The 52473-nt window shown below is 47.9% G+C and carries 43 protein-coding genes and 1 riboswitch (1 of these 44 cut by a window edge); of the genes, 30 read left to right on the top strand and 13 right to left on the bottom strand.

Annotation, left to right across the window (positions count from 1 at the left end):
* Positions 1–202: 202 nt before the first annotated feature.
* The 4 genes from moaE to moaA all read right to left on the bottom strand — a co-directional run bounded on the left by moaE (position 203) and on the right by moaA (position 2406).
* Positions 203–652, bottom strand: coding sequence for a molybdopterin synthase catalytic subunit MoaE (gene moaE / locus L4D79_RS20015; RefSeq protein WP_428653605.1), 450 nt, complete (start codon positions 650–652; stop codon positions 203–205).
* A 2-nt stretch (positions 653–654) separates the two neighbouring features.
* On the bottom strand, positions 655–900 hold the full coding sequence (gene moaD, locus L4D79_RS20010) for a molybdopterin synthase sulfur carrier subunit (protein WP_428653603.1): 246 nt from the start codon (positions 898–900) through the stop codon (positions 655–657).
* Positions 897–1376 carry a cyclic pyranopterin monophosphate synthase MoaC gene (gene moaC, locus L4D79_RS20005; protein ID WP_428653601.1) on the bottom strand — a complete coding sequence of 160 codons (480 nt, stop codon included), beginning with the start codon at positions 1374–1376 and terminating at the stop codon, positions 897–899. The genes moaD and moaC overlap by 4 nt, the downstream gene beginning before the upstream one ends.
* A gap of 40 nt (positions 1377–1416) precedes the next feature.
* Positions 1417–2406 (bottom strand): GTP 3',8-cyclase MoaA, encoded by a 990-nt coding sequence (moaA, locus tag L4D79_RS20000; RefSeq protein WP_428653599.1) that lies wholly within the window; start codon positions 2404–2406, stop codon positions 1417–1419.
* Positions 2395–2537, bottom strand: a riboswitch (molybdenum cofactor riboswitch). It overlaps the preceding gene by 12 nt.
* A 179-nt stretch (positions 2538–2716) precedes the next feature.
* Between moaA and L4D79_RS19995 the strand changes: the two genes are divergently transcribed.
* The 3 genes from L4D79_RS19995 (at position 2717) to yvcK (ending at position 4765) form a co-directional block, all read left to right on the top strand.
* Complete coding sequence (locus tag L4D79_RS19995; protein ID WP_428653597.1) at positions 2717–2944, top strand: hypothetical protein; 228 nt, start codon at positions 2717–2719, stop codon at positions 2942–2944.
* Positions 2945–3097: 153 nt separating this feature from the next.
* Positions 3098–3673, top strand: coding sequence for an LON peptidase substrate-binding domain-containing protein (locus L4D79_RS19990; RefSeq protein WP_428653595.1), 576 nt, complete (start codon positions 3098–3100; stop codon positions 3671–3673).
* A 261-nt stretch (positions 3674–3934) separates the two neighbouring features.
* Positions 3935–4765, top strand: a complete 831-nt coding sequence (gene yvcK, locus L4D79_RS19985) for a uridine diphosphate-N-acetylglucosamine-binding protein YvcK (protein ID WP_428653626.1) — start codon at positions 3935–3937, stop codon at positions 4763–4765.
* Here the strand turns inward: yvcK and L4D79_RS19980 are convergent.
* From L4D79_RS19980 to uvrB, 3 genes are all read right to left on the bottom strand, one after another.
* A complete protein-coding gene (locus L4D79_RS19980; RefSeq protein WP_428653593.1) occupies positions 4727–5086 on the bottom strand; it encodes an Hpt domain-containing protein in 360 nt (119 codons plus the stop codon). The two genes, yvcK and L4D79_RS19980, sit on opposite strands and share 39 nt — an antisense overlap.
* 18 nt (positions 5087–5104) lie before the next feature.
* Positions 5105–6547 (bottom strand): quorum-sensing sigma-54 dependent transcriptional regulator LuxO, encoded by a 1443-nt coding sequence (gene luxO, locus L4D79_RS19975; RefSeq protein WP_428653591.1) that lies wholly within the window; start codon positions 6545–6547, stop codon positions 5105–5107.
* A gap of 396 nt (positions 6548–6943) precedes the next feature.
* A complete protein-coding gene (gene uvrB / locus L4D79_RS19970) occupies positions 6944–8980 on the bottom strand; it encodes an excinuclease ABC subunit UvrB (RefSeq protein ID WP_428653589.1) in 2037 nt (678 codons plus the stop codon).
* 420 nt (positions 8981–9400) lie between these two features.
* On the opposite strand from uvrB, the gene ushA reads away from it, so the two are divergent.
* From ushA to L4D79_RS19905, 13 genes are all read left to right on the top strand, one after another.
* The gene (gene ushA / locus L4D79_RS19965; RefSeq protein ID WP_428653587.1) at positions 9401–11095 is read left to right on the top strand and encodes a bifunctional UDP-sugar hydrolase/5'-nucleotidase UshA; all 1695 of its coding nucleotides are present in this window, start codon (positions 9401–9403) and stop codon (positions 11093–11095) included.
* Between the two features lie 814 nt (positions 11096–11909).
* Positions 11910–12491: an electron transport complex subunit RsxA gene (gene rsxA, locus L4D79_RS19960; protein ID WP_039456871.1), complete on the top strand. Its 582-nt coding sequence runs from the start codon at positions 11910–11912 to the stop codon at positions 12489–12491.
* 1 nt (position 12492) lies between these two features.
* Positions 12493–13074, top strand: coding sequence for an electron transport complex subunit RsxB (gene rsxB, locus L4D79_RS19955; protein WP_428653585.1), 582 nt, complete (start codon positions 12493–12495; stop codon positions 13072–13074).
* Position 13075: 1 nt separating this feature from the next.
* Entirely contained in the window at positions 13076–15790 is a 2715-nt protein-coding gene (gene rsxC, locus L4D79_RS19950) for an electron transport complex subunit RsxC (RefSeq protein WP_428653582.1), read from the top strand.
* Positions 15791–15792: 2 nt separating this feature from the next.
* Positions 15793–16839 (top strand): electron transport complex subunit RsxD, encoded by a 1047-nt coding sequence (gene rsxD / locus L4D79_RS19945; protein WP_428653580.1) that lies wholly within the window; start codon positions 15793–15795, stop codon positions 16837–16839.
* Positions 16840–16849: 10 nt separating this feature from the next.
* Positions 16850–17482 carry an electron transport complex subunit RsxG gene (rsxG, locus tag L4D79_RS19940; RefSeq protein WP_428653578.1) on the top strand — a complete coding sequence of 211 codons (633 nt, stop codon included), beginning with the start codon at positions 16850–16852 and terminating at the stop codon, positions 17480–17482.
* A 2-nt stretch (positions 17483–17484) separates the two neighbouring features.
* Positions 17485–18180 (top strand): electron transport complex subunit E, encoded by a 696-nt coding sequence (locus tag L4D79_RS19935; RefSeq protein WP_428653575.1) that lies wholly within the window; start codon positions 17485–17487, stop codon positions 18178–18180.
* A 67-nt stretch (positions 18181–18247) separates the two neighbouring features.
* A complete protein-coding gene (nth, locus tag L4D79_RS19930) occupies positions 18248–18883 on the top strand; it encodes an endonuclease III (protein WP_428653573.1) in 636 nt (211 codons plus the stop codon).
* A 480-nt stretch (positions 18884–19363) separates the two neighbouring features.
* Positions 19364–20206, top strand: coding sequence for an ABC transporter permease (locus tag L4D79_RS19925; RefSeq protein WP_428653571.1), 843 nt, complete (start codon positions 19364–19366; stop codon positions 20204–20206).
* 1 nt (position 20207) lies between these two features.
* Positions 20208–21164, top strand: a complete 957-nt coding sequence (locus L4D79_RS19920; RefSeq protein ID WP_428653569.1) for an ABC transporter ATP-binding protein — start codon at positions 20208–20210, stop codon at positions 21162–21164.
* Between the two features lie 23 nt (positions 21165–21187).
* Positions 21188–22312, top strand: a complete 1125-nt coding sequence (locus L4D79_RS19915; RefSeq protein ID WP_428653567.1) for an extracellular solute-binding protein — start codon at positions 21188–21190, stop codon at positions 22310–22312.
* A 21-nt stretch (positions 22313–22333) separates the two neighbouring features.
* On the top strand, positions 22334–23194 hold the full coding sequence (locus L4D79_RS19910) for an ABC transporter permease (protein ID WP_428653565.1): 861 nt from the start codon (positions 22334–22336) through the stop codon (positions 23192–23194).
* Positions 23195–23236: 42 nt separating this feature from the next.
* Positions 23237–24628 carry a CehA/McbA family metallohydrolase gene (locus L4D79_RS19905; protein WP_428653563.1) on the top strand — a complete coding sequence of 464 codons (1392 nt, stop codon included), beginning with the start codon at positions 23237–23239 and terminating at the stop codon, positions 24626–24628.
* Between the two features lie 55 nt (positions 24629–24683).
* Here L4D79_RS19905 and L4D79_RS19900 read toward each other — a convergent pair whose 3' ends face one another.
* The 3 genes from L4D79_RS19900 to motY form a co-directional block, all read right to left on the bottom strand.
* A complete protein-coding gene (locus L4D79_RS19900; protein WP_428653560.1) occupies positions 24684–25022 on the bottom strand; it encodes a hypothetical protein in 339 nt (112 codons plus the stop codon).
* A gap of 137 nt (positions 25023–25159) precedes the next feature.
* Positions 25160–25483 carry a hypothetical protein gene (locus L4D79_RS19895; RefSeq protein ID WP_428653558.1) on the bottom strand — a complete coding sequence of 108 codons (324 nt, stop codon included), beginning with the start codon at positions 25481–25483 and terminating at the stop codon, positions 25160–25162.
* Positions 25484–25567: 84 nt separating this feature from the next.
* A complete protein-coding gene (motY, locus tag L4D79_RS19890; RefSeq protein ID WP_428653624.1) occupies positions 25568–26425 on the bottom strand; it encodes a flagellar protein MotY in 858 nt (285 codons plus the stop codon).
* 243 nt (positions 26426–26668) lie between these two features.
* Between motY and rnt the strand changes: the two genes are divergently transcribed.
* The 3 genes from rnt (at position 26669) to L4D79_RS19875 (ending at position 31427) form a co-directional block, all read left to right on the top strand.
* Positions 26669–27337 (top strand): ribonuclease T, encoded by a 669-nt coding sequence (gene rnt, locus L4D79_RS19885; protein ID WP_428653556.1) that lies wholly within the window; start codon positions 26669–26671, stop codon positions 27335–27337.
* Positions 27338–27748: 411 nt separating this feature from the next.
* Positions 27749–28972 (top strand): outer membrane protein transport protein, encoded by a 1224-nt coding sequence (locus tag L4D79_RS19880; protein ID WP_428653553.1) that lies wholly within the window; start codon positions 27749–27751, stop codon positions 28970–28972.
* Positions 28973–29012: 40 nt separating this feature from the next.
* A complete protein-coding gene (locus L4D79_RS19875; RefSeq protein WP_428653551.1) occupies positions 29013–31427 on the top strand; it encodes a VolA/Pla-1 family phospholipase in 2415 nt (804 codons plus the stop codon).
* Positions 31428–31539: 112 nt separating this feature from the next.
* Here L4D79_RS19875 and L4D79_RS19870 read toward each other — a convergent pair whose 3' ends face one another.
* Complete coding sequence (locus L4D79_RS19870) at positions 31540–32145, bottom strand: peroxiredoxin C (protein ID WP_428653549.1); 606 nt, start codon at positions 32143–32145, stop codon at positions 31540–31542.
* A gap of 307 nt (positions 32146–32452) precedes the next feature.
* Here L4D79_RS19870 and L4D79_RS19865 point away from each other — a divergent pair, with 307 nt between their 5' ends.
* The 3 genes from L4D79_RS19865 to L4D79_RS19855 all read left to right on the top strand — a co-directional run bounded on the left by L4D79_RS19865 (position 32453) and on the right by L4D79_RS19855 (position 39654).
* On the top strand, positions 32453–33775 hold the full coding sequence (locus tag L4D79_RS19865) for a Na+/H+ antiporter family protein (protein ID WP_428653547.1): 1323 nt from the start codon (positions 32453–32455) through the stop codon (positions 33773–33775).
* Between the two features lie 157 nt (positions 33776–33932).
* A complete protein-coding gene (locus tag L4D79_RS19860) occupies positions 33933–35285 on the top strand; it encodes a response regulator (RefSeq protein WP_428653545.1) in 1353 nt (450 codons plus the stop codon).
* Between the two features lie 49 nt (positions 35286–35334).
* On the top strand, positions 35335–39654 hold the full coding sequence (locus L4D79_RS19855) for an ATP-binding protein (protein WP_428653542.1): 4320 nt from the start codon (positions 35335–35337) through the stop codon (positions 39652–39654).
* Between the two features lie 127 nt (positions 39655–39781).
* Here L4D79_RS19855 and L4D79_RS19850 read toward each other — a convergent pair whose 3' ends face one another.
* Positions 39782–40123: a Grx4 family monothiol glutaredoxin gene (locus L4D79_RS19850; RefSeq protein WP_107350132.1), complete on the bottom strand. Its 342-nt coding sequence runs from the start codon at positions 40121–40123 to the stop codon at positions 39782–39784.
* 297 nt (positions 40124–40420) lie between these two features.
* Between L4D79_RS19850 and sodB the strand changes: the two genes are divergently transcribed.
* The 3 genes from sodB (at position 40421) to L4D79_RS19835 (ending at position 45417) form a co-directional block, all read left to right on the top strand.
* A complete protein-coding gene (gene sodB, locus L4D79_RS19845; RefSeq protein ID WP_039456908.1) occupies positions 40421–41005 on the top strand; it encodes a superoxide dismutase [Fe] in 585 nt (194 codons plus the stop codon).
* Positions 41006–41254: 249 nt separating this feature from the next.
* A complete protein-coding gene (locus L4D79_RS19840; protein ID WP_428653539.1) occupies positions 41255–42328 on the top strand; it encodes an efflux RND transporter periplasmic adaptor subunit in 1074 nt (357 codons plus the stop codon).
* On the top strand, positions 42328–45417 hold the full coding sequence (locus tag L4D79_RS19835) for an efflux RND transporter permease subunit (protein ID WP_428653537.1): 3090 nt from the start codon (positions 42328–42330) through the stop codon (positions 45415–45417). Before L4D79_RS19840 ends, L4D79_RS19835 begins: the two co-directional genes overlap by 1 nt.
* 94 nt (positions 45418–45511) lie before the next feature.
* Here L4D79_RS19835 and asd read toward each other — a convergent pair whose 3' ends face one another.
* Complete coding sequence (gene asd / locus L4D79_RS19830) at positions 45512–46630, bottom strand: aspartate-semialdehyde dehydrogenase (RefSeq protein ID WP_428653621.1); 1119 nt, start codon at positions 46628–46630, stop codon at positions 45512–45514.
* A gap of 822 nt (positions 46631–47452) precedes the next feature.
* Between asd and nhaC the strand changes: the two genes are divergently transcribed.
* The 5 genes from nhaC to hcp all read left to right on the top strand — a co-directional run.
* Positions 47453–48904, top strand: a complete 1452-nt coding sequence (nhaC, locus tag L4D79_RS19825) for a Na+/H+ antiporter NhaC (protein ID WP_428653535.1) — start codon at positions 47453–47455, stop codon at positions 48902–48904.
* 488 nt (positions 48905–49392) lie between these two features.
* Positions 49393–50112 carry a nucleoside recognition domain-containing protein gene (locus L4D79_RS19820; RefSeq protein ID WP_428653533.1) on the top strand — a complete coding sequence of 240 codons (720 nt, stop codon included), beginning with the start codon at positions 49393–49395 and terminating at the stop codon, positions 50110–50112.
* Positions 50112–50576 carry a YjiG family protein gene (locus tag L4D79_RS19815; RefSeq protein ID WP_044622888.1) on the top strand — a complete coding sequence of 155 codons (465 nt, stop codon included), beginning with the start codon at positions 50112–50114 and terminating at the stop codon, positions 50574–50576. Before L4D79_RS19820 ends, L4D79_RS19815 begins: the two co-directional genes overlap by 1 nt.
* A 75-nt stretch (positions 50577–50651) precedes the next feature.
* Positions 50652–51773 carry a M20 family metallopeptidase gene (locus L4D79_RS19810; protein WP_428653531.1) on the top strand — a complete coding sequence of 374 codons (1122 nt, stop codon included), beginning with the start codon at positions 50652–50654 and terminating at the stop codon, positions 51771–51773.
* Between the two features lie 431 nt (positions 51774–52204).
* Positions 52205–52473: the start of a hydroxylamine reductase gene (hcp, locus tag L4D79_RS19805; protein ID WP_428653528.1), read on the top strand. The gene runs 1081 nt beyond the window's last position; 269 of the gene's 1350 nt are visible here — the first part of the coding sequence; its start codon is at positions 52205–52207; the stop codon falls past the right edge of the window.

Genomic DNA, 52473 nt, shown 5'->3' with positions numbered 1-52473 from the left:
GCGATGAGCGATGAGCGATGAGCGATGAGCGATGAGCGATGAGCGATGAGCGATGAGCGATGAGCGATGAGCGATGAGCGATGAGCGATGAGCGATGAGCGATGAGCGATGAGCGATGAGCGATGAGCGATGAGCGATGAGCGATGAGCGATGAGCGATGAGACTTTGCACCGGGAAGTTTACCGGTGCAAGACAATATCTCTTATTTTTGTTGCCAGCGATCGGCGGCGCTGGTATCCGTTTCGCGGGCATCTACCCAACGAGATTCGTCAGGTGTTTGCTCTTTCTTCCAGAACGGCGCGCGGGTTTTTAGGAAATCCATAATAAACTCGCAGGCTTCAAATGCCGCCCCACGGTGGGCGCTGGTCACGCCAACGAACACGATTTGATCACCCAATGCAAGGTCACCAACACGGTGGATAACGCGAGTTTTCAGCAAAGGCCAACGCTCATAAGCTTGCTCTACGATGGCAGCCAGGGACTTTTCGGTCATCCCCGGATAATGCTCCAGCGACAGCCCTGTGACAGCATCACCTTGATTGAAGTCACGTACTTTGCCGACAAACGTTACTACCGCGCCGGCATCTGTCCCTTGTGCAAGTTGCTCATATTCATCAGCAACAGAAAAATCGTCGAACTGAACAGAAATCATAACTAGCCCCCTGTTACGGGTGGGAAGAAGGCGACTTCATCGCCATCTTTTATTTCACTTTCCAGCGAACTGATTGTCTGGTTAATCGCCACCAGCAGCTTGCCCTGCTCTAATGCCAACGGCCACTTATCGCCTTTCGTAACTAGGTATTGGCGTAAAGCTTCAGCAGTAGTAAATTCAGCCGCAACTTCTAGGCGGTCAACACCGACAAGCTCTTTAACCTGCGCGAAAAATAGTACGTTAATCATGATTCCACCTTGAAATGCCCAGATTTGCCGCCGGTTTTTTCTAGCAGGCGAACTTGTCCAATTACCATGTCCTTTTGGACAGCCTTGCACATGTCATAAATGGTCAATGCCGCAACAGAGGCTGCCGTCAGTGCTTCCATTTCCACACCGGTTTTACCAGCCAGCTTACAACAAGACTCAATGCGAACCATGTTTTCTGCTTCAATCGCTTCCAACTGCACTTCGACTTTCGACAGCAGCAAAGGGTGGCAAAGTGGGATCAGATCCCATGTTCTTTTCGCAGCCTGAATACCGGCAATACGGGCAGTGGCGAATACATCGCCTTTGTGGTGCTGGCCTGAGACGATCAGCTCAAGAGTTTCCGGTGCCATATGCACAAACGCTTCGGCACGCGCTTCTCGGACCGTGTCATTCTTTGCTGACACGTCAACCATGTTTGCTTCACCTGAAGCATTAATATGCGTAAATTGGTTCATCCGTCTGTCCCAAAAAAAAGAAAATTTTAAAAGGTGGCGATCAGCCACCAATAGAGGCAAGGTTTGGCGTCATACCGGTGTTGCCATCATCAAGAAAGTGACTGACTGCTTTTTCTGCCAAGCCAGCTTGGATACGGGCGATCAGCTCATCACGTTGTTCATCCCGCTGAAGCAGGTCGCGCAAATCCACACCGTGATCACCGAATAGGCACAGATGCAGTTTGCCCAAAGCAGAAATACGCAGACGGTTACAGCTCTTACAGAAGTCTTTCTCATAAGGCATGATCAGGCCGATCTCACCCTTGTAATCAGGATGACAAAATACTTGCGCCGGACCGTCATTGTTGCTTTTCAGCTTCAATATCCAGCCATTGGCAATCAGGTAATTGCGGATGCTGACACCGGAGACATGGTGATTATTGAACAAGTCATCCATTTCACCGGTCTGCATCAGTTCGATGAAGCGCAGCTGGATTGGCCGAGTCTTGATCCAATCAAGGAACTGCGGCAGCTGCTGGGAATTGAGGTCTTTTAGCAGTACGGTATTGACCTTGACTTGCTCAAAGCCAGCATCAAACGCCGCATCAATGCCTTCCATGACCTGATTAAACATGTTCTCACCGGTGATCTGGTAGAACATCTTAGGGTCAAGGCTATCTACACTCACATTGATATGGGTCAGGCCGGCTTCACGCCATTCATGGACATGCTTTGCCATACGGTAGCCATTGGTCGTCGTCGCGACTTTACGGATACCCGGTTGCTCAGCAACAGTGCGGATGATGTCGGTAAAATCACGGCGCAGGCTTGGCTCACCGCCAGTAATGCGCACTTTTGACGTGCCACATTCAGCAAACGCGCCAGTCACACGCTGGATTTCATCCAGCGTTAGGAATGATGGCTTTTTCTTCTGTTGAGGATGATAGCCATCAGGCAGGCAATAAGTACATTTAAAGTTACAGACGTCTGTAACCGACAAACGCAAGTAATAGAACTTGCGATGGTGATTATCTTCAAATTGTTTCGCCACGGAACACCTTTCCAAGTACGGGAGGCCGATGCATTTCTTTATCGACCCTGGTGACAACTTGTCACTGGCTTGAGTCACATATCCCCCATGATGAGGCACTTAGTGAAAAAAGCTCGGAGCATGGCAATTGTACAGCACCGGATAAAACCAAAATGCGCACAACAGCGTATTAGTTATAAAAATATCAGAGGAATCGCCATACAGGCAAACTCTCAGTTTTTTTCGTGCAGCATTCTACCTTTCAGTAGATTTCACGACAATACTACTAAAGGGAATACCCGTAAATTTTCTTACTAAAAGTGAGGATATTATGTCCAATATTATTGAATCAGCGACAGTCGATGATGTTGCCCTCTACTTACAGCGTGAAGAAGGGTTAGATTCGGCTCATGCCCACGAGCAAGCCAAGCTTGTCATCAGCGGCTTTATTGATATGCAGGAGAAAGGATTAATCAAAGGCTGGTACTTTGATGAGCAGAGCCACCTTGAATTACTACCAAGCGATAATGTGATGAAAATAATTGCGAATCAAAAATAATTCGCAAAATGCAAATTGCGAATTGGTACTTTTTTGCATTTTAAAAAGATAAATAGAGTCAAACGCGCTGAAAACCGATTTTAAGCGGTATGTAATTTTGGTATCCCATTTGCAGTGTCTATTTCATCAGACAATCAGCAACCGGATTAGACTATGAAAACTTACATACCGCTACTATTCCAAAAACGCCACGTCTTACCCGGTGGACGCATCCCTCTTCGTATTGCTCCAGGGCCACAAATGGCTGCATTCAAAGCCGCCCTGCGAGAAGGTAAAAGTTTTGGTGTTTGTATGTTTGACCAAGATGAACATGGTCACCATTTCTTTCAAATTGGTACCCGTGTCACTGTCGAAGACTTTGATGTTTCGCCAAATAACGGTTGTTTAATCGTTACCGTTGCAGGACACGAAAATTTCACGATAGATCATATGGAAGAAACTGAGGAAGGCTTCTTCTGTGGTGATTGCCAGTTCATTCCACCATGGCCAGAAACTGAAGTACGCCAGGATCAGCAAATTCTGGCTGAAAAGCTCAAGCAAATGTTCAGCAAACACCCAGAGCTCGGTGACCTTCACCAGAACAAACATTTTGATAACCTTAGCTGGTTGTGTCAGCGCTGGCTGGAGCTACTTCCGGTCCCTGCCAGTGAAAAGCAAATGCTATTAAGCGCCCCTAGCTGCCTAGACACATATGATTACCTGATCAGCATTATGCAGCAGCCTCACTAACCAAGCTCACCCTTTCAACTGCCGTACTAACCACTTTGCCCTCAACATGCTTGAGGGCGTTTTTTTCATACGCTCTACGCCCACATTCCGTGACAGATATACCATCATAAGCACATAATCTGTATTCATTACGGCTAACGCGATACACTGCAAGTAATCTACTCAGTTCACATTTTTCAGCAAACGATGATAAACACGACAGTGAAAAATATTACAGATGCCAAAATTGTCGCCATCGGTGGTGGCCATGGTCTTGGCCGTATGCTCTCAGCCCTATCAGAGTTTGGCGAGAATGTAACCGGCATTGTAACCACGACCGATAACGGTGGCTCAACCGGCCGGATCCGAGCCTGCCAAGGCGGGATCGCCTGGGGGGATACACGCAACTGTATCAACCAACTTATTACTGAACCGTCTGTCGGGTCTATGATTTTTGAATACCGGTTCCGTGGCAATGGCGAGTTGAATGGTCATAACTTAGGTAACCTGATGCTAAAGGCGCTGGATAACCTTTCAGTACGCCCACTCGAAGCCATCAATTTAATCCGCGATATGCTCCGAGTAAAAACCCATATCGTGCCAATGACGGAACATCCCGCTGATTTGTCAGCGATGACAACAAGTGGGGAGATCATTTGTGGGGAAACCAATGTCGATGAATTGGCTGATGTGCCGCAGCGGCTTTATATCGAACCGGCAGTGCCAGCGACCAAGGAAGCCGTTGTCGCCATACAGCAAGCCGATATTATTTTGCTTGGCCCCGGCAGTTTCCTGACCAGCGTAATGCCGCCACTTCTGCTCAAGGAGATTGAACAGGCCCTGAAAAAATGCCAAGCCCGAATTGTGTTTGTAACAAACTTAGATAAAGAAAACGGCCCGGCAGGCATGATGGACCTACCGAAGATGCTTAATTGGTGCGAGCGTTCAATGGGAGGACGCCAGATAGATACCGTGCTTGCTGACACCCGATGTGAGGAGCTGGATGAGAAATACAACCAGCACATTGCCTCGCTCGCATCGAACAACCACCAGTGGCGACATGATCGGGAGAAGTTAAAACAGGCTATTCACCGGATTGTCATGGCTGGCTAAGCGCTTATACTCAATCGCCATGCCTTCTACCATCTGCCTGAATTCAGGCAGGTGGTCTAGAATCCACTCATCTTGTCCTTGTCTGACACGTGATTCACATTCTTGTGCCATATCAGCGAGATCATCAGCGCCAAAGCTGGCAGCACTACTCTTGATTGCATGGCTGATTTCTCGTACCTGCTTTATTGAAGGCTGTTCTGAAAGCTGTCGCTGGTACTGTACCAATTCATCGCTAAATACATTGAGGAGTAATGTCAGAGTTTCCTGCCCGACTTCATCTTCCATACGCTTGATGGTCTCAGCATTAATTGTCATTGCCATGTATCTCTCTCCCTACAACTAACCTTGTGCTTCCTGCCAGGTCTGTAATTTACGGTAAATTGTTGACGGGCTAACTTCCAACAAACCCGCAGCACGTGGAATATTGCCATCACAAGCATCGATAGCGGCCTGAATTGCGCGCTTTTCAACAATCCATAGTGGCTCAACCTGCGACTTATCTATAATGAGTGTCGCGCTGGGCTCTTGTAGAGGAAGCTCCTCCCCTATATTTCCAGCAACAACCGGTTGATGTGATGCAATTTTAACGCCACCTTGGTTAATCGGTGGAGGTACCATCTCCAGTGCGACTTCTTCACCGGAATTTAACACAACGATGTTGCGAATAACGTTTTGCAGCTCACGAACATTGCCTTGCCAGTGGTACTGCTCAAACAGTGTCTTTACTTCCGGCGAAAAACGGGTGAAATCCTTGCCTTCTTCAACTGACATCAACGCCAATAAGGCATGTGCTATCTCCATCACATCACCACCTCGCTCTCGCAGTGGTGGCAAAGTCACCGGGATGACATGTAAGCGATAATAGAGATCTTCACGGAATCGTCCCTCCTGGACTTCCAACCAAGGATTACGGTTAGTCGCACAAACAAACCGGACATCAACCGTACTGGTTTTGGAAGAGCCGACCTTTTGGTACGTACCGGTTTGGATGAATCGCAGCAATTTGCTTTGCAAATCCAAATCCATTTCACAAAGTTCGTCGAGAAAGAGCGTGCCATTATTGGCCAGTTCAACAGCACCTTGGCGATCGGTTGATGCGCCGGTAAAGGCCCCCTTCACATGGCCGAACAATTCACTCTCGATCAGCTCTTTAGGGATAGCGGCACAATTAAGTGCAACAAAAGGTTTATCATTTCTAGGGCTTGCTGCGTGAACCGCCTCAGCGCACACTTCCTTACCGGTACCACTTTCACCAGTGATGAACACCGTCGCCTTACTTGAAGCCGCTGACTCAATGACGCGGTAAACCGCCTGCATTGGCAAACTATTACCAATAAAACCTTGGTACTGAGCACCAGATTGTTTGGAAGCGGACTGAGTGGTTTCGCCCTTGGCCTTTCTATCTTCGTCTTTCAAGGCATTATTGACGGTAACCCTGAGGCGATCAGCCTCGCAGGGTTTAATGAGGAAATCTTTGGCCCCATAGCGCATGGCCTCGACCGCAACATCGATCGAACCGTGTGCCGTCATGATCACTACAGGGATGTCAGGGTTATCCCGTTTAACGACCTCAAGTACTTGCATGCCTTCCATATCGGGCAAACGCAAGTCGAGCAGAATAAGATCAGGAGTGACCTCTTTGACGAACTCCAGCGCCTCAGTCCCCGTGCCAACAATCGTCACGGCAACCCCCAAAGGATTGAGGTATGACTTATATAACGCTGCAACTGATGCTGTATCTTCAACCATCAAAATACAGCGCTGGTGTGATCTGCTTTCCATTGCCCCCTCCAAGTCCCATCAATCTTTACTAATTGTAAACAAAAGAAAAAAAACGATGTGACTTTTTCTACGTTATCGCTCAAATATAGCTGACTATAGAGCCCTTAGCATTATGAATCGCATATTGCTTTGCAAAATGCGAAATAGAGTCCACAAATAATTAATATACACGGCTAATTTTGCTGTTAAGCCCTTAAAAAAGTGCAATTAAAGAGGACTACAAAAAGTTGGCACGCATACTGCTTTAGTAAATATGACTCTTCCTGAGAGTCAACCTAGCCAACTGACGTTGTTTGTGGAATTATTTCACTAAAACAATGACGCCAACCGAACACATTATCGGTTGGCTTTTTTTTGCCTGTTATTTACCGCAACCATTTACTGGGCTACGAGCAATCAGCTGTTAGCAATAAATTGCTCTCTGTACGTGTGAATTTTATCCCTTAGCTCAGCCGCTTTTTCAAACTCCAGATTCTGGGCGGCATCGTACATCTCTTTTTCAAGCTTCAGAATTTCAGTTTCCAACTCCTGAGGCGACATAGTGGTATACGTGCCTTTCTTCTCGGCAACCTTGTGAAGCTGCGCAGCACGGTTGGCTCTATTACCCTTGCCTGGTGCCCCCAGCTCCATAATGTCAGACACTTTCGTCTCGAGCGCCTGTGGGACAATGCCGTTCTTTTCGTTATGGGCTTTCTGCTTATCACGGCGACGACTTGTTTCACCCATCGCCCGCTCCATTGAACCGGTGATCCGGTCGGCGTACAAAATAGCCCTACCTTCTAAGTTACGGGCGGCGCGGCCAATGGTCTGGATCAACGAACGCTCCGATCGCAAGAAGCCTTCCTTATCGGCATCAAGGATCGCCACCAGCGACACTTCCGGCATGTCTAGCCCCTCACGCAGTAAGTTGATCCCCACCAGTACATCGAACTCGCCCAAGCGCAAGTCACGAATGATCTCCACCCGCTCAACCGTATCGACATCAGAGTGTAAATAGCGCACCCTGACCCCGTGTTCAGTTAGGTATTCGGTCAGATCTTCCGCCATTCTTTTGGTCAGGGTCGTCACCAGAACCCGCTCTTGCTTAGCCTCTCGGATCCGGATCTCAGACAGAAGGTCATCAACTTGCGTCGCGACCGGACGTACTTCTATCTCCGGATCCAGCAAGCCTGTTGGCCTTACAACCTGCTCTGCAATATCCTCTCCAGACTTTTCGATTTCGTACTTACCCGGGGTCGCCGAAATGTACAACGTCTGGGGGGCCAAAGACTCGAACTCTTCGAACTTCAATGGCCTGTTATCCAATGCTGAAGGAAGGCGGAAACCATACTCCACTAAATTTTCCTTGCGCGAGCGGTCTCCACGGTACATAGCTCCAATTTGCGAGACCGTGACATGGGATTCGTCGATGATCAGCAGGCCATCAGCTGGCAAGTAATCAAATAGGGTCGGTGGCGGCTCACCCTCGGCACGGCCACTGAGATAGCGGGAGTAGTTTTCGATCCCCGAGCAGAAACCCAGCTCCATCATCATTTCAATATCAAACTGGGTTCGCTGGCTAATACGTTGCTCTTCAACCAATTTATTATTTTCTAATAGCTGCTTTTTACGGCTTTCCAGCTCAACTTTGATCCCCTCAATGGCTTCAAGTACCTTCTCCCGGGGGGTCACATAGTGGGTTTTCGGATATATGGTACAGCGCGGTAAGTCACGACTTAACACCGTTCCCGTTAGGGGGTCGAAGACACTAATACACTCAACTTCATCATCAAACAGCTCAAGACGGATGGCATCTTTTTCAGATTCTGCAGGGAAGATATCAATCACTTCGCCTCGTACCCGAAATGTCCCGCGTTCGAACGCCATGTCATTACGCTTATATTGCAACTCCGCCAACCGGCGTAATATATCTCGCTGATCGAGCATATCGCCACGACGAACGTGCAGCATCATTTTCAGGTAAGAGTCAGGATCACCCAGGCCATAGATAGCCGAGACTGAAGCGATGATAATGACATCACGCCTTTCCATCATCGCCTTAGTCGCCGAGAGCCTCATTTGTTCGATATGAGCATTCACCGACGCATCTTTTTCAATAAAGGTATCCGTCGTTGGTACGTATGCTTCAGGTTGGTAGTAATCGTAATAAGAGACAAAATACTCGACGGCGTTATCCGGGAAGAACTCCTTCATCTCACCGTATAATTGCGCAGCCAATGTCTTGTTCGGCGCCAAGATCATCGTAGGACGACCAGTCTCAGCAATAACATTGGCGACGGTGAAGGTTTTACCAGTACCCGTCGCCCCCAATAGGGTCTGATGTGCCAGTCCGGCATCCAGTCCTTCAAGTAACTGATGGATAGCCGTAGGCTGATCACCAGAAGGAGAATAGCGGGAAGAAAGTGTAAAGGTTTTAGAGCTAGACTTGTCCATCATGATTCCATACTGGCTATATGATCAGTGTAAATAACATTGTGCAGCAGCTATCGAGCATGTCAATAATTAGCTCAAGGAATATACCCAAGTGACTTTAAGCTACTGGTTCAGGGTATACGCTTGAAACATCCCCCCTGCGGCCTATCCTGAATACCCTGTAATATTCTATTGCTGCCATCACAAAACTCAAAATCAAACTTAACAATCAAACACTTATAACATCACCTGTTGTTTTATCGATACTAACTACACTATTAACAGTCATTTTGGCCTACGGAGTGATCCGACCCATGTTCAACCATTTTGACCGTTGTTTTAAAGCAGTAAACCGCTACCTTTGCCTTTTTCTATGTTCATAAAAATAACCATAGAAACAGCGATTAAAGACCTAATTCAGCATACGGCAAAACTATTATCATGAAATTTATAAACAAAAAAAACTTTATTAAAAGTGCATTAACCGCATCGATTTTACTGTCATTGGCGGGCTGCTCCAGCGATGATGATGAAACGTTAAAATTCACCGTGTTACACACCAATGATAACCATGGGCGCTTCTGGCATAACGCTGATGGCGAATATGGTATGGCCGCGCGAAAAACCTTAATCGACCAACTTCGTGCAGAGGTCACCGCTGAGGGTGGCGAAGTACTGTTGCTTTCTGGCGGCGATATCAATACGGGTGTGCCAGAATCTGATCTATTGGATGCCGAACCTGATTTCGTCGGTATGAGCCATATTCAGTACGATGCAATGGCTGTAGGCAACCACGAATTTGATAATCCTCGTGATGTGTTGGAAAAACAACGCGCATGGGCCTCTTTCCCGATGTTGTCTGCCAACATTTACGAAAAAGACAGTGGCGAACGTTTATTCAAACCCTATGAAATATTTGATGTAAATGGCGTAAAAGTGGCGGTGATCGGCCTAACAACAGAAGATACCGGCCGGATCGGTAACCCTGAATATGTCTCTGATCTCGAGTTCCGTAATACCGCAGAAGAAGCTGCAAAGGTCATTTCTGAGATTGAGGCTAATGAAACGGTTGATGTCATATTAGCAACAACCCATATGGGGCATTATCAAGATGGGGATAATGGTAGTAACGCACCTGGTGATGTCACCCTTGCTCGCTCACTCGCGGCCGGAAAACTAGATGCCATCATTGGGGGCCATTCACAAAACCCGGTATGTATGGAGCCAGGGACAAATAATTACGACACCGACTTTAAACCGGGTGATGATTGCGTACCCGATAAGCAAAACGGCACGTACATAATGCAAGCCCATGAATGGGGTAAATATGTCGGCCGAGCAGACTTTGAGCTTAACGACGGCGAGCTAACACTGGTCAGCTATGAACTCATTCCGGTCAATTTGAAAGAAGAGAATGAAAGCGGCGATAAAGTCTTTATTGGTGACGAGATCGAAAAAGACCAAGCGCTGTTCTCTATTCTTGAAGAATTCCAAAATAAAGGTGACGAGGCCCTTGGCGATATCATCGCAACCCTCAATGGCAAGCTCGAAGGTGACAGAAGCATTGTGCGCTCTCAGCAAACCAACCTTGGACGACTTATTGCTGCCGCTCAAACCGAATCAGTGCCCAATGCAGATTTCGGTATCATGAACTCAGGTGGAGTACGTGACTCAATCAATAGTGAAGGCATTACTGGCTATGAGGTTTCTTACCGAGATGTGTTAACTGTACAGCCATTCGGTAACACTGTTGGCTATGTCGAGATGACAGGTACAGAGGTAAGCGAATACCTTGGGAATGTCGCCACCAAACAGATAGAATCTGGTGCCTATGCGCAATTCTCTGGTGTTAGCATGGCGGTTGACTGTGAGGCTGGCACCGTAGACATCAACACCCTTGGCGATAAAGCCTATAGCCCTGATGATAACTACATTTTCACCATTCCAAGCTTTAATGCTAACGGGGGGGATAATTACCCAATCCTCCAATTCATCGATACCGGTAATGTTGACGCCGATGTCTTAAAACGTTTTTTTGAAAACAAACAGATAATCAATGCCTCTGATTATGAACCTCAAGGTGAAGTGATGTATCAAAACTCACTGTCTGATAAGGGCTGTCAGCTAGCACAATAACGCCCTAATACCACTCCAGTGGGCATTGCTCGCTGGAGTGGTTCTTTCTGCCCAAATAAGCATCGTTTTTCTCTTGACGATATCAGCTTTACACCGTATTATCACCGCCCACGCAGCAACCCTAGCCTGTTTACCCTCCGGTCAGTTTTACTTTTATTTATTACCTTCAAAACTGTATTTGAGAAAGCTTTCCACAACTTATCCAAGATTTGATTTATATCAATTCACAGCATAATTGTATCTACATTTCAGCTAAAGTAATCACTCTAACTTTTTCTACCAGCACATTATTCCCCTCTGCCACTCCCCCTATAACAGTGGTTTATTGCATATCCGATTTTGCTCACATTTTAACCGCAACGGCATAGAGATGAACTCAACCCCTAGTTCCCAAGGATCAATTAACACACTTATCCACAGTTTCCGTGGATAACTAAGCTAAACCCTTGTGCTGACTGGGCTGGTGGAAATCAAGCCTTTTTTAGACAGTAAAATGACTAATGCATGAAATTTCTGCGTACAAAAGATTAAGCGTGCATAAACCAACCAGCAATGAACTAGAGGTCATTTCATCCCGATTCTGACCAACCGTTCAAGTCACTCAAAAATTAACGAGCCTAACCCCCAGTGACTTCAAGTCGCTGGGTTATAAAATCATCCACTGAAATGTTAATAACACATAATCTTGCATTAACTTTGCAGCAATGAATGGCGAAAAGGTCGTCGAAGTGGAAAAACCCTGCTTCTGGGGAGTTGTTATAGGTGCAACAAAGGAAGATAATATAAAGATCTTTTGCAAATAGTATTATGCGGTATGACTGAATACCTACTCCTTCTCGTAGGTACAGTGTTGGTCAACAACTTTGTACTGGTTAAATTTTTAGGACTTTGTCCCTTCATGGGGGTTTCCAAAAAACTGGAAACAGCCATTGGGATGGGCCTTGCTACGACTTTTGTACTCACACTTGCGTCAGTGTGTGCTTACTTAGTCGAAACCTATATTCTTGTACCTCTGGGGATCCAATACCTCAGAACTCTGAGCTTTATCCTTGTGATTGCGGTCGTCGTGCAGTTCACTGAGATGGTGGTTCACAAAACAAGCCCAACCCTTTACCGCCTTCTCGGCATCTTCCTACCACTGATAACATCAAACTGTGCCGTTTTAGGTGTTGCCCTGCTCAACATCAATGAGCGCCACAACTTTATTGAATCGGTTGTGTATGGTTTCGGTGCGGCTGCTGGTTTCTCTCTGGTACTTATCCTGTTCGCTTCGATGCGTGAGCGGATTGCTGCCGCAGATGTACCCGCTCCGTTTAAAGGTGCTTCGATTGCCATGATCACAGCAGGCCTGATGTCACTTGCCTTTATGGGCTTTACTGGATTGGTGAAACTGTAACATGAGTGGATTAATCATTGCTGTGATTGCTATTGCAGCCCTGGCAGCTATTTTCGGCCTTGTTTTGGGCTTTGCCTCGATCCGATTCAAAGTCGAAGCCGATCCTATCGTCGAGCAAATTGATGCGATTTTACCGCAGACACAATGCGGCCAGTGTGGCTACCCAGGCTGTCGCCCTTATGCCGAAGCCATCGCCAATGGTGATGCCATAAACAAGTGCCCGCCTGGTGGCCAACAAGCGATCGAGAAACTGGCAGACTTGATGGGCGTTGAAGCTCAAGAGTCGGCCCATGATGCTGAGAGAAGCATCAAGAAAGTGGCCTTCATCCATGAAGACATGTGTATTGGCTGTACCAAGTGCATCCAGGCTTGCCCTGTTGATGCCATTGTCGGTGGCACTAAAGCGCTTCATACCGTCATTAAGGATGAATGTACCGGGTGTGATCTTTGTGTTGCACCTTGTCCAACCGACTGTATTGAAATGGTACCGCTAGAAACAACGACAGAAAACTGGAAGTGGGATTTAAACCAGATCCCAGTGGTAAACATTCCAGTAGATAACACTGAAAGTACGGTGAAGTAACATGCTGTCTATTATTGAACAAATCAAGCAGGGTCAGCTGTGGGACTTCCCAGGCGGTATTCACCCATCCGAAAATAAAACACTGTCAAACCGCACTGCAATTACACCTGCCGGCATCCCAGACGAACTGGTGCTGCCGCTCAAGCAGCACATCGGGACCAAGGGCGAGATCCTCGTCAGTGTCGGCGACAAAGTACTAAAGGGCCAGCCACTAACCAAAAGTGACATGAGTATGTGTGTACCTATTCATGCCCCGACATCTGGTACCGTGACGGCGATAGAACAGAGAACCACTGCTCACCCTTCTGGCCTGAGCGATTTAAGTATTGTTATCAAGAGCGATGGCGAAGATCTATGGGGATCACAGCACAAGATTGCCGACTACGAATCACTTGAACCTGCAGAGCTGATCGATGCGATCCGCCTGAGCGGGATTGCCGGCCTTGGCGGCGCAGGTTTCCCAACCGGTCGTAAGCTGCAAGGTAGCTTAGGTCTGGCCGATATTCTGATCATTAATGCAGCCGAGTGTGAACCGTACATTACTGCCGATGACCGCTTGATGCAGGACTATGCAGCAGAAGTGATCGAAGGTGTGCGGATCCTCCGTCATATCGTCAAGCCAAAACTCACCTTGATCGGTATTGAAGATAACAAACCGGATGCGATCAAAGCGCTTGAACAATGCGTCTCGCCAGAAGACAACATTATTATCCGAGTGATACCGACCAAATACCCTTCCGGTAGCTCCAAGCAGCTGGTTAAAGTGCTTACCGGCCGTGAAGTACCGAGTCAATCACGCTCATCCGCTGTCGGTGTCGTGGTACAAAACGTCGGGACGGCCTTTGCTGTCAAGCGAGCCATTATAGACGGCGAGCCATTGATCGAGCGTGTCGTTACCCTAACCGGTGAAGCATTCAAACAGCGCGGCAATGTGTTTGCACGCCTAGGTACACCGATTTCCTTCCTGCTCGATAACTTTGGTTATAAGCCAGATAGGAAATACCCTCGGGTCATTATCGGTGGCTCTTTGATGGGCTTCACCCTACCGCATGCCCATGTCCCGATCACCAAGATCACCAACTGTATTCTGACGCCAAAACGTCGCGAGCTGCCACTTCATACCCATGAAATGGCATGTATCCGCTGTAGTGCCTGTGCCGATGCTTGCCCGACATCACTGCTGCCACAACAGTTGCAATGGTATGCCAAGGATAAAGACTACGATAAATGTGAAGAGTACAACCTGTTCGATTGTATCGAATGCGGTGCCTGTGCCTACGTTTGTCCTAGTGAAATTCCACTGGTTAACTATTATCGCAAGGCCAAAGCCGAAATTTGGGCTAACCAGCAAGAAGCCGCAAATGCTGAACGCGCGAAGCAGCGCTTTGAAGCCAAGCAAGCGCGATTCGAACGTGATAAAGCGGCCCGTGAAAACCGCTTCAAGAAAGCTGCCGAAGACCGCCGCAAAGATATGGCCGCGAAAGGCGGTGATGACGCCGTTGCTGCTGCCATTGCCCGCGTCAAAGCGAAACAAGCTGCGGCAACCACAGAAACCGCTGATAAAAAACCCGCTGTTGCTGCAGCTATTGCCCGTGCTAAGGCCAAGCAAGCAGAAGCCGCGAATGCTGGTAACGCAGCACCTAAGATCACCAGCGCTGTGCCTGACAGCAGTGAGATGGCAAAACTGCGTGAAGAGCGTAAGCGTCAGGCCCGAGAACGCAAGTCAGCCAAGCTAGCCTCACAAGCAGATGCGACTGAAAGTACTTCTGAGACAGCTTCCAGCCAGCCGGCTGACAGTAAAAAAGATGCCGTTGCAGCAGCAATTGCCCGTGCTAAAGCCCGTAAAGCAGCCCAAGCACCGGCAGCGACTGATGCGGATCCGAAGAAAGCCGCTGTTGCTGCCGCTATAGCTCGTGCTAAAGCGCGTAAAGCCGCACAGCAATCAGGCGGTGAACCTGAGCAACCAGCTGAAACCACAACACAAACTGACGCAAATCCGAAGAAAGCCGCTGTTGCTGCTGCCGTCGCCCGGGCCAAAGCCCGCAAGGCTGCCCAGCAAACACAAGCTGAAGCACCTGCTGAAGAAGCTAAGCCAGTGCAAACTGACGACGCTGACGTTGATCCGAAGAAAGCCGCGGTTGCTGCTGCCGTTGCTCGCGCCAAAGCCCGCAAGGCTGCCCAACAGGCACAAGCTGAAGCACCTGCTGAAGAAGCTAGGCCAGAGCAAACTGACGACGCTGACGTTGATCCGAAGAAAGCTGCTGTCGCAGCAGCTGTTGCCCGCGCCAAAGCCCGCAAGGCTGCCCAGCAAGCACAAGCTGAAGCACCTGCTGAAGAAGCTAGGCCAGAGCAAACTGACGACGCTGACGTTGATCCGAAGAAAGCCGCTGTCGCTGCTGCCGTTGCTCGCGCCAAAGCCCGCAAGGCTGCCCAACAGGCACAAGCTGAAGCACCTACTGAAGAAGCTAAGCCTGAGCAAACTGACGACGCTGACGTTGATCCGAAGAAAGCCGCTGTCGCTGCTGCCGTTGCTCGCGCCAAAGCCCGCAAGGCTGCCCAACAGGCACAAGCTGAAGCACCTGCTGAAGAAGCTAAGCCTGAGCAAACTGACGACGCTGACGTTGATCCGAAAAAAGCCGCTGTCGCTGCTGCCGTTGCCCGTGCAAAAGCGCGCAAAGCCGCTAAAGAAGCACAAGAAAAAAATGAGGAAAACTAACTGTGGCTTTTAATATTGCAAGCTCTCCCCATGCCCACAGTCGCCGAAGCACCCGTAGCTTAATGCGCACTGTTATCCTTTGTACAACATTGGGCGTTGCCGCCCAGTGGTACTTCTTTGGCTGGGGCGTACTGCTCCAGATCGCATTGGCTGCGACACTGTGTGTCACAACCGAAGCGGTCATTTTGAAATTACGCCAGCGCCCTTTAATGCCTTATCTGCGCGATAATAGCGCACTGTTGACTGGCGTCTTAATTGGCCTTTCCATCCCGCCTTTGGCCCCTTGGTGGATCAGCGTGATCGGCTGCTTGTTTGCGATTGTTATCGCCAAGCATCTTTATGGCGGATTGGGACAGAACCTGTTCAACCCGGCGATGGTCGCCTATGTTGTTCTGCTTATTTCGTTCCCATTGCAAATGACCACTTGGCTGCCGCCACAGTCATTGGCTGCCGAGCCGGTCACTTTAGTTGATAGTATGAATGCTATCCTAACGGGCTTCACCCAAGATGGATTCAGTGTTCACCAGCTTCGCATGTCTGTAGACGGTGTGACGATGGCCACACCACTCGATACCCTGAAAACGTCACTGACTACGGGTCATACTGCAACAGAAATCCTATCCGGTCCGGTCTTTGGCCTGATTGGTGGTATCGGTTGGGAGTGGGTAAACCTTGGCTTCTTGCTCGGTGGCCTGATCATGCTGAAAATGCGCGTGATCCAATGGCATATCCCCGTTGGTATGCTGGGTGCCTTGTTTGTTATCAGCACCTTGGCATTTATGATCAGCCCGGATAATACGGCCTCGCCGCTATTCCACCTATTCTCTGGGGCAACTATGCTCGGTGCCTTCTTCATCGCAACCGATCCGGTTTCTGCTGCGACCACAGTCAAAGGCCGATTGATTTTCGGTGCCTTGATTGGTGTATTAGTGTTTTTGATCCGCACCTTTGGTGGCTTCCCTGATGGGGTGGCTTTCAGTGTGCTGCTTGCCAACATGTGCGTACCACTGATTGACTACTACACCCGCCCACGTACGTTTGGCCACTAAGGAAGCGACCATGATCAATGCAATGAAGAAAAATGGTGGCACCCTGGCTATTTTTGCCATTTTGGCCACCAGCTTAGTCTCGGTAACCAATATGCTCACCGCTGGGAAAATCGAGCAACAGCAGCAACAAGAGCTACTCAAAGTACTCAACCAGGTTATCCCGGCAGAAAGCCATGATAATGAGTTATACAAAAGCTGTACCCTGATCACCAGCGAACAGTATTTAGGTACCGACAGCCCAATGCCTGCTTATATTGCAGAGAAAGACGGTAAGAAAGTCGGTATGGCTATCGAGGCGATTGCCCCCGATGGCTACAGTGGTGCCATTAAGCTTATCGTCGGGCTCAACCTTGAGGGTACTGTGACCGGCGTTCGGATCCTGAGCCATAATGAAACCCCGGGGCTTGGTGATAAAATCGAAACCCGAATCAGCGACTGGATTTACAGCTTTACTGGTAAGCGTCTAGACGGTGAGAAAGATCCCCGCTGGGCCGTACGTAAAGATGGGGGCGAATTTGATCAGTTTACCGGTGCGACCATTACCCCGCGTGCGGTCGTAGGTGCCGTGAAAAACGTATCGCTCTATTACCAAGCAAACCAGCAGCGCCTTTTCGAACAGCCACTGAACTGTCAGGGTGAATGAAGATGATGAATAAAGAACTGATGAAAAATGGCTTGTGGAACAATAACCCGGCAATTGTCCAGTTATTGGGTCTTTGCCCGCTTCTTGCCGTTTCAGCCACTGTGACCAATGCCCTCGGCCTTGGGTTGGCAACCACAGCCGTTCTGGTTGGCTCAAACCTGATAGTTTCTTTGGTTAGGCAATGGGTACCGTCGGAAATCCGTATTCCGGTGTTTGTGATGATCATTGCCTCACTGGTAACTTGCGTACAGTTGCTAATGAACGCCTTTACCTATGGCTTGTATCAATCTCTGGGGATTTTCATCCCACTGATTGTGACCAACTGTATTATTATCGGCCGCGCAGAAGCCTTTGCATCAAAGAATGATCCTATTCCAGCCCTACTGGACGGATTATGGATGGGCTTAGGTATGACCGCGGCCTTGGTCGTCTTGGGCGCGATGCGAGAAATTCTGGGTAACGGTACCCTGTTTGACGGAGCTGACCGCCTACTCGGTGATTGGGCTGCCTCACTACGTATCGAAGTATTTAGCTTTGACAGTAGCTTCTTGCTTGCCATCCTACCGCCAGGTGCTTTCATTGGTGTAGGCTTTATGATTGCTCTGAAAAATGTTATTGATAACAAGCGTGAACAGAAAGCCGCCAAGACGCAGGATAAGCCTGTTATTGAGCGTGCCCGCGTCACGACAACGAATTAAAATAATCTTAAACTGCTGGTGATGGATCACCAGCAGAACAATGTTGGCTATATCGCTGGAAGTAAGTATGAACAATCAAAAGCGCGTCGAAATTCTGGAACGATTACGTGCGGAGAATCCCCACCCAGAAACCGAACTAAACTGGAGCACCCCTTTCGAATTGCTGATCGCAGTATTGCTCTCTGCCCAAGCAACCGATGTCAGTGTCAACAAAGCCACTGACAAGCTCTACCCTGTCGCCAATACCCCGCAATCCATGTTTAATTTAGGGGTAGATGGCGTCAAGGAATACATCAAAACCATCGGTTTATTTAACTCTAAGGCTGAGAATGTCATCAAGACCTGTAAGATCTTGCTTGATAAACACGGTGGCGAAGTACCTGAAAGCCGTGAGGCGCTTGAAGCTCTTCCAGGGGTTGGACGCAAAACGGCGAATGTGGTGCTCAATACCGCCTTTGGCTGGCCGACGATTGCTGTCGACACCCATATATTCCGTGTGTCGAACCGTACTAAATTCGCTATGGGGAAAAACGTCGATCAGGTAGAAGAAAAACTGCTGAAAGTCGTTCCGAAAGAGTTCAAGGTGGACGTCCACCACTGGCTGATCCTACATGGTCGTTACACCTGTGTGGCACGAAAGCCGCGTTGTGGCAGCTGCATCATTGAAGATTTGTGTGAGTACAAAGAAAAAACAGAGATTTAAAGCCTCTCATGCTACTCACTATAAATATTGCCAGTTATCCAAACTGGCAATATTTTCAACACTATAATTCCCCTTGACCCTATTTTTATTTATCTTTTCCTATTTTACTGGGGTATTTCAATATTGCAGAATAATTGCAAAAACAACGTAAAAAGAAAAAGCAAGACTCTTAGTATTAACTATAGATTAATAAAATAAGAATGCTCACCCGTAAAATACAGGTCATCATAAAAAACAGAAAATGATAAAAATATTTTTATCATAACTAAACGCACATTAAAGCTAGCAAAAACCAGAAGCAACAACCATCCAAACCCTTCATACACAACAACTTAAATTCATCACGAATTAAATATTAAATAAAACAGTAATAATAGTTAAGTCGTTTCATGGCGTGAGAATATTTTCTTAACACTGGTGTAGCAAAAATTAAATACTTCACCGTCACTATTGCCGGACATTTTTATTTGGTCTGGCACGATGAAGTTTTACAGAGCGTCACTTTACTTTGTTAGGAATACAAATTGGTTAGAGCTATTGCTGCTTATATCATTTGTTGTTTTCTTTATTAGTCCGCTGACTAATATGGTCATGGAAGCATTTCGATACAATGCATTCGAGAGAAACTATATCCCAGAGCAAATGTCTCTACGCTGGTTTCAATTTATTATGGAACGAGATGGTGTCACGAGTGCCTTTTACAACTCGTACATGATTGCCATTGTCTCTACCGCTTTATCCTTGCTGGTATGTATTCCAGCCGCCTACGCACTGGCTCGCTTGTCGTTCCCCTTCAAGCACTTTTTCCTGTTCTCATTCCTGCTGTCGAATGCATTTCCGAAAATGGGCCTATACATCAGCATCGGTGTCGTTTTCTATAAGTTCGACCTTATCGGTACCCTAACCGGTGTGATGATTATCCATATCATCAACTCGCTAACCATCATGACCTGGATCACCAGTGCCGCATTCAAGAACATTCAGCGGGCTCAAGAAGAAGCGGCCCGTGATGTTGGCGCAAGCCGTTTGCAAACCTTCTGGTGGGTCACACTGCCACTGGCATCTCCGGGGATTGCTGTTGCCACGATTTTTACCTTTCTAGAGTCCTTAGAAGAATCTACCGGGACACTATTGGTCGGCATGCCAAATTACAAAACACTACCAACAGCGATGTATGGCGTTATCTTCGATACCCCAATGCCAGCCGCAGCGGCATTCGCCATGGTGTATATCGTACCTATCATTCTCCTGCTAACCGCCGTGTATTTCATCGCAAAACGCAGCGTACTGTTTAAATCAATGTTCGAAAGTAAAGGGATGTAAGATGCCGGCTCATAAGTTGAAAGTTCATGAATTAAAGAAAGTTTTCCCAAGTGGCGATGGCGTCAAGGGCGTCAACTTCCATGTTAGCGACGGTGAACTCGTCTCTTTACTCGGCCCATCAGGTTGCGGCAAAACCACGGTTTTACGTGCCATTGGTGGCTTCAATGATATCGATTCGGGCGAAGTATGTCTTGATGGCAATGATATCTCATCGCTAAGCCCAGACGAGCGCCCAACCTCTATGGTATTCCAAGGCTATAACCTGTGGCCACACATGACGGTGTTTGAGAACCTCGCACTGGGCCTCAAGCTCCGTAAAGTCGATAAACAGGCGATAAAAGCCCAAGTTCGCGAGATGCTTGAGATCCTCAAAATGGACGATCACATAGACAAATATCCCGATCAGCTTTCAGGTGGCCAGCAACAACGTGTCGCGATTGCCCGTTCGCTTCTGCTAAAGCCAAAAGTCTTGTTGATGGATGAACCCTTCTCGGCACTTGATGCCAAGATCCGCCGCTATATGCGTGAAGAGCTACGTAAGATCCAGCATCAATTGGGGATCACGATTCTATTTGTTACCCACGATCAAGAAGAAGCCCTCAGCCTGTCTGATCGCATTATCGTCATGAACAAGGGCCGCATCGAACAGATTGGTACACCTGATGAAATCTACCACCAGCCACAAACGCGCTTTGTTGCTGAATTCATCGGTGAAATGAACTTCATTGAAAAGGGAGCTGAAACCATTGCATTCAGACCCGAGCACATTTCAGTCGCACAGGACAATTATGACTTCACCGGTACAGTGCAGTCGAAAATGTCATTCGGCTTGTACTCCAAGCTAATTCTCGACACCCAATATGGCGAAATTCGTGTAGCAATGACCTCCAACGAATACCCACATATCCAAGCCAATGAAACCGTTGGTTTGAAAATCAATAACTCAATGTCTATTTAATCGATATCTAAAGGAATACTGCGATGAAATCTACCGTTTCTCGTCTGGCTGTCGCTATCAGCCTGTTAGCTTCTGGTGCCTCGTTTGCAAGTACGGTTGAAACCATCAACCTTTATTCAGGTGGTTCTGACAACGTTAAATCGACTTGGGACAAAGTGATCCAAGATTTCGAAAAAAGCCACCCAACGATCAAGGTCAACCTTGAGTTCTTGCCTTCAGGTACCGGTGGCATGGTTGGGGCTGACCGCCTGATTGCTTCTCATAAAGCCGGTCGCAACTCTGGTATCGACCTGCTGGAAGTCTCTCAATCTGAGCTCACCAATATCATTTCACAAGCTGGCGTTGAAGCGCTTGAGAAATTGGATGAAGCGTCTATTCCAAACCTGAAAAACGTCATTGCGGATAACGCAGACTCACAAGGCTATTCTATCCCTTACCGCGGAACCACCGTAGTGTTGGCCTACAATCAGGATGATGTGAAAAACGTCCCAACAACATCTGCCGAGTTGGTAGAGTGGATCAAAAACAACCCACAACGCTTTGCCTACTGTGAGCCAGGTACCGGTGGAGCATGTGACTCATTCCTTGTGAGCTCGGTGTACAACACCCTGCCACAAGAAGCGATGACGTCAAGTGACGATAAATGGTCACAACAATGGTCTGATGGCTTTGAGCTACTGGAAGAGCTTCACCCTTTCATGTACCAAACGGCCAACCGTGTTCATTACCCGTTCAAGAACCAAGGTGCGCTTGATCTTCTCGCAATTGGCGAAATAGACATGACCCCGATGTGGGCTGACATGGTACTGGATCAGAAGTCTCGTGGCTTGATCCCTGACTCTATCGCGATCACCCAGCTTGAACCCGCATTCACCGGGAGCTTGATATCCCTAGCTATCCCTGAGAGTTCAAACAACAAAGATGCGGCGAAGAAATTTGTTGATTACGTGGTTTCATCTAAAGCACAGAACCTGTTCGTAAAAGAGCAGAAAGCTATCCCTGTTATTGCCAATGCAGAGCTAGATGATGACGTGGTTAATTCACTTAGTGGCCTAGAAGTCAGTGAATACCGCACTTACACACTGGGTAACCTAGAAAACCAACTGAAACGCCAGTGGGCAAATAAAGTTGCCGCGCTAAGCAAGTAATTGAAAATGGGGTAAGTGGCAATGAATAAACTCGTGAGTAAATTTGACAAACAAGCAGTACTGGGAATAAGTCTAATGATGCCAGCGATGGCAATTTTATTGTGCTTTGTTGCCTACCCCGTATTTTCTTCTTTTGTTACCAGCCTCTCTGATGGGGCTGGCGGTTATAACTTTAATGTCTATATCAGCCTGCTGACAGACACTAACGTTCAAACCAATATCAAGTACACCATTTCTATTGTGCTATGGACTGTGGCACTGACCGTGCTGTTCTCACTGATACTATCGGTTTACTTGAGGTTTACCTCATCTAAAAATGCTTTTTGGATCGGAAAAATTATTCTGTTGCCAAAATTTGTTCCGGGAGTGATCGCAGTATTTGCCTTTATGTCGGTGATCCGCAACGGTGGAGGCCTGACCCGTATCAGTTATCAGCTGACCGGCGAACGTTTTCTGCCGCAACTACTACACACCGATACAGGGATTATTATCATGAACCTGTGGTTCAATATCCCCTTTGCCACCTTGCTGATCATGAGTGCACTCTACAAAATCAGCAACAACCAGATTGATTCCGGTAAGGACATCGGCCTCAGGAACCTCGATATATTACTCAAGATAGTGATCCCGCATATCAAAACCACAATTTATCTTGCAGCTACTTTCGTGTTTATCAGCACCATGGGCGCATTCACCACCCCATTCTTGATGGGTGAAAATGCCGTGAAGATGCTCGGGGTCAACTTGTTCCAAGAGTTCTCTGTCTACCAGGACTATTCAAGGGCAGCAGCACTGTCAGTCATTATTTTTGCGATATCATCGATTGTCGGTGCCTTGTATATCCGCATCATGTTCAATGACAAGAAAAGTACATTTAACTAATCGGACTTTTTAAATTAGCTTGAAATACATATGGATATCTCAGTGAATACCGTAACACCCGTTATCTTACCGCTCACAATCAATGTTCAGTTTAATGATCCAGAAACGGTCAGAAATAACCTTGATCCATACTCGCCAAAATCGATGACATATCACTTTGTCGCCAATGCTGATCATCCACTGAACATTCAGCTGGTAGACGTACCATTCGAGCACGTCCTTGTCAGCATCTACTCGCCATCAGGCCTATTTGTCAGCTCGCTAACCTTCAAGTCCAAATTGGCGTATTTCCATTTGCCTTTGCTTGAAGAGTCAGGTCTTTGGAAGCTAGTGGTCACCCATTTTCATCCTCTCAATGGGAATGGCTTGATTGCTCTTCATCAAGGTGAGATCCATGTCAACAGTACGAACATGGCATTTGATTTTACATCGACTGCAAGTGCAGCAACGAGCAGTGCGCCAAGATGGTACAAGGGTGATTTCCATCTGCACACTCATGTCTCCGATGGCAACGAGTCGTTGGAACACCTTGATGAACTGTGCAACCAAAGTGGCTTGGATTTCTATACCATCACGGATCATAACCTTGCCGTTCGTTCACTGCGTGATGACAAGCTACCGACGCACTCCATGGAACTGACCTTGGATGATAATGGCCATATTAACTTCATTGGTTTAACCCAGCCGCTGGACATTCATTCGCTCACCAAGCAGGCCAAAACAGTCCATGAAGCCGCAGAGCTGTGTATCAAGGCAGCCAAGGAGCAAGGTGCACTGGTTTCTCTCAACCACCCATTCAACCCGCACACAGGGGCAAGATATAATTTCGATATTACCCTGTTCGACACCATCGAGGTCTGCCGCCCTTATCGCGAAGGCAAACTGAGCATCGATGATGCCAAAAGCGTCAAAGCCTTTGACGAGCTGTGGAGCCGCGGTTACCGACTTTTTGCGGTCGGCGGCAGTGATTTCCACGCCAAAGTCAGATCGGAATATATCCGGCCGGGCAAACCCATTACACACTTTCAGGCTAACTCATTAAGCTCGGCCTCGGTGACAACGGCACTTAAACTAGGGCATAGTTTTATCACCAAAGACTGTGAGGTTGAGTACCAGATTTCACAACAGCAAACGGGAAAGCCTGTGCTTTGGGGTCAAGCCGTCGATGCCCACTATCCAATCCTCTTCAGCGGTGCCTGCCAAGAGAGCGTAAAATGGCAACTGATGATCAATGGCAAGATCGCCACATGTGTTGAAAACAGTGAAGCGGAATTTATCTTTGAGTTATCAGAGGGGGATTTTGCTCGCATTGAGGCACGCAATGAAGAAGGGAACCTAAAAGTCTTTTTCAACCCTATTTATTGCGGAAAACCGGCTCGGCACCCCATCGAATGGCTGCCTCTAAAGGCGCACATCGAATCCCAGCTTCACTAAAATAAAAACGCCCGCTCATGCGGGCGATTTCGATCAAATTCTGGAACGATTGCTGCTATTCAACCTTACCGAAATACTCTGTAACGACTGCCGTAAAACTTTCATCATCACTGGTCGGATCGTTATACTCGATTGAGTAATAAGGCATGATACTGTCTTTCAGTTTTTCAGAAATCTGCATTTCCAAATTATCGACACTCACCGTACTGGTCACTTCATACGTTTCAGCTCGGTTAAGATCCATCTCTTCAGCTTGATCGTGGGTAATACGCTGTGATTTCACTTCTGCGGATAATTCACTTTCTAATTTAGTGACATCACTATCTACAACCACATCATTAGCGGCAAAAACCGAGCCAGCACCAAACAGCATGATCCATAATATACTTTTCATAGCCACTACCTTGCTTAGTTATTATTCCCAATAAATTTAGTCTGTTGAAAGCAAGGCCTTCGCTTCAAAAATAAGACTGGAAGGTAGGTAAGAGACATAAAAAAAGGTGGCAGAGCCACCTTTTTCAAGAAATTCAGCTACTCAACTTTATTGTAATAGCCTGTCACTATCGCTTGGTAATTGCTGTCGTAACTACGTGGAACCACATAGGCAACAGAGTAATATTCAAGATTTTTCTCTTTGATCTTACTGTACACCAACTGATCTAACTTGGCTTTTCCCGAAACCGTGTAAACGGTAAATGATTCTGCCCGGTTTAATCCCATCGTTTGGGCTTTCTCCGCCTTCACTTCATAGGGTACACCATCAACTTTGGTGATAGGGCCACAGTCCTGAGCTACAGCATTCAGCACCATAAAAGGAGAAGTAACAAAGAGACCAATACACAGCAACGATTTCATTGTGAACGACCTATGTTCGACTACACCCTATAAAGTTAGCCAAGGAATCAATTTTCGCGAATATAGGCGCAAATTAACCGATTTCTAGATAATCGTACGCCCTAGTGATATCACAACCCGGCGGTTTTTATTGCGGCCAATTGGCGTGCTGTTGTCTGCAACAGGACGGCGCTCGCCGTAGGCTTCGACCTGAATTCTATCTTCCGGAAGGCCCATCGCCATGAAATACTCTTCAAGACGTTCAGCACGGCGCTCAGACAAGGCCTGGTTTTCCGTTTTACCACCTTGCCCATCGGTATACGCTGCAACCAAAACCAAATCGACATCATCACTGTAACGAACAAAGTCAGAAATCTGGGCCAGACGTTGCTGCGAAGCTTTATTGAGTTGATCGCTACCCTGATCATAATGCAGCACCGTAAACGCGATATCTTCAAAGCTGTAAGGTAGCAAATTATCCAGGCACTGGCTGAACTGAACATAAGCCGGACGGAAGGTAACCGCCGACAACGCTACATCAATACGCTTGTTTCGTTGCTGCCAGTCCTGATAACTAAACGTTGGGTAACGCCCTGCTTCCAGCTCAGATAATATGACCCAAGCCGTTTGCCCCCCCACATAGCCGTCAAACTGTTTGAAGAAAGTCAGGTTGGTGATCGGCTGTGCCGCATCTCCCGGCATCCATCGCGGTGGCATCGAGACAAGATTAACATTGCGAGTCTCCCCCATCGGCCGGCGCATCTTCAATTCGAAATCGAGGTTGATTTTCTTACTGGCTTTCGACGTAAATTGGGCCTCACCATAATTAGGAATCGTATGAAGCATCCGGCATTCAAGCGGAGTATCTACCGCCACTTTCCACGTCGACTGTGACGGCTGGGCGACATAAACAGGTGCAGCGCTCGCTGCACTAGCCATCACCATGCCGAGCAGTGATGCCATTGTGCAATATTGAATTTTCGAGATAGCCATTTTTCCACCCATTGCTGCTGTCCTGCCCTTCACACTGACTGTTCGTGCGAGATAAATTTTCGGCTCGTTATTGTATCGGAAAATAACGAAAAAACTTTATACCCAGTAACCCGCCTTTTCTGTTGCACGATTATGCATCAGGACAGGGAAAGGTTTAGCTCAACCATCGAATCTGACATAATGGCCGACTATTTTACATTGATTTGCCGGTTTATGAGCCAAGATAACGAACTAAATACTTTGAAAAGTCGCTTTCGCGGCTACTTCCCAGTCGTCATTGACGTAGAAACTGCAGGCTTCAGTGCCAAGACAGATGCATTGCTTGAGATCTGTGCCGTCACACTTCAGATGGATGAAGATGGTTGGCTGAAGCCGGCGACGACCCTGCACTTCCACGTCGCCCCGTTCGAAGGCGCAGTCATTCACAAAGAAGCCTTGGAGTTCAACGGTATTCGCGACCCGTTCAGCCCACTACGTGGTGCGGTATCGGAAGAAGCGGCCCTGAAGGAAATCTACAAGCAGATCCGCAAAGAACAAAAAGCACAAGGCTGCTCTCGTGCCATCATGGTGGCCCATAATGCTAACTTCGACCACAGCTTTGTCATGGCGGCTTCAGAGCGCGCGAAGTTAAAGCGCAACCCATTCCACCCATTTGCGACATTCGACACCGCCGCATTGAGCGGTTTGGCGTTCGGACAGACCGTATTAGCCAAAGCCTGTGCCACTGCCGGGATCGCATTTGATAACAAAGAAGCCCATTCCGCACTATACGATACCGAAAGAACGGCTGAGTTATTTTGTGAGATTGTTAACAAATGGAAAAAATTGGGCGGTTGGCCACTGCTAGAAAGTCAAACAGACGATAGCGCCGCCGCCGAATAATTCAAACAAGACAAACTCATCAGACCTCCGACCAAGCCCTTTAAATATGGGCTTGGTCACACTTCCATTCAAACAATGTCACAGTTTCAAGCGATTGTTTTAAACACAACCTAATTAAACATTGCTCAATTAGACATGTTTTTCAAAAACAATGCGTTACACTAGGTTAACAATTCTAAATTCCCGTTTTATACTGCCCCAACTGTTTCATATTGTTTCAAGTGGTATCACCACATGAACGATAACCCCTGGCTATTTATCGTTTATGTGTCCCTTCGTGTGAACAATTATGCTGTTCCCCTGTCGTCAAGGGCCCCTTCCGAAACCCCGTGGTTCAGTAACACCTTTTTGCGTTTTTCATTCATGGATCGAAGAACAAGAAGTAACCATTCATAAAAGGCACGTATAATAATGACTAAGAAAATTACTCTAACGGCTCTCGCCGTATCCGCAGCGCTACTCAGTATCAATGCTCATTCCGCCGGCTTCCAAGTTAACGAACATTCTGCCTCCGGCCTTGGGCGCGCTTTCTCTGGGGAAGTAGCAGTCGCAGACAATGCATCGGTACTTGCTCGTAACCCAGCAGCGATGACGATGTTCGACCGGATGCAGTTTTCCGGTGCAATCTCTTATATCGACCCACAAATCGATATCGAGGCGCAAACTATCGGTGAAACAGCCAAAGATGTTGCGCCAACCGCCGTGGTACCTGCTGGCTATTTCATTCAACCCATCAACGATCAGTTTGCTTGGGGCTTGGCGATGTTTACCAACTACGGTTTTGCCACCGAATACCCTTCTGATTTCCACTATGGCACCGATGCCGGTACAACTGACCTTCTGACCCTGAACCTCAACCCGAATATTGCTTACCGTATTAACGAGAATTTCAGTATTGGTGCAGGGGTTAATCTGGTTTATGCCGATGCCGAACTACTTCGCCATTATGGTGGCCTGAACCCATCAAACCCAAGCGCAGATTTCCTAAAACTAGAAGGGGATACTTGGGAATGGGGCTGGAACATCGGTTTCCTTTATGAAGTAAACAAAGACAACCGATTCGGACTGAGCTACCGTTCGGAAGTTGAATTGAAGTTTGATGGTGACTTCACCGACTACACCGGTGCATTTCTAAAAGATGGTAATGCTGGCGATACCGTACCAGGATCACTGAACGTGATCACCCCAGCTATCGCTGAGTTTGGCGGCTTCCATCAGCTCAACAACCAATGGGCGGTGCACTACGGCGTACAGTGGGTACAGTGGAGCAAGTTCGATGAGCTCCGTGCGACCAGTGATCAATGTGTCGACAATGTGTGCCTATTGAAAGAAGAAGATTATGATGACAACTTCCGCTACTCCATTGGTGCCACTTACAACCTAAACCCTGATTGGATCCTGCGTGCCGGCTTTGCGTTCGATGAGCAAGCAGGCAAGTCAACCCTAAGTATCCCTGATACCGACCGTTACTGGTATTCAGCTGGCTTTACCTACAACTACAGCAACCAGATGACGTTCGACTTTGGCTTTACCTACCTATACGGCAAGAGCAATAGCTTCGAAGAAAGCGGCGAGACATTCCACGCCACCAATGATGCGTACCTAACCTCTGCGCAGATTAATTACATCTTCTAAACCGCTAGGTAGACATAAATTCAGTTAAGGGAACACCATAATGAAAAAAAGTATTTTAGCACTAAGCATTGCAGCCTCGTTGGCACTGGCAGGTTGCGGCAACGACGCCAAAGTCGAAAATAAAGTCAGCTACGAAGATCACATCGTAAAAAGCCTAGAAGCCGATACCAAAATCAAATTTGATGTATTGACGGCGCCTATCCTGCCAACGTTTTTGGCCATGGACAGCACTGATGGGACACTTTCCACTGAAGGGAGTGTGGGTGACGATAACTACAACACTGATCTGTCCGATCCACTAACCGCACTGGGTAAAACAGATGGATGGAGTGTGTCACAGCCTATCCTCATGCCATTTGATGGCGATTTGAATATGGTGAGTGCACAAGGTGCCTTTCACCTGATTGAGACCACCAGCCCACTGTCTGGCGACCTTTCTGTGGTCAAGGTTTTGCGAAATGGGTTTGATTACACAGTTGTGACCGTAGAGGGTAACCTAACCGTTATCCCAAAAAATCCACTGAATCCAAAATCTGAATACATGTTCGCGGTAACCGACACCTTGGTCGATGGCGAAGGCGAACCTGTAGGTATGTCTGAATCATATGCTGCATTGAAAACAACCGTTAAGCCACCAAGCAGTGACCTTATTGACGCGCAAAAAGTCACCCATGCAATAGAAGCCACTATCGCAGCAGCAAAAGGCATCGATTCAGAGTCAATCATCTACTCAAGCTGGTTCACAACCGCTTCTGTCGGTGATGTGCTTGATACCACAAAAGCCATCATTGCCCAGACAATAGGTACGGTTCAGGCTGGCGGTAAAGCTGAAGATATTCTGAAGGGTGAAGCCAATCCAAATAATGTGGATTTGACCAGCTTATACCAGATGAATATCAGTGAAGTTACTGATATTAGAGCCTTCTTTGATAGCAATACAACATTAAAGACACTTGTTGGTAATGACCAAAGTACTATTGATGCTTTAGCCGATGGCTACATTGATAATGGAATCAAAATCTACACCGGTACTGTCAGTCTGCCGAACTTCCTCAACAGCAACACCGAAGATGAAGCATGGAAAAAGACCCCTTGGCAAAGTGCAGTACCTAGCCTGGCCAAAATCAGCAATGTTATGACCAACGGCTCTGATGCTGATAAGGCTGCGGTTCAGGCTTCTTTGGACGGTATCGATATTGCCAAGCTGCTTGCCGGTGACAGTGCTGAGTTCATCAAACTAATTGGTTTGAAAGTCACCCTTGCCGATGGTTCGCAGCTAGATGAAGAGCGTTTGGTGACCCAATACAGCCCGCTACCGCAAATCCAGTCTGTCGATCAAGTACCGGTGCTGATGATCCTACCGCCTAACGCAACACCGGGTGCTATCGTTTACCAGCACGGTATCACGTCGGTTAAAGAAACGGCTTACCTATTTGGTGCCCAGCATATTGGCATGGCTAATGCCGGTGCTCCTATTGGTTTACCAGCAGCACCTAAAGCTATTGTCGCGATTGACCATCCGTTGCACGGTGAGCGCGCGCTTGAAGACGGCACTGTGACGACAGGCGAAACCGCAGACGTCTACATGAACCTGGAGTACCTGAACGTTGCCCGTGACAATATCCGCCAGAGTATCATTGATGACCTAGGCCTTCGCACATCACTCACTGTAATGGCTGGCAGTGGCCTTCCTAACTTCCCAAGCTTGAACGTCATGGATGTCAGCTTCTTCGGTCATTCACTTGGTGCGATCACTGGTATTGGTACTTACCGCTTGGGTAATGACAACATGGGCATACCTGCTGCGGATGCGATGTTTAACTTCACCTCAGGGGCATTTGCCAACCCAGGTGGCGGCATCCCATCTCTATTGCTTGAGTCTGCAACCTTTGGCCCGACCATCAAGCACTCACTACTTATTGGTGCCGATGAAGCGGCATATGTTGCAGCCTGTGGCAGTGCTGAAGATGGCGGCGCATGCTTCACGACGTTCTATAACAGCCTGGACGATACTACCAAAGGCAAAATTGATAGCACGTTCACCTCGTTCGCCTATGCCGCCCAAACCGTATTGGATACCGTCGATCCCTACAACCTAGCAAGCGGTGTAAACGGTCCGGTTTATGTGATGCAGGCAGAAGGAGACAGTGTCGTACCGAATGATACCGGCCTATTCGGTATCGGCGGGACTGAGCCACTGGTTAAACAACTCGGCCTATCAGAACTGACCGATAGTGTTAACGGAGAGGTTAAACACATTGCCCGCTTCAATGCTGATGTTTCAAAAGCCCAGCACAGTACAGTAATTGGTCCACAGCTTGTTGACGGTGAAGGCAACCCTATTTCACCTTCTGAAGCTCAAGCTGCAACCAATGAAGCTCAACTACAAGTCGCCACCTTCTCAGCAAACGCGGGACAAGGCGTGGTGGTAGGTAGTGACACGCTGATAAAATAACTCGATTGACATAAGTCTCAACCAAAAAGGCTAGCCTCTCAGCTAGCCTTTTTTATCTCTGCTCACCACCTAAATTCACTAAGTACTTGGCGGCAGACCAGCACATACAAACCTACAGGTCGTCAGTGTGCTCAGACAGGTACGCTGCAACACCCTGTGGTGACGCATCCATACCCTCTTTACCTTTTTCCCACTGGGCTGGACACACTTCGCCATGCTCTTCGTGGAACTGAAGCGCATCAACCATACGCAGCATCTCATCGATATTACGACCAAGCGGTAGGTCATTAACGACCTGATGGCGAACCACGCCTTCTTTATCGATCAGGAATGAACCACGGAACGCAACACCAGCTTCTGGGTGCTCAACATCGTAAGCCTGGCAGATTTCATGCTTAGTATCCGCAATCAGCGGGTACTGAACAGGGCCAATACCACCGTCTTCTACGGCGGTATTACGCCACGCATTGTGAGAGAACTGAGAATCGATAGAAACCCCAATCACTTCCACGCCTTTGGCCTGGAAGTCAGCAAGACGCTTATCAAAGGCGATCAGTTCCGATGGGCAAACAAACGTGAAATCAAGTGGGTAGAAGAACAGCACCGCAGGCTTGCCTGCAATATGGCTGTGTAGGTTGAAGGCATCAACAATTTCACCGTTGCCAAGCACTGCTGCTGCAGTAAAGTCCGGAGCCGGACGGCCAACTAGAACACTCATAACAAACTCCATGTTGTTGACTTCGGCTACCTTCTCTATTGATAGCCGGGGTCAAAGTAAGGTCAAACAGTAATATCTATGTACTACTGCCGAATATTCATACCAAAATGGCGAAACCAGTATAGACAGGGTAATGTGACAAGGCTTAGACATGCAGCACAATAAAAGAAAATTCCCTCACAACATGAATTTTTATTCTACATGTTGTAAATTGATTTCCTTTGAGCAAAACAAATAAGAAACATTGCACATAACGTGCAAGCTTCAAGCAATTCACGACATAACACAATGGACGGATCTTAAGTTTATGAACCCAGTAGTAATATCGGTATGCGTCATGCTTTTACTCGCATTATTGCGAGTAAACGTAGTAGTAGCGCTTACCTTCAGTGCCATTATTGGTGGCCTGATTGGCGGGATGCCTCTTTCGGAAACCATTTCTGCTTTCGAAGGCGGTTTGGGTGGCGGCGCCACCACGGCATTGAGCTATGCCATGCTAGGAACATTTGCTGTTGCGATTTCTCGCTCTGGCATTACCGATGTCCTCGCACAAAAAGTGATCAAACGTATCAGTGGCCATGACAATGCAGCCGCTGCCACGGGCGTTAAGTATTCTGTTTTAATCATTCTTGTACTTCTAGCCATTTCTTCTCAGAATGCGATCCCAGTTCACATTGCGTTTATCCCAATTGTGATCCCTCCCCTACTTCACGTTTTCGCCAAGCTAAAAATTGACCGCCGCCTGATTGCCTGTGTGCTGACATTTGGTTTGGTAACACCTTATATGGTTCTGCCTGTTGGCTTCGGGGGTATTTTCCTCAACAACATCCTGTTGAAGAACTTACACGATAATGGCCTAGACGTTACTGCTGGCCAAGTGCCGGTTGCCATGTTGCTGCCTGCATTAGGGATGGTTTTCGGCTTGCTGTTGGCGACTTTCTTCACCTACCGTAAACCACGCGAGTACTCTGAAGAGAAAATCCTAGCGTCAGAGCCTGAACACAAAACAATCAACCTGCAGCATGTTTACATTGCTGTAGGCGCAATTGTAGCGGCTCTCGGTGCCCAACTGTACAGCGGCTCGATGATCGTCGGCGGCCTGGTGGGCTTTATGGTTTTCACCTTCGGTGGTGTGATCAAGTGGAAGGAAACCCACGATGTATTCACCAAGGGTGTGCACATGATGGCGATGATCGGCTTTATCATGATTGCAGCAGCCGGTTTTGCCTCTGTCATGAAAGCCACTGGCGGGGTTGAAACACTGGTTAACTCGCTGGCAGATATTATCGGTGACAACAAACCATTGGCTTCATTGCTGATGCTCGTTGTAGGCCTTCTGGTGACCATGGGTATCGGTTCTTCGTTCTCGACTATCCCAATTCTGGCAACTATCTACGTACCACTATGTTTGACCTTTGGATTCTCTCCACTGGCCACCGTTGCCTTGGTAGGTACCGCAGCGGCACTTGGCGATGCAGGTTCACCAGCCTCTGACTCAACGCTGGGTCCAACAGCGGGCCTGAACGCAGACGGACAGCACGAGCACGTATGGGACTCGGTTGTACCGACATTCCTGCACTACAACCTGCCGTTGATTGCATTCGGTTGGCTTGCATCTATGGTGCTATAACACAGCGAAACTTAGGTCCTAAACCTGACAATCACATTGGCCAGCCGTTTTTCGGCTGGCCTTTTTTTGCGCCCAATAACACTAACAAAATTAAATGGTTAATTAGACAGTATCTGTTCTATAGTATACTCAAGGAGTTTTATATCAGGGATGGTATATGGAGAATATCGCGCAGTCCTCTTTTCTAATTATTGACGATAGCAACGTCATTCAAAGTGCAACCAGAGCGTTATTGATGAAGCTTGGCGTACCGATGAACAACATCATCAGTACCGCCAATGCCAAAGGTGCCGTTGTCGCTTGCAGCAAACGCAAGTTTGATATCCTGCTTATCGACCATAACCTGGGTGCTGGCAGTACCGGGTTGCAGCTTTTGGAATACCTTCAATACAAAAACCTGATATCGCGTCGTGCCCTCGTCTTTATCGTAACCGGCAACGACAGCCAAGAGGTCTTTTTCGGTTACTCGCAGCACGAGCCCGATGGCTACCTGATCAAGCCCATCCGCTCGGAAGATATTATCAAGCGGGTTTCGGCCGGCTTGCTCAAGCGGGGGTATTGCGAAACCTTGCAGCAGGCGTACCAAACCGATGGCTTAGCCAGTGTGAAACCGCTATTTGCCAAGGCGCCGGATACCGCGGCACTAAAAAGTGGCATTTTATTTGTCGCCGACCTGCTAACCGAACAACAGCAATACGATGATGCACAAGCCATATTGGCTGGCCTACTCCAGGTTCACGACGTCCTGCAGGCCAAAATAAAACAAGCCGAAATCCTGGTCGCACAGAAAAACTATAAACAAGCATTGGAGCAGGTTAACCGGCTCATAAAATTCAATCCATTTAATGTCCGTTTGCTCAAACTCAAAACCACCATCTGCACCCTCACCGAGCAATGGGAGGATGTCGAAGAGTCTATTCTCCGCCACATCCAACTTCACAGCGGTAATATCGAACAAACATTAACCCTGATCTGGGTTCATCTTATTCATCAAGAGCAGGACAAGGCTATTCCCTTGCTAATCAAAACCGCACAACTGCTCCCCCACTCCATGTGGGATACCCCCGGCCGCCGCGGAATGATTTTGTTCGCCGATCTGATGTCACTACAGAAAAAGAAGGACAGCAACGGGCTGAAAAACTGGCGACTTGATGGGGCTTGGAACCGGCTTTGTAACGATCCCAAAAGCAGGCTCCGTGGCAAAGGTGTGCAAAAAGCGCTATTGGCTATCCAGGCACTGTTAATTGAACAAACTGAAAAAGCGCTGGGCATACTGGCGTTGATTGAAGATAAAGAAATCATCGATACCGAGACCGTCTATCTGGTTTGCTGGGCACATCGAGAACTGGATAAACAAGAGAAGGTCTCGCGCTACCAACAGCTGCCCCAAAATAGTCAGGCCCCAGTCAGTGAAGGGCTTGCTAACCTACAGCGCATCGCAGTGTCGAACATGGCCAAACCTAGAGCGACAAGTGATCAAGCCGGGATTGTATTAGACGAAACCACATAGCAGGACTAACTGGACCTCTTCAGCCAACTTCTTTACAAGGACGTAAAGTATGCCACCCTATACACTGCCAAGAATTGTTTATTATACCGTGTTAGCTTTTTGTTTAGTCTTCAGCTCGTTAAGCGTAACGGCTAGCCAAGCGACTAATGCAAGTGAAGTGACTGTGGCAAGTAAAATAACAGTGGCAAGTACAGCTGACATTGACTCCCCTCTAGTACCGCAGGAAAAAAAAACGCTGGTCCGCGTCGGGTTTCCTGGGTTCAATCTCCCCCCCTACATTTATATTGATCCGGCGATAGAGCAACATGTCACGACCGCCGGCTACCGGGCTGCGCCGGATAGCTATAGCGGATTGCTCATGGATGTGCTCAACCAGGTATCTCGTCTCGCTGAATTTGACTATCAAGTCGTGTTCTATCCGACCTTTGAGGATGTTACCAACGCGTTTAAGGCTGGCGAGCTTGAATTGCTGGCAGGTGTCACCTCAACCTCAAGCCGGCAAGAGTTTATGTCCTTCAGCGAGCCGATTTTTTCTCTGAGACGTGGTGTCGTCACACTGAACAAGCCGATTAATCACTACCAAGAGCTCGACAGCGAAGTCATTGCCATCGAGCAGGGTTTCGCCTTGCAGGAGCTCTTGCCTGCTATTTTGCCTTGGGCACAATTACGCCCAGTTCCAGATAGTGCCATCGCGATAAGCAGTATCTTGCAGAAAGAAGCCAAGGGCTATATCGGCGATGCGGTTGTCCTATCAAACCTCATCAAGCAGCTCGGGGATAGCCAACTTACCTTATCCATCTTACCCGATTTACCGACCAATCATCTCCATTTCGCCACCCAGAAAGGTAAACACCGACTATTAAACCGGATTAATTTTGCGCTGCAAGATCTCAGAGATGGCAGTATCAAGTCAATTTACAATCAGTGGTTAACACCCGATCAACGCAATATGTTTGCCCAATATGGGCATCTGAATTTAACTCAGGAAGAACGGCTCTGGCTAGACGCCAACCCGACGATTTCGATTGGTGTCCACAGTGACTGGGCACCTTATGATTTTATCAGCGAGCAGGCACACCATACTGGGCTAACCGCAGACTTGCTCAAAATCATCGCCAATGAATTAGGTGTCGCGTTTGAGGTTATATCAAAACCTTCTTACGCCGATTTGCGCCAAGCCTTTGTCGATGGTGAAATCATGATGTTATCGGCATTAGCCGAAACCCCCGAAGATGCCCTGCAGATGCACTTTTCTGCCCCTTACGTGAGCGAGCCATGGGTTATGTTCGGTAATGCCGATTCTGCGCTGGCCCAGCTGCTCAACCGTGGCTCCTCCGACATCGGCATCATCAGCGGTACGGCAGGCGAAAGCTTGCTCCCCATACTGTGCCAAAACTGCGAGATGAAACCCTTCCCGGATCAGCAATCGGCGTTCCGGGCACTGCAACAAGAAGATGTCGATCAGGTACTGACCTCGCTACACCACGCTTCACCATTGCTGCAAAGCGATTACATTGGCCAGTTTAGAATGCAGGGGCAGATACAGCAGGAAAACCTGCTTCCGTTGCGCTTTGCTGTCAACTACCGCCATCCTATTTTATTGAATATTATCAATAAGGCACTTGGCTCTATCCCTCAAGAAGAATATTCACGGCTAGAACACCAATGGCTGACCTTTGATTATCAAGAAGGGCTAGCCCCACTGGAAGTGGCTAAATGGGCCGGATTAATTTCAACCCTGGGTATTGTGGTGATCGTCAGCATCATTGGCTGGAACCGCAAGATGGCCAAAGAGATCCTGCAGAGAAAAGCCGCCGAACGGCGGGCAAAAAAAGCCGAGCAGCGCCTTCAACACCTCGCTGATAACCTGGATGGCATTGTGTTGCAGCATATCCAGCCCGACCCAGCCAAACCGCTGCAATTCCAGTTCACTTTTGTCAGTGCCAGCATCCAGGATTTGCTGCAAGTCTCGGCTAGCCAACTGTTCCAGGCTCCACAAGCGTTGTTCGACAAAATGGCAATTGAAAATATCAAAGAGCTGGAGCAAAGCATGCTCAATGCCTGCCAGCAGGGCCATTGGGATCATGAACAAGCCATCGACACACCAGCCCCCACACCGATGTGGGTACAGTTCAAAAGCCGGATCACGCCCCACGAAACAACCGGATTCTATTGGAATACGGTGATCACTGACATTTCACTGCTCAAGCAACAACAGCTCGCGCTCGACAGTGCCCGGCAAAAAGCAGAGAGTGCTACCGAGACTAAATCCCAGTTTCTGGCCACGATAAGCCATGAAGTGCGCACTCCGATCAGTGGTATTCTCGGCCTGCTCGAGCTGATGTATGATCAACCACTCAACGAGGAAACCAGAAAGTTGCACGGCGGTCTGACCCAATCAGCAAGGAATATGCTACATATCGTCAATGATGTGCTGGACTTTTCAAAAATCGAAGCGGGCAAGCTGGATCTCAACCCAGCAGAAGTCGAACTTGGCACCGTCCTGCCGCGTATCATCCAGCCTCAGTCAATCCATGCTCAGCAAAAGTCACTGGCATTCCACTACTGGCAAGACCCGAAATTGGCGCAATGCCATTTCCTTGATGATATTCGCCTGCAGCAAATCCTGAACAACTTCCTCAACAACGCGATTAAATTCACCCAGCAAGGTACGATCTCTCTTGAAGTCGATGTCATAGAAAACCATGAAAATCGCGAGCAATGCAGCCAAACAGTCCGGTTCAGCGTTAGAGATACCGGTATTGGTATTTCGAGCGAAAAGCAACAAGCACTGTTCCAGCCATTTGCCCAAGCCGACCAATCCACCAGCCGACAGTTTGGCGGTACAGGGTTGGGGCTAGCCATCGCCCGCAAGCTCGTTGAGCAGATGAATGGCAGTGTTGATTTGGACAGTGAAGAAGGCAAAGGCAGCACCTTCAGTGTCACCCTTCCCTTGCCTGTCACTCTCCATCCGCACAATGTATCAACCCAGCCCTTTGAGATGCAAACCGCCAGTGTTTTCGGCTATTTCTTACAACGGGAAGAGCTATGCCAATACCTTCAAAGCCTTGGCATTCAGCCTGAGATCGCAACCCTCGATAATCCATCGACAGTTTGTGAAAATATTCGTCAATCTCAGCCTAATTTTACCTTCCTAACCCTGTCGCTCTGGCAGCAACTGACGCGTCCAGAAATCTGGTTTGCACAGCATGCCCCTGCAACCAAAGTGGTCATCATTAACCAAAACCCGATGTTGTCACCAGAGCCATTAGATGAACACTGGTGCCTGTCGGTCAACCCACTATTTCCTGATAATTTGCGCCATGTTATGACCCAAAAGGTCGCACCACTTGTTCAGCCATCAGAAGATACATCGCATGACGATGTCATCGCTGAGACCCGAGAGCATGCCGAGCAAACTGGCCGATTAATTTTGGTCGCCGAAGACCATCCTATTAACCAGCAAGTGATCGCCAAACAGCTGGAAAAAATAGGCGTCGTGGCTGATATTGTGGACAATGGCGTTCAGGCTCTACAAGCCTTAGAACAGCACCGATATGGCTTGCTACTCTCTGATTGCCATATGCCGGAGATGGACGGCTATACGCTCGCCGCTACCATCCGCCAAAAAGAACAGCATGCTCGTGATCTGTATACCCAATTCGAACAATATGATGAAAGTGCTGAAGATTCGATGAAGCGCTTAGCGTCAACATTCGGTAAGGCAATTGCTCACTCTTGCCTTGGGCAGGGTTTACCGATCATCGCGCTGACCGCCAATGCGGTTCAGGGTGAAGATGGTCGTTGTTTTGCCGCAGGCATGAGTGATTTTGTGGTCAAGCCAGTATCAATAGAACAACTCAAAGGGCGGATTGAAAAGTGGTTGCCGCCAAGATCCGAACCCACGCCCGTCCAGGAAGCAGACTTGCTAGCCGATGACTTCGGGGCATTGTTTGGTGGCATCACGGCGGCACTAGAGATGGAAGATCAAGGCATGGAGGGTCAAGGTCAAGGAATAAATGTCGACAATGCAGATTGCACGTTAAAGGCTGAGTACGAAACCCCAAACCTACTCGATATCAATAAACTCATCGAAATGTTCGACGATAAAACACTGGCAGAACAGTTAATTGCCGAGTTCAAGGAAACGCATCAGCGCGATATGGTCTTGTTGGAGTCAGCACTGACAGCTAAAGATCAACCGCTTGCCGCTGATATTGCCCACCGAATGAAGGGGGCGTCCAAAATGCTGGCGTGTGAGGCCCTTGCCGAACCCTTGGCCGATATCGAGCGCCATGCCAATTTGGACACTATCGACCAAGCACAGACATCAATTGAAACACTGAGGGCGCTGAGCGAGCAGCTTTAATCAATAATATCGAGTTACCTTCATACAAAAACACCCCGGCGATAAACAATCCCCGGGGTGTTTTAAAAAAGCGGTCAATAGAGCAAGGCCACAGCCCTCATCTATAAGCCAACTTTTCCTTTAGCGATTACTCTGCAGATGCTTCGCCGTCGCGACGCTCAGCCGCTTCTTTAACCAATGGCTGAAGCTCACCTTTCTGGAACATCTCGATGATGATGTCACAGCCGCCAACTAGCTCACCTTCAACCCATAGCTGAGGGAAAGTAGGCCATTGTGCGTAGGCTGGAAGCTCAGCGCGGATATCAGGGTTTTGCAGGATATCGACGTAAGCAAATTTTTCACCACATCCCATCAGCGCTTGTGCCGCCTGAGAAGAAAAGCCACAGCTTGGTAGTTTTGGTGAGCCTTTCATGTACAACAGAATAGCGTTTTCAGAAATCTGTTGTTTAATTTTGTCGATGGTTTCCATAGCTTCCTCTTACGACTTTGCTTATAAGTTGACTATCACAGACATCATTCTACTTGGTCACGCGCCGGAAAAAAACGCCTAAAGAAAATAAGGATATTATTTTTCACTTCTTTTTAGCCTCCAGATCTTTTAATAAAGAAAAAACTTGCTAAAATGATTTCACTGTCACAATTTAGACCAATACCTAGCGGTATAGTAATTCAGTGACAACTGTCAGTTTCAAATAATAAGTTGGCCTTAGCCGACTGGAAGCAATGTCAAGGGAAACGCCCCTTAACCAAAATGGAGAATCGAGCAATGGCATTCGAACTACCAGCTCTACCTTACGAAAAAAATGCTCTTGAGCCACACATCTCTCAGGAAACTCTTGAGTACCACCACGGCAAACACCACAACACTTACGTGGTTAAGCTTAACGGTCTTATCGAAGGTACTGAGCTAGAAGAAAAATCACTAGAAGAAATCGTTAAGACTTCAACTGGTGGCGTATTCAACAATGCAGCTCAGATCTGGAACCACACTTTCTACTGGCACTGCCTAGCGCCAAACGCAGGTGGCGAACCAACAGGTGAAGTGGCTGAAGCTATCAACGCAGCGTTCGGTTCATTCGAAGCGTTCAAAGCAAAATTCACTGATTCAGCAATCAACAACTTCGGTTCTTCTTGGACTTGGCTTGTTAAGAAAGCTGACGGCTCACTAGACATCGTGAACACGTCTAACGCTGGCACGCCACTAACAGAAGAAGGTGTTACTCCTCTTCTAACTGTTGACCTGTGGGAACACGCGTACTACATCGATTACCGCAACCTACGTCCAGACTACATGAACGGTTTCTGGGCACTGGTTAACTGGGACTTCGTTGCGAAGAACCTAGCAGCTTAATAGAGCTTGCACTCCCCCTAATTCAGCTCAACAAGTTGTTTTTAGTTTGATAAAAACGTCTGCAAATGCAGGCGTTTTTTTATTTTTAACCTTCATAATTTTAAGTAATGGCCTTATTCCTGATTCGCGCTAAAAAGCTATAAAAAATATAAAATCTCTAGGTTTCATACGCTTGATTGACGCTTACCTGACAATCCCCTGAACACATAGCAGTAAAAATGCGGGAGTATTCAGCAAGAAGATGCTCCTATGACCAGATATTCAGCCTGCAAAACGATTGCCACGACCGTCCTTTGTTTAGCTCCAACCATCGCGATGGCCAATGCTGCTAAATCTTCAGCGATCCCAGTTACCGTGGAGCCTGTGTCCACCCGAAGCATCGCGCAAAAAATCGAGGAGGTGGGAAAAATCACCGCGCTTGATAATGCCAGCCTCACATTCAGTGCAGGGGCCAAAATTGAAAAGATCGCCTTCAATGACGGAGATGCCGTTAACAAAGGCGATGTCATTGCCGAACTCGATAGCACTAAAGCCAAAGCGGACTTGGACAAAGCTCGCAGCACACTCAGCTTGGCGAAAACCAAACTGCAGCGAACCCGAGACCTGCTTGCCAAGCAGCCCGACGCCCTGTCGCCGCAGGATGTCGACGAGCTTCAAGAACAAGTAAACCTAGCGGCTGCTGACTTCCGCCAGCAAGAAGCAACCCTGAAAGACTACACCATTGTTGCTCCCTTTGACGGCAGGCTAACCACCTTTAGCCACTCCATCGGCAGCCATATTGATGCTTCCGCAGCATTGGTCAGTTTATACAAATTAGATCCCGTCAACGTCACGTATGCCATCAGCCAAGAAGATCTCGGCATGGCGCAGATTGGCCAAACCGTGATGGTTAGTGTCTCGGCCTTTCCCAACCAGACGTTTACCGGTGAAGTAAGCTATATCGCGCCAGCTGTCGATGAGAGCTCAGGCAGGGTGGAAGTCCACGCCACTATCCAGAACCAAGCGCTGATACTGGCGCCGGGTATGTTTGCCAACGTCAGCCAACAACTGCAAAGAGGAAAAGCACAGCTAGTCGTGCCGCAAAACGCCATTTTGGCCAACAACGAACAACGCTACCTGTGGGTTGTTGACGGTGACAAACCACTACGCCGTCAGGTTGAACTGGGTGCCAATACCAATGATGGTTATGTCATTATCAAAAGCGGCCTGAAAAAAGGTGAACTTGTCGTCACCACAGGGCAACAGAAATTGAATGATGGCAACACGGTCAATGTTTTATCACCGCAATCTCTCGAGCAGGCTAACAACAAGGAGGCCGGATAATGCGCTTACCTGAGGTTTGTATTCGCCACCCTGTTTTTGCATCGGTTCTCAGTATTGCTGTCGTATTGCTTGGGATCCTGTCATTCCAAAAACTGTCTATCCAGTATTTTCCTGAGCACCAGACCGCAACCGCGACAGTTAGCGCTAATATCACCGGTGCCAGTGCCGAGTTTATGTCGCGCAATGTCGCTGACAAGCTGATCGATGCTGCAACCGGTCTGGACAGCGTCGATACCATGACAACCGACTGTATCGAGGGGAGCTGTACCCTGAAAATCAACTTTAGCGACGATGTCGATGATGTTGAGTACACCAACCTAATGAATAAACTGCGTAGCAGTGTCGAAGCGGTTAGCGATTTCCCACCGAGCATGACCGACAAACCGACGGTAACGGACAACTCGTCAGATACTAGCACCACCAGTAATATCATCACTTTCGTCAATACCGGTGGTCTTGAGCAACAGGCGATGTATGACTACATCAGCCAGCAACTGGTCCCTCAGTTTCGTCATATCCAAGGTGTCGGCAGTGTCTGGGGACCCTACGGCGGATCGTCTAAGGCCGTACGGGTGTGGCTTAAACCAGAGCGAATGAAAGCTCTGAATATCAAGACAGCTGATGTAGTCGGTACCTTAAGTACCTATAACAGCACATTCACCGCCGGCACCATCAAAGGTGAAGCCCGGGACTTTTCTATCAACCCTGTCAGCCAGGTAACCTCGCTAGAAGATGTCCAGGAATTGGTGATCCGAGTTGAAAGCGGCCAAGTCGTTCGGGTCAAAGACATTGCTGATGTGGTGATGGGTGAAGAGAGCCTTACCCCAAGTAGGCTGACGGTTAATGGCAACCAAGCCATGTCGCTACAGGTCCTGCCGCTGAAAACCGAAAACCCAGTCGTTGTCGCCGAGCGAGTAAAAGCCGCCATTGAGTCGATGCAGGACAAGCTTCCTGACGGTATTGAAATGAAGATGGTTTACAACCAAGCCGACTTCATCGAATCAGCCATCGATGAAGGCTTTGCAACATTGGTCGAGGCGGTTGTATTAGTATCTATCGTGGTGATGTTGTTCCTCGGCTCTTTTCGGGTCGCCTCTGTTCCCATCATCACCATACCGGTTTGTGTCATCGGGGTATTCTCGGTCATGGCACTGCTTGGCTTTAGTATCAATGTGTTAACTATCCTAGCCATTATTTTGGCCATTGGACTGGTGGTTGATGACGCTATCGTGGTCGTCGAGAACTGCTATCGTCACATTGAGCAGGGAGAAACACCATTTAATGCGGCATTGAAAGGCAGCAAGGAAATCATTTTCCCAGTTATCGCGATGACTCTCACTCTTGCCGTTGTCTATCTACCAATAGGTTTGATGTCTGGCTTAACCGCCGATCTCTTTCGTCAGTTTGCTTTTACCCTAGCGGCGGCAGTGATCATTTCCGGCATGGTTGCCCTCACTCTTTCACCAATGATGAGTGCTTACCTGATCAAGCCGATCCACCAGCATCCTAAATGGTTTGCCCGTATCGACCACCAGCTTAACCGCTTGGCCGATAGGTATACCCTAGAGCTTGCTAAGTGGATGAGCCGTAAAGCGGTCATGGCTAGCTTGTCCTGCCTATTACTACTGCTATCGGGGTTTGCCTTTGTCAACATACCGCAGGTTCTGTTACCAACAGAAGATTCTGGCTTTATTGAGGTCACTTCTACTGCACCGACAGGGGTCGGCCGCCAATATCACCTCTCGCATAGTGACGAACTAAACAGTGCCATGGCTGGGCAACGCGCTATTGAAGCAAACCTGTCATACATTGAAGGGACGCCAACCAACCATGTGTTACTCAAACCATGGGGTGAGCGCCAGCAAACCGCCGATGGGGTGGTTGCCACGCTCAGTGAAAAAGCCAGCCGCACCGTATCGGCCTATGACATGTCCTTTGCGGTCCGCTCTGCCGATAATCTTGGTATTGCAACGAACCTGGTACTGGAACTGACAACCGTAGACCGAGATACCGACGCCCTGGCAAAGACGGCTGAACAGGTTACCGACCTGCTCGAGCAGTACCCAGGGGTAACCAATGTCAAGAACTCGACCCTGCGCGATCAGTTAACTTACGATCTGGAAATCGACCGAAATGCCATTATCTTATCTGGAGTGAATTACAGCGATGTCACCGATGCGCTATCAACATTCATGGGATCGGTCAAAGCGGCTGACTTACAAGCCGATGACGGGTTCACCTACCCGATCCAAGTACAGGTTAACCGCCAGGATTTGGGCAGCTTCAATGTGCTCGATAAGCTCTATGTCAGTTCAGATTCCGGACAAAGCTTGCCGCTGTCCCAATTTGTCAAAATCAAGCAAACTACAGCGGAATCAAGCTTTAAGACCTATATGGGCAAAGACAGTGCAGAAGTCACCGCTGACTTGATGCCTGGCTATACCGCCAGTGATATCAAAGCCTATGTCGACCAAGAAGTACCTTCCCTTTTGAGCAGTGCCCAAGGATATGCCTTCAACGGCACGGTGAAGCTACTGGATGATTCACAAGCCGGTACACAGCTGCTTTTCCTGCTTGCCTTGGTATTTGTTTACCTCATTTTGGCGGCACAGTTTGAAAGCTTTATCGATCCGCTGGTCATTATGCTAACGGTTCCGTTATGTATTGTCGGAGCCCTATTGACCCTGTCACTGTTTGATCAGAGCCTGAATATCTACTCGAAAATCGGCTTGCTGACATTGGTCGGTCTAGTGACTAAGCACGGTATCTTGCTGGTTGAATTTGCCAACGAGCAGCGCCGGCAAGGTGCAACGGCGATTAAGGCCGCTTTGGAAAGTGCCCGCTCTCGCCTGAGACCGATACTAATGACATCAATGACGATGCTCCTCGGTTCGCTGCCGCTAGCGTTTGCGTCAGGTCCGGGGTCACTGGGCCGGGTAAATATCGGGCTGGTACTCGTCGGTGGGCTGGTTGCCGGCACTTTCTTCTCGCTGTTTGTCGTGCCTGTCGCCTATGTCGCCATGGCTAGGCTAAAGGAGAAGGATGTATTGGCTGTTTGGCGCCGCCACCGCAAAGTTCCGGCTAGTTAACATCCGAGCTTTGCGTATTATTCGCTAAGTACACGTCATAAAAAACGCCTGCATGTCCTAGTACATGCAGGCGTTGTTTTTTCAGCTGTATTATTTAAGCGTGTTTTTCAGCCAAGATAATACGCAAGGTACGGCGTAGAGGCTCGGCAGCCCCCCAAAGCAGCTGATCACCCACAGTGAACGCATTGAGGTAGTCATCACCCATTGCCAGTTTGCGCAAACGGCCAACAGGAACAGAAAGGGTACCGGTTACCTTGGTTGGGCTCAGCTCTTGAGCGGTCACATCACGGTCATTCGGGATCACTTTCACCCAATCGTTATGTGAGGCGATGATTTCCTCCACCTCGTCCATTGGTACGGCTTTCTTCAGCTTCACGGTCAGCGCCTGGCTATGGCAGCGCATGGCACCGATACGGACACATGTACCATCGATAGGAATAGGCTGGCTATCAAGACCTAGGATCTTGTTGGTTTCCACCGACGCTTTCCATTCTTCTTTGCTTTGGCCATTATCACGCTTGACGTCAATCCAAGGGATCAACGAACCGGCTAGCGGTACACCAAACTCTTGCGACGGGAAGTTATCGGAGCGCATGGTTTCAGCCACCTTGCGATCGATATCCAAAATAGAGGTAGAAGGATCAGCCAGTTCACTGGAAACCGCGTCGTTGATCACCCCCATCTGGCTGATCAGCTCACGCATGTTTTTCGCGCCGGCACCAGACGCCGCCTGATAGGTTTGAGAAGTCATCCACTCAACCAGGCCCGCTTGGTACAAACCACCGACAGCCATTAGCATCAGGCTCACTGTACAGTTACCACCAGCAAAGGTGCTCACACCCTTGTGTAGGCCTTGTTTCATCTGTTCATAGTTAACCGGATCAAGGGCAATAATAGAGTCTTCTTTCATGCGCAAAGTCGATGCCGCATCAATCCAATAACCTTTCCAACCTGCTTGACGTAGTGCTGGGTACACTTTTTCAGTGTAGCTACCACCCTGACAGGTGATAATCGCATCCAACTGTTTCAGGCGCTCAATATCAAACGCATCCTGAAGGACGCCGGCATCCTTACCAAAGTTCGGAGCTGGGATCCCAATTTGGGACGTAGAGAAGAAAACAGGCTCAATGACATTAAAATCACCTTCTTCAACCATACGTTGCATCAGGACAGAGCCCACCATGCCTCGCCAACCCACTAATCCTACTTTCATCATCTGCACTACACTCCCTGATCATTGTTCTATCGGTATAACTATCGATGCTTCTGGTATGACCTTATATACCGAAGTCACTTCGGTATATACAGCAGCACACGATAGTTATAACGACAGGCAGACCCCCATCTATAGTAATTTCAGCCCCGAAACTCAAGCATAAGTTGCAAAAAACCTGTAAAAAAAATCACCACACTGTGAACAAAACCAGCAGATAATATTACACCTTACGATGCTGAATGATAAATTCCCACATTATTTTTGGTGAAATTTCGGGCTAGAAGACAAGCAAACATCGATGAAATTGCACTCTATTCGAAAGTTTACGCATAAAAATAAAACTAAAAGATGAAATCTTAACTAAATCACCACAAGCATTAAGCATTACTTATTTTGATCATTTCGCCACAAATTGATAACCTACCAAACCTCTACTTGGCAAAGCTTAATTCTAAAATAACACCACAATTGCGGTTGTATTATCTATCTATTAATGGAATAACACACATGGAAACAATATGAAAGAACAGTCAAAAAACATACAACACACAAATTAAGCACGCTAAATTAACAACTTTTCAAAATACAAACGTACTTTTTTAAAGGGTTTTGACTTCATTTTGTATCAGATCACATCTAGAGACATTTTCTATCGTGACCATGAAAGCTATCCGCTAGAGTAGCGGCGAATCAATGCTCGTCCCCTTTAACTGACCATTTAGGTCATCAAAATTATTAAAAAAGAATCCCTTTGGGTAAAAATATACCGTCCAAAGGAATAATCACAATTTACAGGCTCGAACTTACAAGGTTAGAAGTATGAACAAACAGACTGTAAAACTACCGTCGCTGACTCAGGTCTTTATCGCTCTCGGTATTTTTCTTGCGCTGGCTTTCTCTTTTACTGCGAAACTCGATTTACCTATCCAGTTAGCGCTTTACATCGGCTGGTTCGTGATCATGGCGCTAGGCATTAAGCTTGGTCATGATTATAAATCGCTAGAAACAGCAGCAACCAAAGGCATCGCTAACGGCTTGGGTGCCGTGCTAATTTTGCTGGCGGTAGGTGCCCTAGTGGGTACTTGGATTGCTGGTGGTATTGTTCCAACCATCATTTATTACGGGCTTAAAGCCATCCACCCATCAATCTTCCTGCTTGCCACTATGCTGATTTGTTCAATGACAGCACTGGCAACGGGCACCTCTTGGGGTGCAGCAGGTACTGCGGGCATCGCCATGATGGGTATCGGCCAGGGCCTTGGTATTCCAGCCCCGATGACAGCTGGTGCAGTGCTATCCGGCTGTTACTTTGGCGACAAACTGTCACCACTATCAGACTCGGTAATTCTGGCTTCATCGATGTCGAATGTAGAAGTTGTTGAGCATATCAAAGGCATGCTGCCTATTGCCCTGATCAGCTACATCATTACCGGTATCCTCTTTACTGGTGTTGGCATTCACTACGCCGGCAATGTCGATATGTCTCAGGTTGAGTCTGTAATCCTTGCGATGGACAAGCAGTTCGTGATCTCGCCATTCTCATTCGTACCGGTGATCATTGTTCTTGCCCTACTGGCTTTACGTCTGCCCTCTTTCCCGGTTATTTCTCTTGGTTCACTGCTGGGCATCATTTGGGCAGTAATGGTTCAGGATATGGACCCACTGGTTGCCTTTAACACCGCTTGGGCACCGTTCTCTATCGACTCTGGTGTCGACTTCATCGACGCAATCCTTAACCGTGGCGGCATGTCATCGATGCTGGGCTCGGTCGCTGTTATCATCTTCGGCCTTGGCTTCGGTGGCCTACTGGACAAAGTCGGTGTATTGCAGACTATTGCTAAGATCTTCGAGAAACGCGTTAACTCAGCAGGCAGCCTATCAGTATCTACGATTGCCACAGCCTTTTTGGGTAACGTATTTGGCTCAGCGATGTATGTATCATTGATCCTAACGCCAAAGATCTGTGCCAAGAACTACGACCGTCTGGGCTATCAGCGTAAGAACCTATCGCGTAATGCGGAGTTTGGCGGCACCCTGACATCAGGTATGGTGCCGTGGAGCGACAATGGTATCTATATGGCCAGTATCCTTGGTGTAGCCACCTTCTCCTACGCGCCATTCATGTGGCTGAGCTTCGTGTGTATCATCGTCACCGTTGTCTCGTCTTACATGGGTTGGTTCGTTGACCGTTGCCCACCAACGGTGGTTGCTGACGAAGCAACCGAAGAGGCCCCATTGCAAACGACTCAGGGTCAGCAACAAACTGCTTAAGTTTCTTTCTGTAAGAAATTGAAAGGGCGCCAGATGGCGCCCTTTTTTTTATTTTGGTCAACAATATAGTTGTAAACAAATATTAATGCACCTTATACTAACCAAGCCTCAATAACACACAAACTTATCGTTCCCGCCAGCACTAAAAAACAGTAATAACACAGCAAAAACACACTACAGAAATGATTAATTAATAAATAAAAAACAATTAATCATGCTTTAAAACAACCTCCTTTATTATTAAATTTTGTGAATGGAATATTAATGTGGATCGCGATCACAAATACTAGCCATTAACCCCATTGGATTAGCATTCAGTAGCACATATTGACCCCCGTCAATTATTTCCCCTATAAATCAGGGACAATGACCTCGTTTCTTATTTTGAGGGCTCTGTAACAGCTCTATTTACAGTGAAAGGCTGTGAACAATTGTTACAGATTCCTTATTTTGGCCAATCGGCCTTTTTGATTCCTAAGAGGTTACATATGAGCAATCCAGCAGAGAAAAACCAAAAGGTAACGATAGGTGCATACATTGCCCTAGCGTTCGCTTTTGTGTTCTTTTCAGGTTTACTACAAACCAACGAGTGGTACGGTGTATTTGATTTCAATACCCTTAACGGTTCTTTCGGTACGATGGCTAACACTGTTACGACAGCGGCAGACGGTGCCATCGAAGTAACGAAAACTACCATGCGCGGTACGGGCGGTAGCGGTGCACGTGACGGCTTCCTATTTGCCCTAACACTTGTACCAACGGTTATGTTCGCACTGGGTATGATCAACGTTCTAGAACACTACGGTGCTCTAGACGCTGCTCGTAAGCTACTGACTCCACTACTACGTCCACTCGTTGGCCTACCTGGTGATACTGGTCTAGCGCTTATCGCTTCTCTGCAGAACACCGACTCAGGCGCATCAATGACTCGCCAGCTTCAGGAAGCAGGCCATATCAACCAGCGCGAGACCGATGTCTTCGCGATGTTCCAGTTCTCTGCCGGTGCGACCATTGTTAACTTCTTCTCTTCTGGCGCAGTTCTTTTCACCCTAACCTACGCTGACGGCAGCAACGCAGTAACCTCATCAATCGGTCTGGCGGTTGTCATCATGTTCGTGATGAAAATTGTAGGCGCGAACATCTTCCGCCTATACCTAAAAGCCACAGACAAGAAAAACAACGTTTCTACTGAGAAGGAGACCGCATAATGTCTCAAGCAACTAAAAAACCAATGGTTACTGATATCTTCGTAGAAGGCGCGAAGAAAGGCTGGGCTATCTCGACGAGCTCTACGATTCCGAACGTACTTATGGCATTTGTGATCATCAAGGTACTTTCTCTTACCGGTGCACTAGACGCTATGGGCGTTTTGTTCTCACCTATCATGGGCGTCTTCGGCCTACCAGGTGAAGCTGCTGCAGTACTGATCGGTGCGTGGATGTCGATGGGTGGTGCGGTAGGTGTGGTAATCACCCTGTTTGACAGCGGTATCCTTGACGGTAACCACATTGCAATCCTCGCCCCTGCTATCTACCTAATGGGCTCACAGGTTCAGTACCTTGGCCGTATCCTGGGTGTTATCGGTACAGAAGGCCGCCACATCCCAGTGATGGTTGCGATTTCTGTTCTGAACGCATTCGTTGCCATGTTCGTAATGAACATCCTTGTGTAAATACCTTTAAGGGGGCTTAGCCCCCCTTTTTCCTGTCGCTATTCCTACCCGTACAGGGTTCTCTCAGGAGCTAATATGAGTTTCTCACTGCAAGATTACTTGGAAGAACTACGCCCGCTTATCGATGTCGACTGCGGTACGCTAACCAAAGAAGGCATTGAAGTTATTGCCAACCAGATGGAACAAAAATACGTTGATCTGGGCTGGAACGTGAAACGTGTTGATTGTGGCATTGCCGGAACCGGCCTTGAAGTGCGCAATAAGCCAGACGCTGAAACCATTGACGTTATGCTTATCGGTCACATGGACACGGTTTTCCCTGTTGGCACAGTGGCCGCTCGCCCAATGACGTTTGATGACAAGCGTGCCTACGGCCCTGGCGTTTCTGACATGAAATCTGGCCTGTTGAACGTTGTTTACACCCTGCGTGAAATGGACAAGGAAACGTTAGATAAACTGTCTATCTGTGTGTGCATGAATCCAGACGAAGAAATTGGTTCGCTGCACTCAGAAAAATGGCTAAAGAGCGTTGCAGTAAATGCTAAAAATGTACTGGTTGCTGAAGCTGCCCGTGCTGACGGCTCTTTGGTTAAAGCCCGTAAGGGTATGGCTCGCTACCGCCTGACATTTGCAGGTAAAGCTGCACACGCGGGTAACGAACCACAAAATGGCCGCAGTGCAATCACTGAGATGGCAAACTGGATCTTGGCGATCAACAATCTAACCAACTTCGAAAGCGGTACAACACTGAACGTGGGTGTGGTTAAAGGTGGTGCAGGTGCCAATATCGTTCCTGACCATGCAGAAGCTGTGGTTGATGTACGTTTCTGGGACAATGACGAATACGCTGATGCCGACGCCAAAATCCGTGCAATGGCTGAAACACCATTTGTTGACGGTGTCGCAATTACCATTGACCGCGAAGCACACAAACCATCAATGGTTCCTTCAGAGAAAACGGAATCTCTGATGGCCTTGGTTGAAGAAGCAGGCCAGGAAGTGGGCATCAACATCACATGGCAGGAAGTCGGTGGCGGTTCAGATGCTAACCTAACAGCAGTTCTGGGTATCCCGACACTGGATGGCCTTGGTCCTGCCGGTGCCGGTTTCCACAGTGCCGATGAATACCTTGAGCTAGAAACTATCGAGCCGCGTATCCAGCTACTGAAAAAAGTACTGACCAAAATCGCCGGTTAATTCGGGCGAATAGGTAGTTAAATAGATAAAAGGGCGCATCTGCGCCCTTTTTTAATTCCTGACTGAACGCTCCCTCACGACGCTTGTGAGCGTGTCTGACTCTTCTCACTTTCTCGGTACGCTGCCAAGTATTTTTCCCGTACTTTAAGTAAGTGCTTCCGGGCCAAATACGCCCTCTTTTTCAGAGACATACTCATATCCATTCCATCTAATCCAGCCAACTGTATATAGGCTACAGAGATTTAAAACACCGTTCAATCACCAGTATACAATCCGTACATTCCGATACAATTCACGTCACCGCCATACATAAGTGGTATTTTATATGGAGGTTATTGGCAAAAATGATCTCGATCAATGACGTGGCTTCGCTTTCCTCGTATGCTCACGTTATAAGTTGCAAAACAAATACACCTTTAAGGAATGCAATAATGTCGAACTTAGCAATGTTTTGTCATCAGTGCTCAATGGCCCAAACTGGCGGCTGTGGTAGCACGGGAAAAACCCAAGGTACTTGTGGTAAAGACGAAAACCTTTCTCGCCTACAAGATATTATGATTTTCGGCCTAAAAGGCCTTTCTGCTTACCGTACCCATGCAGATGATCTAGGTGCAGATACTAAATCTGTTGATGACGTAATTGCCGAAACCCTATATTTCACGCTAACTAACGTTAACTTCAGCTTTGACCAGCACATTGC

The sequence above is a fragment of the Photobacterium satsumensis genome, from assembly GCF_050336935.1.
Taxonomy (GTDB): Bacteria; Pseudomonadota; Gammaproteobacteria; order Enterobacterales; family Vibrionaceae; genus Photobacterium; species Photobacterium satsumensis.
The sequence above is the reverse complement of the archived record's forward strand: the minus strand, read 5'-3'. Positions and strand labels throughout refer to the sequence as shown.

Bases quoted from the DNA above. Each gene is read 5' to 3' on its own strand.
- L4D79_RS19935 (WP_428653575.1), top strand. From the start codon at position 17,485: ATGATGAATAAAGAACTGATGAAAAATGGCTTGTGGAACAATAACCCG.
- sodB (WP_039456908.1), top strand. From the start codon at position 40,421: ATGGCATTCGAACTACCAGCTCTACCTTACGAAAAAAATGCTCTTGAG.
- L4D79_RS19860 (WP_428653545.1), top strand. From the start codon at position 33,933: ATGGAGAATATCGCGCAGTCCTCTTTTCTAATTATTGACGATAGCAAC.
- luxO (WP_428653591.1), bottom strand. From the start codon at position 6,547: ATGGAAAGCAGATCACACCAGCGCTGTATTTTGATGGTTGAAGATACA.
- L4D79_RS19815 (WP_044622888.1), top strand. From the start codon at position 50,112: ATGTCTCAAGCAACTAAAAAACCAATGGTTACTGATATCTTCGTAGAA.
- L4D79_RS19990 (WP_428653595.1), top strand. From the start codon at position 3,098: ATGAAAACTTACATACCGCTACTATTCCAAAAACGCCACGTCTTACCC.
- rsxB (WP_428653585.1), top strand. From the start codon at position 12,493: ATGAGTGGATTAATCATTGCTGTGATTGCTATTGCAGCCCTGGCAGCT.
- rnt (WP_428653556.1), top strand. From the start codon at position 26,669: ATGAGCCAAGATAACGAACTAAATACTTTGAAAAGTCGCTTTCGCGGC.
- L4D79_RS19820 (WP_428653533.1), top strand. From the start codon at position 49,393: ATGAGCAATCCAGCAGAGAAAAACCAAAAGGTAACGATAGGTGCATAC.
- L4D79_RS19840 (WP_428653539.1), top strand. From the start codon at position 41,255: ATGACCAGATATTCAGCCTGCAAAACGATTGCCACGACCGTCCTTTGT.
- rsxG (WP_428653578.1), top strand. From the start codon at position 16,850: ATGATCAATGCAATGAAGAAAAATGGTGGCACCCTGGCTATTTTTGCC.
- L4D79_RS19900 (WP_428653560.1), bottom strand. From the start codon at position 25,022: ATGAAAAGTATATTATGGATCATGCTGTTTGGTGCTGGCTCGGTTTTT.
- moaD (WP_428653603.1), bottom strand. From the start codon at position 900: ATGATTAACGTACTATTTTTCGCGCAGGTTAAAGAGCTTGTCGGTGTT.
- L4D79_RS19980 (WP_428653593.1), bottom strand. From the start codon at position 5,086: ATGGCAATGACAATTAATGCTGAGACCATCAAGCGTATGGAAGATGAA.
- L4D79_RS19875 (WP_428653551.1), top strand. From the start codon at position 29,013: ATGAAAAAAAGTATTTTAGCACTAAGCATTGCAGCCTCGTTGGCACTG.
- moaC (WP_428653601.1), bottom strand. From the start codon at position 1,376: ATGAACCAATTTACGCATATTAATGCTTCAGGTGAAGCAAACATGGTT.
- rsxC (WP_428653582.1), top strand. From the start codon at position 13,076: ATGCTGTCTATTATTGAACAAATCAAGCAGGGTCAGCTGTGGGACTTC.
- moaE (WP_428653605.1), bottom strand. From the start codon at position 652: ATGATTTCTGTTCAGTTCGACGATTTTTCTGTTGCTGATGAATATGAG.
- yvcK (WP_428653626.1), top strand. From the start codon at position 3,935: ATGCTCTCAGCCCTATCAGAGTTTGGCGAGAATGTAACCGGCATTGTA.
- L4D79_RS19855 (WP_428653542.1), top strand. From the start codon at position 35,335: ATGCCACCCTATACACTGCCAAGAATTGTTTATTATACCGTGTTAGCT.
- L4D79_RS19995 (WP_428653597.1), top strand. From the start codon at position 2,717: ATGTCCAATATTATTGAATCAGCGACAGTCGATGATGTTGCCCTCTAC.
- uvrB (WP_428653589.1), bottom strand. From the start codon at position 8,980: ATGGACAAGTCTAGCTCTAAAACCTTTACACTTTCTTCCCGCTATTCT.
- L4D79_RS19870 (WP_428653549.1), bottom strand. From the start codon at position 32,145: ATGAGTGTTCTAGTTGGCCGTCCGGCTCCGGACTTTACTGCAGCAGCA.
- L4D79_RS19835 (WP_428653537.1), top strand. From the start codon at position 42,328: ATGCGCTTACCTGAGGTTTGTATTCGCCACCCTGTTTTTGCATCGGTT.
- rsxA (WP_039456871.1), top strand. From the start codon at position 11,910: ATGACTGAATACCTACTCCTTCTCGTAGGTACAGTGTTGGTCAACAAC.
- ushA (WP_428653587.1), top strand. From the start codon at position 9,401: ATGAAATTTATAAACAAAAAAAACTTTATTAAAAGTGCATTAACCGCA.
- L4D79_RS19880 (WP_428653553.1), top strand. From the start codon at position 27,749: ATGACTAAGAAAATTACTCTAACGGCTCTCGCCGTATCCGCAGCGCTA.
- L4D79_RS19920 (WP_428653569.1), top strand. From the start codon at position 20,208: ATGCCGGCTCATAAGTTGAAAGTTCATGAATTAAAGAAAGTTTTCCCA.
- L4D79_RS19915 (WP_428653567.1), top strand. From the start codon at position 21,188: ATGAAATCTACCGTTTCTCGTCTGGCTGTCGCTATCAGCCTGTTAGCT.
- L4D79_RS19895 (WP_428653558.1), bottom strand. From the start codon at position 25,483: ATGAAATCGTTGCTGTGTATTGGTCTCTTTGTTACTTCTCCTTTTATG.
- nhaC (WP_428653535.1), top strand. From the start codon at position 47,453: ATGAACAAACAGACTGTAAAACTACCGTCGCTGACTCAGGTCTTTATC.
- nth (WP_428653573.1), top strand. From the start codon at position 18,248: ATGAACAATCAAAAGCGCGTCGAAATTCTGGAACGATTACGTGCGGAG.
- L4D79_RS19850 (WP_107350132.1), bottom strand. From the start codon at position 40,123: ATGGAAACCATCGACAAAATTAAACAACAGATTTCTGAAAACGCTATT.
- L4D79_RS19925 (WP_428653571.1), top strand. From the start codon at position 19,364: ATGAAGTTTTACAGAGCGTCACTTTACTTTGTTAGGAATACAAATTGG.
- motY (WP_428653624.1), bottom strand. From the start codon at position 26,425: ATGGCATCACTGCTCGGCATGGTGATGGCTAGTGCAGCGAGCGCTGCA.
- L4D79_RS19865 (WP_428653547.1), top strand. From the start codon at position 32,453: ATGAACCCAGTAGTAATATCGGTATGCGTCATGCTTTTACTCGCATTA.
- L4D79_RS19810 (WP_428653531.1), top strand. From the start codon at position 50,652: ATGAGTTTCTCACTGCAAGATTACTTGGAAGAACTACGCCCGCTTATC.
- L4D79_RS19910 (WP_428653565.1), top strand. From the start codon at position 22,334: ATGAATAAACTCGTGAGTAAATTTGACAAACAAGCAGTACTGGGAATA.
- asd (WP_428653621.1), bottom strand. From the start codon at position 46,630: ATGAAAGTAGGATTAGTGGGTTGGCGAGGCATGGTGGGCTCTGTCCTG.